General features: G+C 70.6%; 44 protein-coding genes, 2 tRNA genes and 1 pseudogene. 28 read left to right on the top strand and 19 right to left on the bottom strand.

Annotated features, from left to right (window positions below; genetic code table 11):
• Positions 1 to 65 precede the first annotated feature (65 nt).
• Positions 66 to 1,571, bottom strand: coding sequence for a CCA tRNA nucleotidyltransferase (locus tag DN069_RS14565; RefSeq protein WP_111501390.1), 1,506 nt, complete (start codon positions 1,569 to 1,571; stop codon positions 66 to 68).
• 289 nt (positions 1,572 to 1,860) lie between these two features.
• On the opposite strand from DN069_RS14565, the gene DN069_RS14560 reads away from it, so the two are divergent.
• From DN069_RS14560 to DN069_RS14525, 8 genes are all read left to right on the top strand, one after another.
• Positions 1,861 to 4,281 (top strand): DUF6049 family protein, encoded by a 2,421-nt coding sequence (locus tag DN069_RS14560; protein WP_111501389.1) that lies wholly within the window; start codon positions 1,861 to 1,863, stop codon positions 4,279 to 4,281.
• The gene (murJ, locus tag DN069_RS14555) at positions 4,278 to 6,695 is read left to right on the top strand and encodes a murein biosynthesis integral membrane protein MurJ (protein ID WP_111501388.1); all 2,418 of its coding nucleotides are present in this window, start codon (positions 4,278 to 4,280) and stop codon (positions 6,693 to 6,695) included. Before DN069_RS14560 ends, murJ begins: the two co-directional genes overlap by 4 nt.
• Before the next feature lie 269 nt (positions 6,696 to 6,964).
• Positions 6,965 to 8,881 (top strand): protein kinase family protein, encoded by a 1,917-nt coding sequence (locus DN069_RS14550; protein WP_243639223.1) that lies wholly within the window; start codon positions 6,965 to 6,967, stop codon positions 8,879 to 8,881.
• Positions 8,882 to 8,961: 80 nt separating this feature from the next.
• The gene (gene sigM, locus DN069_RS14545; protein WP_243639222.1) at positions 8,962 to 9,708 is read left to right on the top strand and encodes an RNA polymerase sigma factor SigM; all 747 of its coding nucleotides are present in this window, start codon (positions 8,962 to 8,964) and stop codon (positions 9,706 to 9,708) included.
• Complete coding sequence (locus DN069_RS14540) at positions 9,705 to 10,718, top strand: anti-sigma factor family protein (RefSeq protein ID WP_111501386.1); 1,014 nt, start codon at positions 9,705 to 9,707, stop codon at positions 10,716 to 10,718. Before sigM ends, DN069_RS14540 begins: the two co-directional genes overlap by 4 nt.
• A gap of 95 nt (positions 10,719 to 10,813) precedes the next feature.
• Positions 10,814 to 11,785, top strand: coding sequence for a thioredoxin-disulfide reductase (gene trxB / locus DN069_RS14535; protein WP_111501385.1), 972 nt, complete (start codon positions 10,814 to 10,816; stop codon positions 11,783 to 11,785).
• 54 nt (positions 11,786 to 11,839) lie between these two features.
• Positions 11,840 to 12,169 (top strand): thioredoxin, encoded by a 330-nt coding sequence (trxA, locus tag DN069_RS14530; protein ID WP_111501384.1) that lies wholly within the window; start codon positions 11,840 to 11,842, stop codon positions 12,167 to 12,169.
• A gap of 81 nt (positions 12,170 to 12,250) precedes the next feature.
• A complete protein-coding gene (locus tag DN069_RS14525; RefSeq protein WP_111501383.1) occupies positions 12,251 to 13,423 on the top strand; it encodes an N-acetylmuramoyl-L-alanine amidase in 1,173 nt (390 codons plus the stop codon).
• A gap of 69 nt (positions 13,424 to 13,492) precedes the next feature.
• Here DN069_RS14525 and DN069_RS14520 read toward each other — a convergent pair whose 3' ends face one another.
• The 9 genes from DN069_RS14520 to rpmH form a co-directional block, all read right to left on the bottom strand.
• On the bottom strand, positions 13,493 to 14,110 hold the full coding sequence (locus DN069_RS14520; protein WP_111501382.1) for a GNAT family N-acetyltransferase: 618 nt from the start codon (positions 14,108 to 14,110) through the stop codon (positions 13,493 to 13,495).
• A 116-nt stretch (positions 14,111 to 14,226) separates the two neighbouring features.
• Positions 14,227 to 15,336 (bottom strand): ParB/RepB/Spo0J family partition protein, encoded by a 1,110-nt coding sequence (locus tag DN069_RS14515; protein WP_111501381.1) that lies wholly within the window; start codon positions 15,334 to 15,336, stop codon positions 14,227 to 14,229.
• A complete protein-coding gene (locus tag DN069_RS14510) occupies positions 15,333 to 16,448 on the bottom strand; it encodes a ParA family protein (RefSeq protein WP_341538472.1) in 1,116 nt (371 codons plus the stop codon). Before DN069_RS14510 ends, DN069_RS14515 begins: the two co-directional genes overlap by 4 nt.
• Positions 16,449 to 16,769: 321 nt before the next feature.
• Positions 16,770 to 17,513, bottom strand: a complete 744-nt coding sequence (rsmG, locus tag DN069_RS14505) for a 16S rRNA (guanine(527)-N(7))-methyltransferase RsmG (protein WP_111501379.1) — start codon at positions 17,511 to 17,513, stop codon at positions 16,770 to 16,772.
• Positions 17,514 to 17,653: 140 nt separating this feature from the next.
• Positions 17,654 to 18,175, bottom strand: a complete 522-nt coding sequence (locus DN069_RS14500) for a Jag family protein (protein ID WP_111501378.1) — start codon at positions 18,173 to 18,175, stop codon at positions 17,654 to 17,656.
• 47 nt (positions 18,176 to 18,222) lie between these two features.
• A complete protein-coding gene (gene yidC, locus DN069_RS14495) occupies positions 18,223 to 19,305 on the bottom strand; it encodes a membrane protein insertase YidC (protein WP_111501377.1) in 1,083 nt (360 codons plus the stop codon).
• Between the two features lie 3 nt (positions 19,306 to 19,308).
• Positions 19,309 to 19,629 (bottom strand): membrane protein insertion efficiency factor YidD, encoded by a 321-nt coding sequence (yidD, locus tag DN069_RS14490; RefSeq protein WP_279387902.1) that lies wholly within the window; start codon positions 19,627 to 19,629, stop codon positions 19,309 to 19,311.
• Positions 19,630 to 19,634: 5 nt separating this feature from the next.
• The gene (rnpA, locus tag DN069_RS14485; protein ID WP_111501376.1) at positions 19,635 to 20,033 is read right to left on the bottom strand and encodes a ribonuclease P protein component; all 399 of its coding nucleotides are present in this window, start codon (positions 20,031 to 20,033) and stop codon (positions 19,635 to 19,637) included.
• A gap of 29 nt (positions 20,034 to 20,062) precedes the next feature.
• On the bottom strand, positions 20,063 to 20,200 hold the full coding sequence (gene rpmH, locus DN069_RS14480; RefSeq protein ID WP_030305394.1) for a 50S ribosomal protein L34: 138 nt from the start codon (positions 20,198 to 20,200) through the stop codon (positions 20,063 to 20,065).
• Between the two features lie 373 nt (positions 20,201 to 20,573).
• On the opposite strand from rpmH, the gene dnaA reads away from it, so the two are divergent.
• The 12 genes from dnaA (at position 20,574) to DN069_RS14425 (ending at position 34,497) form a co-directional block, all read left to right on the top strand.
• Positions 20,574 to 22,403 (top strand): chromosomal replication initiator protein DnaA, encoded by a 1,830-nt coding sequence (gene dnaA / locus DN069_RS14475; RefSeq protein ID WP_111501375.1) that lies wholly within the window; start codon positions 20,574 to 20,576, stop codon positions 22,401 to 22,403.
• Positions 22,404 to 23,228: 825 nt separating this feature from the next.
• Positions 23,229 to 24,371 (top strand): DNA polymerase III subunit beta, encoded by a 1,143-nt coding sequence (gene dnaN, locus DN069_RS14470; RefSeq protein WP_111501374.1) that lies wholly within the window; start codon positions 23,229 to 23,231, stop codon positions 24,369 to 24,371.
• Between the two features lie 159 nt (positions 24,372 to 24,530).
• Positions 24,531 to 25,406: a phosphogluconate dehydrogenase (NAD(+)-dependent, decarboxylating) gene (gene gnd / locus DN069_RS14465; protein WP_111501373.1), complete on the top strand. Its 876-nt coding sequence runs from the start codon at positions 24,531 to 24,533 to the stop codon at positions 25,404 to 25,406.
• Between the two features lie 52 nt (positions 25,407 to 25,458).
• On the top strand, positions 25,459 to 26,589 hold the full coding sequence (gene recF / locus DN069_RS14460; RefSeq protein ID WP_111501372.1) for a DNA replication/repair protein RecF: 1,131 nt from the start codon (positions 25,459 to 25,461) through the stop codon (positions 26,587 to 26,589).
• A gap of 73 nt (positions 26,590 to 26,662) precedes the next feature.
• A complete protein-coding gene (locus DN069_RS14455; protein WP_111501371.1) occupies positions 26,663 to 27,181 on the top strand; it encodes a DciA family protein in 519 nt (172 codons plus the stop codon).
• A 279-nt stretch (positions 27,182 to 27,460) separates the two neighbouring features.
• Positions 27,461 to 29,458, top strand: coding sequence for a DNA topoisomerase (ATP-hydrolyzing) subunit B (gene gyrB / locus DN069_RS14450; RefSeq protein ID WP_207892155.1), 1,998 nt, complete (start codon positions 27,461 to 27,463; stop codon positions 29,456 to 29,458).
• Between the two features lie 49 nt (positions 29,459 to 29,507).
• A complete protein-coding gene (gene gyrA, locus DN069_RS14445) occupies positions 29,508 to 32,138 on the top strand; it encodes a DNA gyrase subunit A (protein WP_424556285.1) in 2,631 nt (876 codons plus the stop codon).
• Between the two features lie 172 nt (positions 32,139 to 32,310).
• Positions 32,311 to 33,114 (top strand): DUF3566 domain-containing protein, encoded by an 804-nt coding sequence (locus DN069_RS14440; protein WP_243639220.1) that lies wholly within the window; start codon positions 32,311 to 32,313, stop codon positions 33,112 to 33,114.
• A gap of 56 nt (positions 33,115 to 33,170) precedes the next feature.
• A tRNA-Ile gene (locus tag DN069_RS14435) sits at positions 33,171 to 33,247 on the top strand.
• 214 nt (positions 33,248 to 33,461) lie between these two features.
• The gene (locus DN069_RS42395) at positions 33,462 to 34,052 is read left to right on the top strand and encodes a LysM peptidoglycan-binding domain-containing protein (protein WP_279387900.1); all 591 of its coding nucleotides are present in this window, start codon (positions 33,462 to 33,464) and stop codon (positions 34,050 to 34,052) included.
• Between the two features lie 182 nt (positions 34,053 to 34,234).
• Positions 34,235 to 34,366: a DLW-39 family protein gene (locus DN069_RS41545; protein ID WP_218161989.1), complete on the top strand. Its 132-nt coding sequence runs from the start codon at positions 34,235 to 34,237 to the stop codon at positions 34,364 to 34,366.
• Between the two features lie 58 nt (positions 34,367 to 34,424).
• A tRNA-Ala gene (locus DN069_RS14425) sits at positions 34,425 to 34,497 on the top strand.
• A 71-nt stretch (positions 34,498 to 34,568) separates the two neighbouring features.
• On the opposite strand, the gene DN069_RS14420 is transcribed toward DN069_RS14425, so the two are convergent.
• Positions 34,569 to 35,324: a DUF5324 family protein gene (locus DN069_RS14420; protein ID WP_111501369.1), complete on the bottom strand. Its 756-nt coding sequence runs from the start codon at positions 35,322 to 35,324 to the stop codon at positions 34,569 to 34,571.
• A 216-nt stretch (positions 35,325 to 35,540) separates the two neighbouring features.
• On the opposite strand from DN069_RS14420, the gene DN069_RS14415 reads away from it, so the two are divergent.
• On the top strand, positions 35,541 to 36,065 hold the full coding sequence (locus DN069_RS14415) for a peptidylprolyl isomerase (RefSeq protein ID WP_111501368.1): 525 nt from the start codon (positions 35,541 to 35,543) through the stop codon (positions 36,063 to 36,065).
• A gap of 23 nt (positions 36,066 to 36,088) precedes the next feature.
• The gene (locus tag DN069_RS14410) at positions 36,089 to 36,952 is read left to right on the top strand and encodes a rhomboid family intramembrane serine protease (protein WP_111501367.1); all 864 of its coding nucleotides are present in this window, start codon (positions 36,089 to 36,091) and stop codon (positions 36,950 to 36,952) included.
• Between the two features lie 212 nt (positions 36,953 to 37,164).
• Here DN069_RS14410 and crgA read toward each other — a convergent pair whose 3' ends face one another.
• Positions 37,165 to 37,419 (bottom strand): cell division protein CrgA, encoded by a 255-nt coding sequence (crgA, locus tag DN069_RS14405; protein ID WP_111501366.1) that lies wholly within the window; start codon positions 37,417 to 37,419, stop codon positions 37,165 to 37,167.
• Between the two features lie 162 nt (positions 37,420 to 37,581).
• Here crgA and DN069_RS14400 point away from each other — a divergent pair, with 162 nt between their 5' ends.
• The 6 genes from DN069_RS14400 (at position 37,582) to DN069_RS14375 (ending at position 41,926) form a co-directional block, all read left to right on the top strand.
• Positions 37,582 to 38,340, top strand: coding sequence for a DUF881 domain-containing protein (locus tag DN069_RS14400; RefSeq protein ID WP_111501394.1), 759 nt, complete (start codon positions 37,582 to 37,584; stop codon positions 38,338 to 38,340).
• 23 nt (positions 38,341 to 38,363) lie between these two features.
• Positions 38,364 to 39,086, top strand: a complete 723-nt coding sequence (locus DN069_RS14395) for a class E sortase (RefSeq protein WP_111501365.1) — start codon at positions 38,364 to 38,366, stop codon at positions 39,084 to 39,086.
• Positions 39,087 to 39,153: 67 nt separating this feature from the next.
• Positions 39,154 to 39,435 (top strand): hypothetical protein, encoded by a 282-nt coding sequence (locus DN069_RS14390; protein ID WP_111501364.1) that lies wholly within the window; start codon positions 39,154 to 39,156, stop codon positions 39,433 to 39,435.
• Positions 39,435 to 40,088: an aminodeoxychorismate/anthranilate synthase component II gene (locus tag DN069_RS14385; RefSeq protein WP_111501363.1), complete on the top strand. Its 654-nt coding sequence runs from the start codon at positions 39,435 to 39,437 to the stop codon at positions 40,086 to 40,088. Before DN069_RS14390 ends, DN069_RS14385 begins: the two co-directional genes overlap by 1 nt.
• Positions 40,085 to 41,011, top strand: a complete 927-nt coding sequence (locus DN069_RS14380; RefSeq protein WP_424556284.1) for a class E sortase — start codon at positions 40,085 to 40,087, stop codon at positions 41,009 to 41,011. Before DN069_RS14385 ends, DN069_RS14380 begins: the two co-directional genes overlap by 4 nt.
• A gap of 234 nt (positions 41,012 to 41,245) precedes the next feature.
• Positions 41,246 to 41,926: a restriction endonuclease gene (locus tag DN069_RS14375; protein WP_111501362.1), complete on the top strand. Its 681-nt coding sequence runs from the start codon at positions 41,246 to 41,248 to the stop codon at positions 41,924 to 41,926.
• Here DN069_RS14375 and DN069_RS14370 read toward each other — a convergent pair.
• The 7 genes and pseudogenes from DN069_RS14370 to DN069_RS14340 form a co-directional block, all read right to left on the bottom strand.
• A complete protein-coding gene (locus DN069_RS14370; RefSeq protein ID WP_207892154.1) occupies positions 41,898 to 42,596 on the bottom strand; it encodes a class I SAM-dependent methyltransferase in 699 nt (232 codons plus the stop codon). The genes DN069_RS14375 and DN069_RS14370 overlap by 29 nt on opposite strands.
• 100 nt (positions 42,597 to 42,696) lie before the next feature.
• A complete protein-coding gene (gene pknB, locus DN069_RS14365; protein ID WP_111501361.1) occupies positions 42,697 to 44,655 on the bottom strand; it encodes a Stk1 family PASTA domain-containing Ser/Thr kinase in 1,959 nt (652 codons plus the stop codon).
• Between the two features lie 219 nt (positions 44,656 to 44,874).
• A complete protein-coding gene (locus DN069_RS14360) occupies positions 44,875 to 46,332 on the bottom strand; it encodes a peptidoglycan D,D-transpeptidase FtsI family protein (RefSeq protein WP_111501360.1) in 1,458 nt (485 codons plus the stop codon).
• Between the two features lie 75 nt (positions 46,333 to 46,407).
• The gene (locus tag DN069_RS14355) at positions 46,408 to 47,787 is read right to left on the bottom strand and encodes an FtsW/RodA/SpoVE family cell cycle protein (protein ID WP_243639218.1); all 1,380 of its coding nucleotides are present in this window, start codon (positions 47,785 to 47,787) and stop codon (positions 46,408 to 46,410) included.
• Between the two features lie 42 nt (positions 47,788 to 47,829).
• Positions 47,830 to 49,326, bottom strand: coding sequence for a PP2C family protein-serine/threonine phosphatase (locus DN069_RS14350; protein WP_111501359.1), 1,497 nt, complete (start codon positions 49,324 to 49,326; stop codon positions 47,830 to 47,832).
• Between the two features lie 168 nt (positions 49,327 to 49,494).
• Positions 49,495 to 50,025, bottom strand: a complete 531-nt coding sequence (locus DN069_RS14345) for an FHA domain-containing protein FhaB/FipA (RefSeq protein WP_111501358.1) — start codon at positions 50,023 to 50,025, stop codon at positions 49,495 to 49,497.
• Between the two features lie 10 nt (positions 50,026 to 50,035).
• Positions 50,036 to 50,350, bottom strand: a pseudogene (locus DN069_RS14340) (FHA domain-containing protein); the annotation flags it as partial.
• Between the last annotated feature and the right edge of the window lie 122 nt (positions 50,351 to 50,472).

Here is a 50,472-nt window from a genome sequence, read left to right as displayed (position 1 = left end):
GCTGGGCGAGGAGGCGGCTGGGGAAGCGCTCCGACAGTGGTGGGACGAGCAGCGTCGCCCCACCCCTAATCGCGACGCTTCTCGTCCCACCACTGTCGGAGCGCTTCCCCAGCCGCCTCCTCGCCCAGCGGGCCGTGCTCCAGGCGCAGCTCCAGCAGGAACTTGTAGGCCTCGCCGACCTCGCGGCCCGGCTTGATGCCGAGCAGCGCCATGATCTGGTCGCCGTTCAGGTCGGGCCGGATCGCGTCCAGCTCCTCCTGCTCCTGCAGCTGCCCGATCCGCTGCTCCAGGCCGTCGTAGCTGCGCGAGAGCGCGGCGGCCTTCTTCTTGTTGCGGGTGGTGCAGTCCGAGCGGGTCAGCTTGTGCAGGCGGTCCAGCAGCGGACCGGCGTCGCGGACGTAGCGGCGCACCGCGGAGTCGGTCCACTCTCCGGTGCCGTAGCCGTGGAACCGCAGGTGCAGCTCGACCAGCCGGGAGACGTCCGCGATCAGCTCGTTGGAGTACTTGAGCTCCCGCAGCCGCTTCTTGGTCATCTTCGCGCCCACCAACTCGTGGTGGTGGAAGGAGACGCCGCCGCCCTGCTCGAAGCGGCGGGTGCGCGGCTTGCCGATGTCGTGCAGCAGCGCGGCCAGGCGCAGCGTCAGGTCCGGCTTGCCGTCGCCCTCACCGGTGCCCTCCAGGCCGATCGCCTGCTCCAGCACGGTCAGGGTGTGCTCGTAGACGTCCTTGTGGCGGTGGTGCTCGTCCCGCTCCAGGCGCAGCGCGGGCAGCTCCGGCAGCACCCGGTCGGCCAGGCCGGTGTCGACGAGCAGGGTCAGTCCCTTGCGCGGGTGCGCGGACAGCAGCAGCTTGTTCAGCTCGCCCTGGACCCGCTCCGCGGAGACGATCTCGATCCGGTCGGCCATCTCCGTCATCGCGGTGACGACCTCGGGCGCGACCTCGAAGTCGAGCTGCGACGCGAAACGCGCGGCACGCAGCATCCGCAGCGGGTCGTCGGAGAACGACGCCTCCGGCGTGCCGGGCGTGCGCAGCACACCCGCGGCGAGGTCGACAAGGCCGTGGTGCGGGTCGACGAACTCGACCTCGGGCAGCTTCACGGCCATCGCGTTGACCGTGAAGTCGCGGCGGACCAGGTCCTCCTCCATGGTGTCGCCGAAGCTCACCTCGGGCTTGCGGGAGTTCCGGTCGTACAGCTCGGAGCGGTAGGTCGTGATCTCGATCTGCAGGTCGTGCTTGCGCACGCCGACCGTCCCGAAGGCGATGCCGACGTCCCAGACCGCCTCGCCCCAGCCCTTGACCAGCTTGAGGATCTCCTGCGGGCGGGCGTCGGTGGTGAAGTCCAGGTCGTTGCCGAGACGGCCCAGCAGCGCGTCCCGGACGGAGCCGCCGACCAGCGCGAGGGTGTGGCCCGCGGCCTGGAACCGCTCGCCGAGCTGGACGGCGACCGGGTAGGCGCGCAGGATCTCCCGCACCCGCTCCTCCTGCTGCACGCTCAGCGCGGCGCCGTCGGCGACGCTGTCGGCGACGACGGAAGCAGGGGCGGGCTCGGACGCGGGGAGGCCGGGGGGCATAGCGTTGGACACGACAGACAAGGGTACGGGGCGGAACCAAGCTGGTGCCGCACAGTTAAAAGGAGTGGGGCCCGTACCACCCCGCGTACCGCGACCAGCCGCCACAAGCAGCCGCACAACCGGAACCGGGCGTCCACGAAACGGCGTCGTACCCCCGTCCGGGGCTGCCTTGCGGCACACGACACGGCTCAGCGTCGTTACCATGCCAGGGCGCGGGGCGCAGGCCTGTGCGCCGGCCCCGCCGGGTGGGGCACCCCTGGGGACAGCGACGAGAACGGCGAGGACGCGCGTGGGCGAGGCGGCGACGGGGAGGTGGCGGGCAGGCGGCCGGCCGGAACGTGGTGAGAGCCACACCGGCGGCGGGCGCCCGGACGGGCGTGCCCGCGGCGCGCTGCGCCGCCTCGGACGACTGACGCTCGCCTCCGGCCTGGTTGTGCTGGCCGGCCCGACGCTCGCCCCCGCCGCGCAGGCCGCACCCCGGATCAGCGTCGCCGAACTGCCCCCGGCACTGCAGCACGCCGTCGACGCCACCTCGCTCGCCCCCACCGACAGCCGCTCCGCCGTCGACGTGACGATCAACACCGTCAACCCGGCCGTCCCCACCGCCGACGGCGAGGTGACCCTGACCGGCTCGGTGCGCAACAGCACCTCCGAGGCCATACAGGGCCTGCACGTCGGGCTGACGACCACGGGCCGGGCGCTGGACAGCCGCTCCGCGATCGACGCCTTCTCCGCCTCCGGCGGCCGGCCCACGCAGAACGACGGGTCGGAGGTACCGGACGCGGCCCTGCAGCAGAAGATCGGCACCCTCGCCCCGGGCGCCACCGCCACGTTCTCGATCAAGGCGCCGATCGCCAAGCTGGGCCTCGGCGCCAACCCCGACGGCGTCTACTCCCTCGGCGTCGACGCGCAGACCACCGCCAACGCCGACGCGGGCCTCGCCGCCCTCGGCATCGCGCGGACCTTCCTGCCGCTGCGCGCCAAGGACTCCACCGCCAAGGCCACCAAGGTGGCCACCCTGTGGCCGGTGACCAACCCGCCGACCCTGCAGGCGCAGACCTACGTCGACCCCTCCTCCCACGCCGAGCAGCCCGTGCTCACCAGCGACCTGAACGGCTCGCTCGCCCCCGAGGGCCGGCTCGGCCAGCTGGCGCTGATCGGCCAGGCCAACCCCGGCCTGCACCTGACCTGGATGATCGACCCCGATCTGATCGACACGGTCAACGCGATGACCGGCAACTACCAGGTGGCCACCGCCTCGGACCCGGGCGGCGCCAACGCCACCTGCCACTGCCTCCAGGCCCAGAACGCCTCGCAGACCGCCAAGAGCTGGCTCGCCCAACTGCAGACCACCCTGGCCGCCCCGAACAAGCAGGACGTCGTCTCGCTCCCCTACGCGGACCCGGACCTCGCGGCGCTGGCCCACAACTCCACCGCGCGCAGCCAGGTGAGCTCGCTGCTGCCGGTGGTCGGCAACAGCGTCGGCCTGGACCGGCTGCAGGTGGACGCCGCCCACGACGTCGCCTGGCCCTACCAGGGCTGGGTCGACCCCTCCGTCGTGTCGCTGGCCAGGAGCATGGGCGCGAGCGAGGTCATCGTCAACGGCGCCGCCATGCCGGACAGCACCAACCTGAACTACACGCCGAACGCCGCGCGTAAGATCAGCAGCGGGATGACGGCCGTGGTCGCCGACGGCGAGCTGACCAAGCTCTTCGCCGGGGACCTCTCCACCCAGGCCGAGCAGACCGCCGCGGTCCAGCAGTTCCTGGCCGAGACCCTGGCGATCAGCCTGGAGCGGCCCGACCAGCAGCGCGACATCGTGGTGCAGCCGCCGCGCAACCTCTCCGCGGCCACCGCACAGACCCTGGTCCGGGCCCTGACCGCCGGGCAGGGCGGCTCCTGGGTGCAGCCCGTGGACCTGAAGACCGTCGTCGGCGACGGAGCCAGCGTCGGCGCGGACACGCACGTCCCGTCCGCCCAGAGCTACCCGTCCGCCGTCCGGGCCACCGAGCTGAACGGCATCGCCGTCGAGGCGCTCAAGGGCACCCAGGACGGCCTGACCCAGCTGCAGCGCATCCTCACCCGCCCGGACCGGCTGCGGGAGCCGTTCAACGCGGCCATGGTCCGCTCGGTGTCGACCGGTTGGCGGGCCACCCCCGCTGCCGGCACGCAGTACCAGCAGGACATGTACAACTACATGTTCTCGCTGCAGCACTCGGTCTACATCCTCAAGAAGTCCACCGACGTGGTGGTGCCCGGCGACAACGCCTCCGCCAACATCGCGGTGAGCGTGGAGAACGACCTCGAACAGCCCGTCACGCGGCTCTACCTGCACCTGGAAGTCATCGGTTCCGGATATCCTCGCCTGAAGATCGACGGGCAGCAGGACCAGCCCATCGCGGTCGCCGGCGGCCGGACCAAGTCCACGGTCCGCTTCAAGGTCACGGCCACCGCCAACGGCCAGGTCCAGATGCTCGCGGAGCTCAGGTCCGCGCAGGACCAGTCCGTGATCAGCCAGCAGTCCTTCACCGTCAGCGTCACCTCCGTGTCGAGCGGCGTCATCGCCGTCATGGCCAGCGGCGGGTTGCTCGTCGTCCTGGCCGGTCTGCGGCTCTACTGGAAGCGCAAGAAGAACGCGGCCCTCGCCGCCGCCACCGCCGAGGGTCCCCAGGACCCGACGGCCACCGAGGACCAGGAGGCAGACGCATGACCGCGCCGCGAGACGGCAGGACCCCGCAGGGCGGCTCCGCAGGCCCCTACGCGGCGCACCAGGCGCCCGATCCCTACCTCGACCAGACCTACGCGCACGACCCGTACGCCACCGACCCGTACGCGACGGACCCGCACGCACCCGCCGCCCCGCAGCCGGACCGGGCCGCGTACCCGGAGGGCGGCTACCCGCCCCCACCGCAGCCGCCGTTCCAGCCGCAGGGCCCGGCCCAGGGCGTGCCGCCGGCACACGGGCAGGCGCCTTATGGGCAGCCGTACGCCGAGCAGGGCTACGCCGACCCGGCGTACCCGGCCCAGGCCTACCCCGAGACGCCGCCGTACGCGCCGCCGCAGCAGCAGTCCTACCCGGGCCAGCCGGGGCAGGCGTACCAGCCGCAGGGCTTCAGCCAGGCCTACGCCGACCCGCAGCAGCTCCCGCCGCAGCAGTCCGGCGCCCAGGGCTGGCCGCAGGACCCCTCGCAGCAGCAGCCCGGGCAGCCGCCGTACCCGCAGCATGGTCAGCCGCCCCAGCCCGGCCAGCCCGGGTCCGAGCAGTACCTCGGCGTGGACGAGCTGATCAGTGGCGCCGGGCGGCGCCAGCAGGCGCGCGACCACGCCCAGGCGCAGCAGCACCGCGCCCAGGACGAGGCGTACGACTTCCTGTTCCGCGACAGCGGCCCGAGCCTGTACGGCGAGGCGGGCGGTGACAGCGTCGCCGAGACCACCGGCAGCATCCCGCTGCTGCCGCAGGACCTGCCGCGAGCCGAGCCGGAGGAGGCACAGCCCGAGGCCCCCGGCGCGCCCAAGGGCAAGGTCGCGAGCCTGCTCAACTCCAGCGCCATCATGGCTGCCGGCACGCTCGTCTCCCGCGGCACCGGCTTCCTGCGCACCATGGTGATCGCCTCGGCGATCGGCGTGGCCGTCCTGGGCGACCGCTACAGCGTCGCCAACACCCTGCCGACCATGATCTACATCCTGGTCGGCGGCGGCGCGCTCAACGCGGTCTTCGTGCCCCAGCTGGTCCGCAGCATGAAGAACGACGAGGACAACGGCGAGGCCTACGCCAACAGACTGCTGACCCTGGTCATCGTCGGCCTGGGCGTCGTCGTCGCGGCCACGGTGATCGCCGCTCCGCTGCTGGTCCGGGCAGTCTCCAACGCGGCCATGTCGAACCCCGCCTCGGCGAACGTGAGCGTGGCGCTGACCCGCTACTGCCTGCCCACGATCTTCTTCATGGGCCTGCACGTGGTCATGGGTCAGATCCTGAACGCGCGCGGCAAGTTCGGGCCGATGATGTGGACCCCGGTCCTGAACAACATCGTCGTCATCTTCACCTTCTCGATGTTCATCTGGGTCTACGGGCCCTGGTCGACCACCCAGATGGACCCCGCCACCATCCCCTCGGCGGGCGTCCAGCTGCTCGGCGTGGGCACGCTGCTGGGCCTGGTGGTCCAGTCGCTGGCGATGTTCCCCTACCTGCGCCACTCCGGCCTGCGCTTCCGGCCGCGCTTCGACTGGCGCGGCCACGGTCTCGGCCACGCCGCCAAGCTGGCCAAGTGGACCTTCCTTTTCGTGCTCGCCAACCAGGCCGGCTTCCTGGTCGTCACCCAGCTCGCGACGGCCGCCGGCGACTCCGCCGGCGACGCGGGCAAGGGCCTGGCGGCCTACCAGAACGCCCTGCTGATCTGGCAGCTGCCGCAGGCGGTCATCACCGTCTCCATCATGAGCGCGGTGCTGCCGCGGATCTCTCGCGCCGCCGCCGACGAGGACGGCGTCTCGGTCCGCGACGACCTCTCCTACGGCCTGCGCACCTCCGCCGTGGCGATCGTCCCGGGCGCGTTCGCGTTCCTCGCCCTCGGCCCCGCGATCGGTGCCACGATCTACGGCAACGTCTCCGTCGGCTACATGGTCTCCGCCTTCGCGCTGGGGCTGATCCCGTTCTCGGCCCAGTACGTGCTGCTGCGCGGGTTCTACGCCTACGAGGACACCCGCACGCCCTTCTACAACACGGTCTGGGTGGCCGTCACCCAGGCGGTGCTCTCCGCCGCCTGCTATGTGGCGCTGCCCGCCAAGTGGGCCGTGACCGGCATGGCCTTCGTCTACGGCGCCGCCTACGTGGTCGGCCTGCTGGTGGCCGTGCCGCGGCTGCGTCGCCGGATCGGCGACCTGGACGGCGACCGCATCAAGCGCACCTACTCCAAGCTGATCGGCGCGAGCGTGCTGCCGGCCGTGGTGGGCGCGGCCCTCTGCTTCGCGGTACTGGGAGCGCTCGGTGAGGGCCGCGTCGGCGGCATCGCCGCGCTGGTCGTCGGCGGTGTCGTCCAGATGGGTCTGTTCCTGGTCGTGGCCAAGCGGATGCGCATCGAGGAGCTCAACTCGCTTCTCGGCATGGTCCGCGCGAAAATCGGACGCTAGCGGACACCGGATTTCCCACCAGGAGATTCGCCGGGCCGGGCAACCATCGGGGCCTTCCGACGGTCGTAGGAGGCGCGGCGAGTTGGCACAATTGATCGTGGGCCGGGCTCGCGTCGGATGCACGGTCCCGGCATGGGATCGACGGCAGTGCGGTTCGGGGAGGCAGGGCAACGGTGGCTGAGCGCAGCGAGACGGCCGTGGGGGCGACCACGGGCCGCCCTCGGGCGGACGTAGGGCGAACGGAGCAGGCTTCGGAGGCGACCGCCCGGATGTCCGTCGAGGCCCTCGCCGCCGAGCTGACCTCGGAACCGGACGTCCCCGACGACGCCTCGGCCACGGCCGAGGCCACGGAGACGGCCGACGCCGCCGGGGCCGTGCAGGCCGACGCGACCGCCGAGCTCACGGAGACCGGCGAGGTCACGGAGTCCGCCGAGGCCGCGGAAGCCGCACAGGTCACAGCGGCCGCCGAGGTCGCCGAGGAGCCGGCAACTGTCGCTGCCGTCACGTCGGCTGACGCCCCCGCCGAGGACGCGAAGGCCGCCGACGCCGCCGCTGCCGAGGAGCCGTCAGTCGCCGCGCCCGTCCGGCACAGCGGCGACCGGATCGCCCGGCGCTACCGGCTGGAGGAGTGCACCACCAGCAACGAGGTCTTCAGTTCCTGGCGGGCCGTCGACGAGAAGCTGCGCCGCGCCGTCGGCATCCACCTCATCGCCGCCGCGCACCCCCGAGCCAAGCGCGTGCTCGCCGCCGCGCGGCAGGCGGCGCTGCTGGGCGACCCGCGCTTCGTGCAGGTCCTCGACGCCGTCGTGGACGGCGACATCGTCTACGTGGTGCGCGAGTGGCTGCCGGACGCCACGGGCCTGGACACGCTGCTGCTCGCCGAACCGCTGGAGCCCTACGAGGCGTACCAGTTGGTCCGTCAGCTCGCGGACGCGATGAACGCCGCGCACCGGCGCGGCCTCGCGCACCTGCGGCTCACGCCCGCGTCCGTGCTGCGCACCGACAGCGGGCAGCACCGGATCGACGGCCTCGCCGTGAACGCCGCCCTGCGCGGTATCGAGTCGGACGACAAGACCGACGCCGCGCTGCAGGACACCCGCGCGATCGGCGCACTGCTCTTCGCGTCGCTGACCCACCGCTGGCCCTACCCCGAGGGCGGGCACGGCCTGCGCGGTCTCCCGCGCGATCTCGGCACCGTGCCGGCCGAGCGGGTCAAGGCGGGCGTGCACCGCGGCCTGTCGGACCTCACCGCGCGGACGCTGTGCACGCCGCCCGGCGGCAAGCTGACGCCGATCACGACGCCCGAGGAGCTCGCCAAGGCGATCGCCGAGCTGCCCAAGGTGCGCCAGCCCGAGCCCGAGCCGCTGGTGCTGCCCAGCTACCCGAGCAACCGCGACGCCGGACGCCGGCCCGGCGCGGCCGCGTCCTCCGCCGCGACGACGGTGACGCCGAGCGTGCCGCGCCCACCCCGTCCGCCGCAGGCGCCGCCCGCGCCGCAGCCGGCCCTGCCGGGCCGCTCGGGCAAGGCGCTCAAGTGGGCCGTGTCCCTGGTCGTGCTGGGCGCCATCGCGCTGGGCAGCTGGGGCACCGCGGAGGCGCTGATGTCCCGCAACAACGCCGGCAGCACCGACACGCAGCTGAGCCAGGGCCAGGGCGGTCAGAGCGGCGGCGGGCACCAGTCCGGCCAAGGCAACACCGGGCGCTCGCTGAAGCAGCTGTCCCTCTCCTCCGACTCCGAGTTCTCGCCGCTGGACGTGCCGATAGCGGGCGCCAAGGCGCCCATGGCGATCGACGGCAAGAGCGACACCGCCTGGATCACCTCCTCCTACAACGGCTATCCGAACTTCGGAAACCTGCCGACCCGCAAGGACGGCAGCGGCATCGTGGTCGACCTCGGCAGCGTGCAGAGCGTCTCCGAGGTCAAGGTGCTGCTGCCCTTCGCCGGGCAGGCCCAGGAGATCCTCGCCGCCCCCGCGGGCGCCACGAGCGAGCCGCTGGACCTGAGCGGCTTCACCCAGCGGATCAGCAACGACGGCCTGCTCGCCGGCACCAGCCTGGACAGCGGCGTGCTGGCCAAGCCGGTGCAGACCCGCTACGTGTTGATCCACGTCACATCCCTGCCCGCGGACGCGTCCCAGCCTGGGAACTACCGGGGTGGCATCTCCGAGATCCAGGTCCTGGGCTGACGCGGACACCTCCGAGATGGCAGGCTTGACCACGACTTCCGCGCGGACCAGCCGTGAGATCGAGGGGGGTGGAGGGCCAGGTGACCGATCCGGTCGAGGACGCAGAGCTGCTGCGTCGCCATGTGGAGGGCGATCCTGACGCCTTCGGCGAGCTGGTGCGCCGCCACCGCGACCGCCTCTGGGCGGTCGCCCTGCGCACCCTCGGCGACCGCGAGGAGGCCGCCGACGCCGTGCAGGACGCGATGGTCTCGGCGTTCCGGGCCGCCCACACCTTCCAGGGCCGCTCGGCGGTGACCACCTGGCTGCACCGCATCGTCGTCAATGCCTGCCTGGACCGCGCCCGCCGCACGTCCACCCGCCGCACCCGGCTGGTCGAGGACGAGACGGTGCTGGAGAAGGCGGCCGGCCACGACGAGGGTGCGGACGTGTCGGCCGAGCGGGGCGAACTGCGCCGCGAGCTGGCCGCCGCTCTGGCCACCCTGCCGCAGGACCAGCGCGCCGCCCTGGTCCTGGTCGACATGGAGGGCTACTCCGTCGCGGAGGCGGCCGAGCTGCTGGGCGTGCCCACCGGCACGGTGAAGAGCCGCTGTGCGCGGGCGCGGGGCAAGCTGCTGCCGCACCTGAGCCATCTGCGGAACAACGGCGCTCCGCCCGGATCAAGATCATCAACTGTCACACGTGAAACAGTTAGTGATCTTGGTCGACCGGGCGCGGGGAACCCAAAGCCCGCCTCCCGCGTCCCATCGCCGGAGAGGGCCCCCTCCTCGAAGGGGACACAGACCGCGACCGAGACCGCAGGCGCCGCAGGAGGTGAGCTGAAGGCATGAGCGACTCCACGCTGCACCCGGCTCACCCCGACGTCGAACTCCTGGCCGAGCACGCCGAGGAGCTGCTCACCCCTGAGCAGAGCGCCGAGCTCACCGAGCACCTCGCCACCTGTGCGGACTGCCAGGAGACCTACGCCGCGCTCGCGGAACTGACCACGCTGCTGGGCGACGAGCCCGAGCCTGGTCCGATGCCCGAGGACGTGGTCGCCCGCATCGACGCCGCCCTGGCGGCGGAGCGCGCGCACCCGACCGAGGACGCCCCCGAAGACACCGCGGAGGCCGACGAGGACGCGCCGGAAGGCGACGCCGCCGAAGACACCGCGGACGGAGGCTCCGGCCGTGGCCGGACCCACCGGAAGACGGCGGGCGAGCGACCCGAGGACAACCGGCCGAAGAACCGGTCGCGCCGCTCCACCCGGATGCGCCGGGTGATGGCCACGCTGGCGATCTTCATCGCGGCCGGCGGTATCGGCGTCGCCGTCTCCCGTGGGGGCGACCTCGACAGCACCGACAGCACCAGCGCGAGCTCCGGTGGCACGAGCGTCACCCAGCCGAGCCCGAAGGCCGCTGCCGCGCCCGTCTACGACTTCACCCAGGAGAACCTGGCCACCGAGGTCCAGCGGCTGGCGAGCGACACCCGCCTGCACGCCTCCGGCCACGCGGCGGGCACCATGCCCTCCGCCTCGGACTCGGGCGCGGCCACACCGTTCGGCACGCCCGCGGCCGGCACATCCCCCTCCGGCGTCGGCGCGGCCGTCACGCCGAACGGCGGGCCCGAGAACACCTCGGCGAACCCGGCGCAGCCCACCGCGCCCGCCTGCGTCCTGCAGGCCACCAAGCAGACCGAGCAGCCGGCCGTGCAGGGCCTCGGCAACTACCTCGGCGTCGAGGTCTTCGCGCTGCTCTACCCGAGCCAGACCGACCCGGCGCACACCTGGGACGTCTATCTCGTCCAGAACTCCTGCTCCGCACCACTGGTCCTGCTCCACCAGTCGGTCCCGCGCACCTGAGCCCTCGGGAATGCGAGACACTAGGGAAACCGTTGACCGGGGTGAAAGGCCCCGACCGGCAGCGGCAGCCCGGCGTTAAGCATTCAGGAGACCCAGTGAGCGACGTTCGCAACGTGATCATCATCGGCTCAGGCCCGGCCGGCTACACGGCCGCCCTGTACACCGCGCGTGCCTCGTTGAAGCCCCTGGTCTTCGAGGGCTCCGTCTCCTCCGGCGGCGCCCTGATGAACACCACCGAGGTGGAGAACTTCCCTGGCTTCCGTGACGGCATCATGGGCCCGGAGCTCATGGACAACATGCGCAACCAGGCCGAGCGCTTCGGCGCCGAGCTGATCCCGGACGACATCGTCTCGGTCGACCTGAGCGGCGACATCAAGCTGGTGACCGACTCCGAGGGCACCGTGCACAAGGCCAAGGCCGTCATCGTGGCGACCGGCTCGCAGCACCGCAAGCTCGGCCTGGAGCACGAGGACGAGCTCTCCGGCCGCGGCGTCTCCTGGTGCGCGACCTGTGACGGCTTCTTCTTCCGCGACCAGGACATCGCCGTGGTCGGCGGCGGCGACACCGCGATGGAGGAGGCGACCTTCCTCTCCCGCTTCGCCAAGTCGGTCACCGTGGTCCACCGCCGCGAGGAGCTGCGCGCCAGCAAGACCATGCAGGACCGGGCCTTCAACGACCCGAAGATCTCCTTCGCGTGGAACAGCGAGGTCGCCGAGCTCCACAGCGACAACGGCAAGCTGAGCTCGGTCACCCTGCGGGACACGCAGACCGGCGAGACCCGCGAGCTGGCCGTCACCGGCCTGTTCATCGCGGTCGGCCACGACCCGCGCACGGAGCTCTTCAAGGGCCAGCTGGAGCTCGACGACGAGGGCTACCTGCGCGTGGACGCCCCGTCCACCCGCACCAATGTCTCCGGCGTGTTCGGGGCGGGCGACGTCGTCGACCACACCTACCGCCAGGCGATCACCGCCGCCGGCACCGGCTGCTCCGCCGCCCTGGACGCCGAGCGCTACCTGGCCTCCCAGGCCCACGCCGAGACCGGCGTCCAGCAGACCGCCGCGGTCTGATCCCGCACCACCGAAGCCACTTCGCCACCCGCACCACCAACCCGAGGAGATCCCGTGGCCGGCGCCACCATCACCGTCACCGACGCCACCTTCGAGGCTGACGTCCTCAAGAGCGACAAGCCCGTCCTGGTGGACTTCTGGGCCACCTGGTGCGGCCCGTGCCGCCAGGTCGCCCCGATCCTGGAGGAGCTCGCGACCGAGTACGCGGACAAGCTCACCATCGCCAAGATCGACATCGACGCCAACCCGGACACCCCGGCCAAGTACGGCGTGCTGTCCATCCCGACGATGAACGTCTACCAGAACGGCGAGGTCGTGAAGACCATCGTCGGCGCCAAGCCGAAGAGCGCGCTGCTGCGCGACCTGGCCGCCTTCATCGGCTGATCGGGTCATCGCACGCACTGATCCTCACTTCGGGCCCCGGGTTTCACAGAAACCCGGGGCCCGCGGCGTACGATCTTGCCTATGTCCCAGCAGCGCCTGTCCCACGCGTACTCCTGGAAGCTCGGGGACACCGGTCCCGCCGTCGCCGAGATCCGCTTCAAACTGACCCTGCTCGGGCTGCTGCCCGAGCCGCCCGCGACGCGCCCGGGTCGCCACATCCCCTCCGCCGAGGCCCTGTTCGACCCAGGGGTGGACGCCGCCGTGCGCCACTTCCAGCAACAGCGCGGCCTCACCGCGGACGGCATCGTCGGCCCGGAGACCTACCGCCACCTCAACGAGGCGCGCTGGCGCCTCGGCGACCGGGTGCTCAACTACCTGCCCAGCAGCATGCAGGTCGGCGACGACGTCGCCCAGCTCCAGCAGCGCCTGCTCGACATGGGCTTCACCCCCGGGCGCGTGGACGGCATCTACGGCCCGGCCACCGCCCAGGCCGTCGGCGAGTTCCAGCGGAACATGGGCCTCTACCCGGACTGCACCCTCGGCCCCACCACCTTCGTGGTGCTGGAACGCCTCTCGCGCACCGTCGTCGGCGGCGCCCCGCACGTGATGCGGGAGACCGAGATGCTGCGCCACTCCGGCCCCGCCCTCTCCGGCAAGGTCGTCGTGATCGACCCCGGGCACGGCGGCGCCGATCCCGGCCTGCAGGCGAACGGCGCCACCGAGGCCGAGATCGTCTGGGACGTCACCGGCCGACTGGAAGGCCGACTGACGGCGCTGGGCGTGCGCACCTACCTGACCCGGACCGCCGACACCGCGCCCGACGAGGCCGAGCGGATCCGCTTCGCCAACCGCACCGGCGCGGACCTGATGATCTCGCTGCACCTGGAGGGCCACCCCAACCCCTCCGTCGGCGGCGTCGCCAGCTACTACTACGGCGACGACAGCCGGGGCCGCTGGTCCCACACCGGCAAGCAGTTCGCGGGACTGGCACAGCGCGAGCTCGTGGTCCGCTGCGGACTGGGGGACCTGCGCAGCCATGCGCGCACCTGGACCATGCTGCGCGGCACCACGATGCCGTGCGTCCGACTGGAGCTGGGCTACCTGACCCACCCCCGGGACGCCGTGCGACTGAACTCCACGGAGCTCCGCGCCCAGGCGGTCGAGGCGATCGCGGTGGCGGTCCAGCGCCTCTACCTCCCGCCGGAGGACGACTCCCCGACGGGCGTCCTGCGCCTCCCGCTCGCCCACGCCTGAGTCGCCAGCAACCAGCCGCCATGATCATTAACTGTTTCACGTGAAGCAATTGGTGATCATGGTTCTGTTTCACAGCGGCCGCAGTGACGGTTCCTTCTGCACAGCACCCAGGAGGCGCTCCAGGGCGACCTCCATCTCGCCCTTCCACGAGAGCGCCGAGCGCACCTCGAGCCGCAGCCGCGGATAACGGTGGTGCGGGCGGACCGTCTTGAAGCCCACCGCCAGCAGATGGTCCGCCGGCAGCACGCAGTGCGCGTCCTCCACCTTCGTGTCGCCGAAGGCCTCGATCGCCTTGAAGCCGCGCCGCACCAGATCCTTGGCGACCGTCTGCACCAAGGTCCGTCCGATGCCCTGCCCCTGATAGGTCGGCAGCACCCGCGAGGTCATCAACTGCACCGCGTCCGAGGAGATCGGGCTCGTCGGGAACGCCAGCGAGCGCGGCACGTAGGCCGGCGGGGCGTAGAGGACGAAGCCGACCGGCACGTCGTCGACATAGGCGATCCGCCCGCAGGAGCCCCACTCCAGCAGCACGGCGGAGATCCAGGACTCCTTCTCCAACTCCGGCCGCCCGTCCTTGATCGCGGCCTCACCGCTGACCGGGTCCAGCTCCCAGAAGACGCAGGCTCTGCAGGGCAGCGGCAGATCCGCGAGCGAGTCCAGCGTCAGCGGTACCAACCTGCGTCCCATGCCTCCACGATAAGCGGCCGGGCGCCCGGACACGCGGACTCCCGGGCATACGAAAGCCCCCACGTTCTGGAACGTGGGGGCTTCGGGACCAGGGCTTCACGGGGAAGCCCCGATGCCTACTCCTCGATCGGCTCCGCGTGGCCGCCGTCGCCGACCAGCCCCTGCCGCAGACGCTCGCCCTCGCCCGGAGCGAAGGAGCCGAGGATCCGGTCCAGGTCCTCGACCGAGGCGAACTCGACGACGATCTTTCCGCGGTCCTTGCCCATCTCGACCTTCACCCGGGTGTCGAAGCGATCCGACAGCCGGTTGGCGAGTGTGGCGAACGCGGGCGAGATCCGTCGCCCCGCGCGCGGGGTCGGCGCCTTGCGGGTCTTCCCCTCCCGAGCCAGCAGCGTGACGATCTCCTCCAGGTTGCGCACCGAGAGACCCTCGGGGGAGATGCGCTCCGCCAGCCGCTCGCGCTGCTCCTCGTCCTCCACGCCCAGCAGCACCCGGGCATGGCCGGCGGAGAACTCGCCCGCCGCCAGCCGGCGCTGCATGAACGGCGAGAGCTTGAGTAGCCGCAGCGTGTTGCTCACGTGGCCACGGGACCGGCCGATCCGGTCGGCCAGCTCGCCCTGGGAGCAGGAGAAGTCGTACATCAGCTGCTCGTAGGCGGCCGCTTCTTCGAGCGGGTTCAGCTGAGCGCGGTGCAGGTTCTCCAGCAGCGCGTCGAGCAGCATCTTGTCGTCGTCCGTGGAGCGGACGATCGCGGGGATGACCTCGAGGCCGGCCTCCTGGCTCGCGCGCCAGCGGCGCTCTCCCATGATCAGCTCGTAGCGCTCCGGGCCGACCTGCCGGACGACGATCGGCTGGAGCAGGCCGACCTCCTTGATGGAGGTGACCAGTTCGGCCAGCGCCTCGGGGTCGAAGACCTCACGCGGCTGCCGCGGGTTCGGGGTGATCGTCTGCACCGGCAGCTCGGCGAAGAACGCGCCCTCGACCGGCTTCAGATCCGGGTTCCCGGCGTCGGCGGCCGCCTGCGGTTCGGCGTCGAGAGTCCGCACCGGAATGGACGCCGCGCCGGCGCCGTTCAGGCCGGCGACCTTGACCGCGGCGATACCGCGCTCGGGGTTGGCCCCCACCGGAGCGCCGCCGCCCGGGGCGACCTGTGGACCCACCGGCGAGGCGGCGGCGGGGATCAACGCCCCCAGACCACGACCCAGACCCCTACGACGCTCGCTCACCGGTTCCCCTCCATCGTGCTGTGCTGCTGGTCCGTGCTGTGCTGCTCGACGCCGTGGGGCCGCTGGGCGTGGACACCCGGCGAGCCGCCGGTGGCGTAGCCGGCCTCGGCGGCCGCGTCCGCCTCGGCGCCGCGGAGCGCGATCTCCCGGGCGGCCTCCAGGTAGGAGAGCGCGCCGCTGGAACCCGGGTCGTAGGTCAGCACCGTCTGCCCGTAGCTGGGCGCCTCGGAGACCCGGACCGAGCGCGGAATGCTGGTGCGCAGCACCTCACTGGTGAAGTGGTTGCGCACCTCCTCGGCGACCTGGGAGGCGAGCCGGGTGCGCGCATCGTACATGGTGAGCAGGATCGTGGAGACGTGCAGCTCCGGGTTGAGGTGCGCGCGGACCAGGTCCACGTTCCGCAGCAGCTGCCCGAGGCCCTCCAGCGCGTAGTACTCGCACTGGATCGGGATCAGCACCTCGCGCCCGGCGACCATCGCGTTGACCGTCAGCAGACCCAGTGAAGGCGGGCAGTCGATCAGGATGTAGTCCAGCGGCTGCTCGTAGGCGGCGATGGCGCGCTGCAGCCGGCTCTCCCGGGCGACCAGCGAGACGAGCTCGATCTCGGCGCCGGCCAGGTCGATGGTGGCGGGGCAGCAGAAGAGGCCCTCGACGTCGATCACCGGCTGCACCACGTCCGCCAGCGGCTTGCCCTCGACCAGCACGTCGTAGATGGACGGCACCTCGGCGTGGTGGTCGATGCCGAGCGCGGTGGAGGCGTTGCCCTGCGGGTCGAGGTCGATGACCAGGACGCGGGCGCCGTGCAGCGCGAGCGAGGCGGCGAGGTTGACCGTAGTGGTGGTCTTCCCGACGCCGCCCTTCTGGTTCGCGACCACCATGACGCGCGTCTGCGCGGGACGCGGCAGAGGGTCCCCGACCCGCGCCATCGCGGTGACGGCGGCCTGCGCGGCACGCGCGATGGGGGTGTCGTCGGCGAGCGGCGGAGTATCGGAGTCCTGCATGTCGGCCAGTGTTTCATGCACCCCGGCCGGTTGGACAACGGGCTCGGGCGTGCGCGGCGCCGGGAGCGGCTCGGCGACAGGCTGCTCGATGACGGGATGCTCATAGGACATGGCTGCGCCCCCCTGGGACTCCGGGCTGTCCCCAGCATTTTCGCGCAGCGGGCAGGAGAGGGGAGGCAGTTGGGGACGATCGAATCGCGTGAGTGACAGATCTTCACTCGAAGGACGGGCAGGACGTGGACGGAGAGCGGCCTCACGGCTTCGGCTGAGGATGCCGGAGAGCAAGGATCGACGTTTCACGAGCACCACGATGCCCCTTTTGGGGCAAATCTGACGCTCCGACACTCCGTCGCGTCGGGCCACCCAAAAACCAAGATCGCTAACTGCTTCACGTGGAACAGTTAGCGATCTTGAAAAAAAGGGGGGGGCGACTCAGCGCCGCCCGCGACGCGGACGCGCGGCACGGGCCGCCTTGGCGCGACGCGCCGCCGCCTTCACACCGCCCGGACTCTCACCCACCTGCACCCGCACCACGTGCGTCGGCGTCGCGACCACCGAGGCGCCCACAATCTCCACCGACCACTCCTCCGCGCCCAGCTTCTGCAGCGCGGCCCGGTGCTCGGCCACCTCCTGCTCCGCCGAGTCGCCCTTCAGCGCCAGCATCTGCCCGTACGGACGCAGCAGCGGCAGCCCCCAGCCGGCCAGCCGGTCCAACGGCGCCACCGCGCGCGCGGTCACCACGTCCACCTGGAGCTTGCCGATCATCTCCTCCGCCCGGCCGCGCACCACCGTCACGTTCGACAGCCGCAGCTCCCGGACGACCTCCTCCAGGAAGTTCGTCCGCCGCAGCAAGGGCTCCAGCAGGGTGATCTCCACGTCCGGACGGGCCAGCGCCACCGGGATGCCCGGCAGACCGGCACCCGAACCCACATCGCACAGCGACAACGGGGCCGGCCGCTCCGGCAGCGCCTCACCCAGCACCGCGCAGTTGAGAATGTGCCGCTCCCACAGACGCGGCACCTCCCGCGGACCGATCAAGCCACGCTTGACCCCCGCGTCGGCGAGCAGCTCCGCATAACGCTCGGCCAACGGCAGGCGGTCACCGAAGAGCTTCGAGGCGACAGCCGGGGTCTCCCCCAGCTCCGTCGAAAACTCCTCCGGCTGGTCCTCGACCACGCCGCACCACTCCCTCTGTAGCAGCCGCTGCACTCGGCTGTCGTGTCATGCCGTCGCACTTCAAAACCGGGAACGGCCCCGCCCACGGCACGCGACAGCGCGCACCGCGAACGGGGCCGGACAATCCGAACTCGACCCGCTCAGGCGGGCAGGACGACCACCCGGCGCTGGGGCTCCTCGCCCTCCGACTCGCTGCGCAGCCCGGCCGCCGCCACCGCGTCGTGGACCACCTTGCGCTCGAAGGGCGTCATCGCCCGCAGGCGCACCGGCTCACCCGACGCCTTGACGTCCTTGGCCGCCCGCGCGCCCAGCTCCGCCAGCTCCGTCCGCTTGCCGGCACGGAACCCGGCAATGTCCAGCATCAACCGGCTGCGCTCCCCGGTCTCCCGGTGCACGGCCAGACGGGTCAGCTCCTGGAGCGCCTCCAGCACCTCGCCGTCCTGGCCGACCAGGCGGTTCAGTGAACGGGTGGCACCCGGACCCTCACCGATGATCGAGACCGAGGCGCGGTCGCCCTCGACGTCCATGTCGATGTCGCCGTCGAGATCGGCGATGTCGAGCAGCGCCTCCAGATAGTCCGCAGCGATCTCGCCTTCCTGCTCCAGGCTGGCCAGCAGCTCGCTCTTGGACGCGCCCTCAGGGGCCACGGTGCCGTCCGTCACGGGATCGACTCCTTCGGTGAATCAGATGGAGACAGGTGGGGGGAGAGTCAGGACTTCTTCTTGGGCGACTGGCCGCCGCCCTGGTTGCGGTTGCCACCGCCGGCGGTGGCCCGGCCACGGGACGGGGCGGTCTTGGTGCCGCCACCCCCACCCTGCTGGCCCTTGCCGCGCTGCTGCTGACCGCCACCGGACGCGCGCTGCGCCTTGGACTGCCGCTTCGGCTGCTGACGCACCGGCTCCGGCTCGGGCTCGGCGTCCTCGACCGGCTGGGCGCCCTTGACGAGCGCGGCGATGCCCTTGATCTCGGTGCCGTCCGCGTTGAGCTTGCCGGCCGCCTTCAGGCGCGCCTGGCGCTCCTTCCACGCGATGGAGCCCGGCGTCGGGTTGTTGCGGATGATCACCAGCTGCTGGCCCAGGGTCCAGATGTTCGTGGTGAACATGTAGATGAGGACACCCACCGGCATGGCCGGACCGGTGAAGACGTAGATCAGCGGCAGGAAGTACATCATCATCTTCTGCTGCTGCATGTACGGCGTCTTGACCGTGAGGTCCACGTTCTTGGTCATGATCTGCCGCGTGGTCATGAACTGCGTGACGCACATCAGCGCGATGAAGATCGCGGTCACGATCTTGACCGTGGTGGAACCCGACCCGTAGAAGGTCTGCGAGATCTCAGCACCGAAGATGTGCGCGTGCTGCGCGCTGACGACCTCGGCCTGGGTGAAGACGCCCACCGCGTGACCCTGCGCGACGTTACGGAGCACACCGTAGAGTGCGGCGCCGATCGGGATCTGGACGAGCATCGGAAGGCAGCTGGCAGCAGGGTTGGTGCCGGCGTCCTTGTAGAGCTTCATCATCTCTTCGGACTGGCGCTGCCGGTCGTTCTTGTAGCGCTCCTGGATGACCTTCATCTTCGGCTGGAGCGCCTGCATCGTCCGCATGGACTTGATCTGCTTGGTGAAGATCGGGATCATCGCCGCACGGACGACGAGCACCAGCAGAACGATCGAAAGTCCCCAGGCCCAACCACTGCCAGCCGGGAAGACCTGGCTGAACATGGTGTGGAACGTGATGATGAGCCAGGAGACCACGTAGTACAGCGGGCTCAGGATTGTGTCGAAGGGCCCCACGGGTCAGACTCCTTGGGCAGTGGTCGGGGGGACCGGCTTGCGAAAAATACGCCGGTACCAGACCGGGTGCTTTCGTTCCGGGACGTAGTCGAAGCCGCCGGGGCTCCAGGGGTTGCACCGCAGGATGCGCCAGGCGGTGAGTACGGTGCCCTTGATCGCACCGTGGACCTTGATGGCCTCGAAGCCGTAGCGGGAACAGGACGGGTGGTAGCGGCACACCGGTCCCAGCATGGGGCTGATGGTCCACTGGTAGAGCTTGATCAGCCCCAACAGCACGTACTTGCCGGCGAAGAGGCCGACCAAGCCGACCACCACCCACAGCAGGTACGTCACTGCCCTGCTCCCGTCGGCGATGAGGCGCTCAGTTTGCGCAGCGCGGAGTCCAGATCGCGTGCCAGGTCCGCGTACTGCGCCTCGGCGGCCGAGGGCAGCGCGCGTACCACTATCAGGCTACCTGCGGGCAGGTCGCCGATACGTTCGGCCACCAGATGGCGCAGCCTCCGCTTGACGCGGTTGCGGACCACCGCCACACCGACGGCCTTACTGACAACAAAACCCGCACGCGCCGGGAGAAAGTTCCCCCCGGCGCTATGCGGGTTTGCAGGCTCCGCGGTCGCGCCACCGGTGTACAGGTGCACGACGAGCAGCGGACGGCCGACTCTCCGGCCCCGCCGCACCGCGGTCGCGAAGTCCTCGCGCCGCCTCAGCCGAGATTCGGAGGGCAGCACGACCTACAACCTCTGCTTCAGGCGGTAGGTCAGGCGGACAGGCTCGAGCGGCCCTTGCCGCGACGGGCGGCGAGGATCGCACGGCCTGCGCGCGTACGCATCCGCAGGCGGAAGCCGTGCGTCTTCGCGCGACGGCGGTTGTTCGGCTGGAAGGTGCGCTTGCTCACGGGGAAACTCCAGGTCAATCGAAGGGTTGGCCGGACCGTCCTTGGCCGTCACCGTGCGTCCGCGCGATCCCCATAACCCGTTCGATACGGTGATCCACGACGCCCAGAGCTGCGCGCCTCTTTGCGGAGACTCCGCGGGCATGCGGCAGCGGCCATCGACAACTCGACCTCGTTACGGTACGCGGAACGGCACCGACGGGTCAAACCAGCCCCTCTCCGGACCCTCTTCCCCGGGTGCCTCCAGGCCTGCGACGACGGGCCCGCGACACGTTTCCCACACCCTGTGGACAACAACTTGAACCGGGACGCTTCGGCCGCCTACCGTTGACAGACTTTCCCATGGAACTCCTGCCCCCAGTGAAGGCGTGCACCAGTGGCTGACCCAACAAACGATCTCGCTTCCGCGTGGACGCGAGTCGTCGAGCGACTGGCCAGCGACCCGGCGGTCGAGTCCATGGACAAGAAGTGGCTCCAGCGGACCCACCCGATGGGGATGATGGCCCACACCGCCCTGCTGGCCGCCCCCAACGAGTACGCCAAGGGCGTGCTGGAGGGACGGCTGGTGCAGCAGATCACCGAGCTGCTCGGGCAGGAGTTCCAGCGCCAGGTGCTGATCGCCGTCGTCGTCGACGCCAGCGCCGGCAGCTTCGCCCCCGCCCCCCAGCAGGCGCCCCCCGCTCCGCACCTCCCGCAGCAGCCCTACCAGCCGGGACCGCAGCAGCCTCAGCAGCACGCGCAGCAGCCGCACGCCCCCGCGCAGCACGGTTACGGCTACGCCCAGCCCTTCACCGAGCCCTACCCCTCCGGCCCGTCGCCCGAGGGGTACCAGCAGGGCGAGTCGTACCCGTCGAACGAGTCGGCCCCCCGGCCCTCGACGCAACCCCCGGCGCAGCCCTCGACCCCACCCGCGGCGCCGTCGCAGCCCGCCGCCTCGCAGCAGCCCGCCTACCGCGACGAGTGGGCCGTGCCGCAGCTGCCGGTCCAACTGCCCGCGCCCGTCCACCCGGAGCCCGCGAGGCAGTCCGCCCTGCCCGCGCTGCGGGAGGCCTCGGCCCCGGCTCCGCATCCGGCCAACGAGTCCGAGCAGCCGCCCGCCGGACGGCTGCTGCCGCGACCGGGCACCGGGTCCAGCGGCAGCAGCCCGCTCCCGGTCGGCGGTGGCAAGGACGAGCCGGCCGCGCGGCTGAACCCCAAGTACCTCTTCGACACCTTCGTCATCGGCTCCAGCAACCGCTTCGCCCACGCGGCCGCGGTCGCGGTGGCGGAGAGCCCGGCCAAGGCCTACAACCCCCTCTTCATCTACGGGGAGTCCGGGCTGGGCAAGACCCACCTGCTGCACGCCATCGGCCACTACGCCCGCAGCCTCTACCCGGGCACCCGGGTGCGGTACGTGAGCTCCGAGGAGTTCACCAACGAGTTCATCAACTCGATCCGCGACGACAAGGGCGACGGCTTCCGGCAGCGCTACCGCGACATGGACATCCTGCTGGTCGACGACATCCAGTTCCTGCAGAGCAAGGAGTCGACGCAGGAGGAGTTCTTCCACACCTTCAACACCCTGCACAACGCCAACAAGCAGATCGTGATCTCCTCCGACCGGCCGCCCAAGCAGCTGGTCACGCTGGAGGACCGGCTGCGCAACCGGTTCGAGTGGGGTCTGACCACGGACGTCCAGCCGCCAGAGCTGGAGACCCGTATCGCGATCCTGCGCAAGAAGGCGATCCAGGAGCAACTGAACGCGCCGGCCGAGGTGTTGGAGTTCATCGCCTCCAAGATCTCGCGCAACATCCGCGAGTTGGAGGGCGCGCTGATCCGCGTCACCGCCTTCGCCAGCCTCAACCGGGCGCCGGTGGACCTGCAGTTGGCCGAGATCGTGCTCAAGGACCTGGTGCCGGGCGGCGAGGACGACGGGCCGGAGATCACCGTCGGCGTCATCATGCAGCAGACGGCCGCCTACTTCGGCCTGAGCGTGGACGACCTGTGCGGCTCCTCGCGCAGCCGGGTGCTGGTGACGGCACGCCAGATCGCCATGTACCTGTGCCGGGAGCTGACGGACCTCTCCCTGCCGAAGATCGGTGCCGCGTTCGGCGGCCGCGACCACACCACCGTCATGCACGCGGACCGCAAGATCCGCACGATGATGGCGGAGCGCCGGGCCATCTACAACCAGGTGACCGAGCTGACCAACCGCATCAAGAGCTGACGCTCGACGCGGTGACACGCCAACTCTGTGGAGGGGCGCCCCCGGTGGGGGCGCCCCTCCGGCGTTTGCCCACAGTCGCGGACCGACCGGCCGTCCACACGCTGGGGAGAACCGAGTTATCCAGATCCGATCCACAGGCGCCCCGGCTCTGGGAGGATCGTCCCAGCTCAGGTGCCTGTGGAACTGTGGGCAGCCGTCCTCCACACCCTGTGGAGAACTTCTCGAACGTCAACACGGCGCCACAGTTATCCACGCGCTGTCCCCAGGGAGGGCCCGGTTATCCCCAGAGTGGGGCCGCTTCTCCACAAGAATGTCCACAGAACGGCAACCAGGAAGGGCATTTCACCGGCCCGAGCGAATTGGGTCACGTGATGTTGCCACAGGGGCTGTGGGAAACCGGGGGAAAACCTGGGGACACAGTGGTGGACAACCTGGGGACAACCCAAGGTGCCTGTGCACAAGGGGAGCTGCGTCCACAGGGGCACCTGTTTTTCCACCGCGGGCATCCCCAGGCGATGTGGACAGAAAATGGGCCCCGACCAGCGCAGGAAGGGGTTATCCACGGTTTCCACAACCCCTACTACTACTACCCACTAGATATAGCTCGGTCTTGATCCAAAAGCAGGGTGGGCTCAGATCTGTGGAGAAGGTGACCGGGACACGCGTTCGATGCCTCTTCGGGGCCTTCTGCCTCGGCTGTCCGTGCTATGCGTCAGACTGTTCCTCGGCAACCAGGAGCGTGCCCCGTCCCGTGGGCCTCCATGCGCGCCTCAGACGAACACCTAGCTGAACAACAAGCGACATCCACCCAGGAGGCGGTTACCGGTGAAGTTCCGGGTCGAGCGTGACGTCCTCGCGGAGGCGGTGGCCTGGGCCGCGCGCAGCCTCCCCGCAAGGCCCCCGGTGCCCGTTCTGGCGGGTCTGCTGCTGTCGGCCGAGAGCGACGGCGCAACGGGCCGTCTGAGCCTGTCCGGCTTCGACTACGAGGTCTCCGCGCGCGTCGAGACCGAGGCGGACGTGGAGGAGGCCGGCACCGTCCTGGTCTCCGGCCGTCTGCTGGCCGACATCTCGCGCTCCCTTCCCAACAGGCCTGTGGAGATCTCCACCGACGGCGTGCGTGTGCTCGTCGTCTGCGGCAGCTCGCGATTCACACTCCCCACCCTGCCGGTGGACGAGTACCCCGCGCTGCCGCAGATGCCCACCGTCTCCGGTGTGGTCCCGGGCGACGCCTTCGCCGCGGCCGTGGCCCAGGTGGCCGTCGCCGCCGGCCGCGACGACACGCTCCCGGTGCTGACCGGTGTCCGCGTGGAGATCGAGGACGACCGGGTCACCCTGGCCGCCACCGACCGCTACCGCTTCGCCGTGCGCGACCTGCTGTGGAAGCCGGAGCAGCCCGGCGTGTCGGCCGTGGCCCTGGTCCCGGCGAAGACGCTGCTCGACACGGCGAAGTCGCTCAGCGCGGGCGACAACGTCTCCATCGCGCTGGCCGGCAGCGGCAAGGGCGAGGGCCTGATCGGTTTCGAGGGCGCGGGCCGCCGGACCACCACGCGGCTGCTGGAGGGCGAGTTCCCGAAGTTCCGGGCCCTCTTCCCGACGGAGTTCTCCGCGATCGGCACGGTGCCCACCCAGGCCTTCGTCGACGCCGTCAAGCGCGTCTCCCTGGTGGCCGAGCGGAACACCCCCGTGCGGCTCAGCTTCGAGCAGGGCGTGGTCACCCTGGAGGCCGGCTCCGGCGACGACGCGCAGGCGACGGAGCGGATCGACGCGGACCTCGAGGGCGACGACATCTCGATCGCCTTCAACCCGGCCTACCTGCTCGACGGCCTCTCGGCCATCGACTCCCCGGTGGCCCAGCTCAGCTTCACGACGGCGACCAAGCCGGCCCTGCTGAGCGGCAAGCCTTCGCAGGAGGCGGAGGCGGACGAGGCCTACAAGTACCTGATCATGCCGGTGCGCCTGTCCGGCTGACGCCCGCTTGCACCACCAGGGGCGCGGGGCCGCTCGCGCCCACGCGGCAGGGCCGCAAATCGGTACAGCTCCGCGCCCCTGGAGGTAGTGCGGGGATAGGCTCGTGCATTGGTGCGGCAACGGGGCCGCGGACAGTCGATACGGAACGAAGGACTGATCATGCAGCTCGGACTCATCGGTCTCGGCAAGATGGGCGGCAACATGCGCGAGCGCATCCGCCGCGCCGGCCACACCGTCGTCGGGTACGACCGTGACCCCGCCCTGTCCGACGTCGGGAGCCTCAAGGAGCTGGTCGGCTCCCTCGCCGCGCCGCGCGTCGTGTGGGTGATGGTCCCGGCCGGCGGGCCGACGCAGTCGACCGTGGACGAGCTGGCCGAGCTGCTGGAGCCGGGTGACGTCGTCGTGGACGGCGGCAACTCGCGCTGGACGGACGACGAGAAGCACGCCGCGGAGCTCGCGACGAAGGGCATCGGCTTCGTCGACTGCGGCGTCTCCGGCGGTGTCTGGGGCCTGCAGAACGGCTACGCCCTGATGTACGGCGGCTCGGACGCCGACATCGCCAAGGTGCAGCCGATCTTCGAGGCGCTCAAGCCCGAGGGCGACTTCGGTTCCGTGCACGCGGGCAAGGTCGGCGCGGGCCACTTCGCCAAGATGGTCCACAACGGCATCGAGTACGCCATGATGCAGGCCTACGCCGAGGGCTGGGAGCTGCTGGAGGCCGTGGACAGCGTGGAGAACGTCCGCGAGATCTTCCGCTCCTGGAAGGAGGGCACGGTCATCCGGTCCTGGCTGCTGGACCTGGCCGTGGACGCCCTGGACAAGGACCAGCACCTGGGCAAGCTGAAGGGCTACGCCGCCGACTCGGGTGAGGGCCGCTGGACGGTGGAGGCCGCGATCGACCACGCCGTGCCGCTGCCGGCGATCACCGCCTCGCTGTTCGCCCGCTTCTCCTCGCGGCAGGACGACTCGCCGCAGATGAAGATGATCGCCGCGCTGCGCAACGAGTTCGGCGGCCACGCGGTCGAGTCCAAGTAGTACCAACTCCCGGGGTTTTCCCCGCAGTTATCCACAACCTGCGAAGGAAGCTGTGCACGTCGCGCATCTGTCGCTGGCCGACTTCCGCTGTTACGCCCGGGTCGAGGTTCCGCTCGACCCGGGCGTCACCGCGTTCACCGGTCCGAACGGCCAGGGCAAGACCAACCTGGTCGAGGCTGTCGGCTATCTGGCGACCCTGGGGAGCCACCGCGTGGCGGGCGACGCGCCGTTGGTGCGGCACGGCGCGCAGCGGGCGGTGGTGCGCGGGCTGGTGGTGCGGGACGAGCGGCAGACGCTGATCGAGCTGGAGCTGAATCCGGGCAAGGCGAACCGGGCCCGGATCAACCGCAGTGACAACGTGCGGCCGCGGGACGTGCTGGGGCTGCTGCGCACGGTGCTGTTCGCGCCGGAGGACCTGGCGCTGGTCAAGGGTGATCCGGGTGAGCGGCGGCGTTTCCTGGACGAGTTGCTGACCTTGCGAACGCCGCGGCTGGCGGGTGTGCGGCAGGACTACGAGCGGGTGTTGAAGCAGCGCAACGCGCTGCTGAAGTCCGCGGCGCAGGCGCGGCGGGGGGCGGGTCGCGGGATGGACCTGTCGACGTTGGACGTGTGGGACGACCATCTGGCGCGTGCCGGTGCGGAGTTGCTGGCGCAGCGGCTGGATCTGGTGGCTGCGTTGCAGCCCCTGGTCGCCGGGGCCTACGAGGAGTTGGCGCCGAGCGGGGGCGGGACGACGCTGGAGTACCGCTCCTCGATGGGCGAGGGTGTGCCGCTGTCGGGCGGCCGTGAGGCCCTGTACGCGGCGCTGATGGCGGCGTTGGGTGCGGCGCGCAAGCAGGAGCTGGAGCGCGGGCTCACCCTGGTGGGTCCGCACCGTGACGAGCTGGGTCTGCGGTTGGGCGAGCTGCCGGCCAAGGGGTACGCGTCGCACGGTGAGTGCTGGTCGTACGCGCTGGCGCTGCGGCTCGCCTCCTACGACCTGTTGCGGGCCGACGGCGGCGAGCCCGTGTTGATCTTGGACGACGTGTTCGCGGAGCTGGATGCGCGTCGGCGCGAACGCCTGGCCGAGCGGGTCGTGACCGGCGAGCAGGTGCTGGTCACGGCGGCGGTGCCGGAGGACGTCCCGGAGGCTCTGAAGGGCGCGCGCTACTCGGTGCTGAACGGCGAAGTGACCCGCGTCTGACCTGTCGACGGCCCGGGGGCGCGTACCCTGAAGGCTTGTCCACAGGGTGTGGATGTGAAAGGCGAGGCGGCGCATGTCGGAGGAGACTCCTGAGCTCAGCGGTGTCGACCTCGCGCGGGTCGCGCTGCGCGCCGCCAAGGAGCAGGCCCGGAAGCGCGGCGAGGCGACCGCGCAGAAGAAGCAGGCCCGCCGGACGGGTCTGCGGTCCGGCGCTCGTGCGGATGGTCGTGACCCTCAGCCGCTGGGCAGCGCGATCAGTCGGCTGATCGCCGAGCGGGGCTGGGAGGCGCCCGCCGCGGTCGGTGGGGTGATGGGGCGCTGGCCCGAGATCGTGGGGCGTGACATCGCCGCCCACTGCGAGCCGGAGCACTTCGACGAGGACGAGCGGGTGCTCTCGGTGCGCTGCAGCTCGACCGCCTGGGCCACCCAACTTCGTTTGATGGCACCGCAGTTGCTCAAGACGCTCAACGGCGGCCTGGGCGACGGCACGGTCCGCTTCATCAAGGTCCAGGGGCCGGCGACGGGCCCCGCGCGGTACCGCGGGCGGCTGCGCGCGCCCGGTAGCAAGGGCCCCGGCGACACCTGGGGATGAGCCTTCCCGGGCCCTCCCCGGCGTGCGAGCCGAGAAACGGGCGTCAGGGCGCTCTGCGCCCCCCTCGCGGGTGTGGGGACATGTCGGGCGCCGGTTGACGTCCGGCACGGGCCGTTCAGAGGGCGGCAAAGCCCCATCTATGTCAGTCGTACCGGTAGACTGGAACCCAAACACCACCGGGAGCGGAAGCGCTCGCGGTGGAGAGTCGTAACGCCGTGGCCGCCTCCGGCCCGCCCACATGGGCCGGGACGGCCCGCGCTGTGCCAGAGAGGGCGTTTCGTGGCCGAGTCCGGCAACCCCAACCAGTCCCCAGACGAGTCCGGCAACAACGAGAAGTCGTACGACGCCAGTGCCATCCAGGTGCTGGAGGGGCTCGAGGCCGTCCGCAAGCGCCCGGGTATGTACATCGGCTCGACCGGTGAGCGTGGCCTGCACCACCTCGTCTACGAGATCGTCGACAACTCCGTCGACGAGGCCCTCGCCGGTCACGCCGACACGATCGACGTGACGATCATGCCGGACGGCGCCGTCCGTGTCGTCGACAACGGCCGTGGCATCCCGGTCGGCGTGGAGAAGACGACCGGCAAGCCGGCCGTCGAGGTCGTGCTGACCGTGCTGCACGCCGGCGGCAAGTTCGGCGGCGGCGGCTACGCGGTCTCCGGCGGTCTGCACGGTGTCGGCGTCTCGGTCGTCAACGCGCTGTCGAACCGCCTCGCGGTCGAGGTGCGGACCGACGGCTACCGCTGGTCGCAGGAGTACAAGACCGGCGTGCCGGTGGCTCCGCTGGCCCAGCACGAGGAGACCTCGGAGACGGGCACCACCGTCACCTTCTGGGCCGATCCGGAGATCTTCGAGACCACCGAGTACTCCTTCGACACCCTTTCGCGGCGCTTCCAGGAGATGGCCTTCCTCAACAAGGGCCTGACCATCACGCTCACCGACGAGCGTCCGGACCACACGGACGACGAGGGCAAGCCGAACGCGGTGCGGTACCACTACGAGGGCGGCATCTCCGACTTCGTGAAGTACCTCAACTCCCGCAAGGGCGAGGTGATCCACCCCACCGTCATCGACTACGAGGCGGAGGACAAGGACAAGACGATCTCGGTGGAGATCGCCATGCAGTGGAACACCTCGTACAACGAGGGCGTCTACTCCTTCGCGAACACGATCCACACCCACGAGGGCGGTACCCACGAGGAGGGCTTCCGGGCCGCGCTCACGGGTCTGGTCAACCGGTACGCGCGCGACAAGAAGCTGTTGCGCGAGAAGGACGACAACCTCACCGGTGAGGACATCCGCGAGGGTCTGACCGCGATCATCTCGGTCAAGCTGGGCGAGCCGCAGTTCGAGGGCCAGACCAAGACCAAGCTCGGCAACACCGAGGCGAAGACCTTCGTGCAGAAGGTCGTCCACGAGCACCTCAACGACTGGCTGGACCGCAACCCGAACGAGGCCGCGGACATCATCCGCAAGGCGATCACCGCCGCCACGGCCCGCGTCGCCGCCCGCAAGGTGCGCGACCTGACGCGCCGCAAGGGCCTGCTGGAGTCGGCCTCGCTGCCGGGCAAGCTGTCGGACTGCCAGTCCAAGGACCCGACCGAGTGCGAGATCTTCATCGTCGAGGGTGACTCCGCCGGCGGCTCGGCCAAGCAGGGCCGTGACCCGCGGGTGCAGGCGATCCTGCCGATCCGAGGCAAGATCCTCAACGTCGAGAAGGCGCGCATCGACAAGGTGCTGCAGAACACCGAGGTCCAGGCGCTGATCTCGGCCTTCGGCACCGGCGTCCACGACGACTTCGACCTTGCCAAGCTCCGCTATCACAAGATCATCCTGATGGCGGACGCCGACGTCGACGGCCAGCACATCTCCACCCTGCTGCTCACCCTGCTCTTCCGCTTCATGCGCCCGTTGATCGAGGGCGGCCACGTCTTCCTGGCCCGCCCGCCGCTGTACAAGATCAAGTGGGGCCGGGACGACGTCGAGTACGTCTACACCGAGCGGGAGAAGGAGGGCGCGCTGGAGGCCGGGCGCCAGTCCGGCCGCAAGCTGCCCAAGGACGACGCGATCCAGCGCTTCAAGGGTCTGGGTGAGATGAACGCCGAGGAGCTGCGCGTCACCACCATGGACCGCGACGTGCGCCTGCTCTCCCAGGTCACCATGGAGGATGCCGCCCGCGCGGACGACCTGTTCTCGATCCTGATGGGCGAGGACGTCGAGGCCCGCCGCTCCTTCATCCAGCGCAATGCCAAGGACGTCCGCTTCCTGGACGTCTGAGTCCCTCCGGCAGCCGAAGCGTTCCGCAGTGAAAGGAAACTGACCACCCGTGGTCGACGACAACCGCCCCGAGGGCGAGCAGCCGGAGTCCATCCCGGCGCAGGAGAACGGCGGGGCCACCCGGATCGAGCAGGTCGAGCTCGAGACGGAGATGCAGCGCTCGTATCTCGACTACGCGATGAGCGTCATCGTCGCGCGCGCCCTGCCCGAAGTCCGTGACGGCCTCAAGCCAGTCCACCGTCGCGTGCTCTACGCGATGTACGACGGCGGCTACCGCCCGGACAAGGGCTACTACAAGTGCGCCCGCGTCGTCGGTGACGTCATGGGTAACTACCACCCGCACGGCGACACCTCGATCTACGACACCCTGGTGCGTCTCGCCCAGCCGTGGTCGATGCGGATGCCGCTGGTGGACGGCAACGGCAACTTCGGCTCCCCGGGCAACGACCCGGCTGCCGCCATGCGGTACACCGAGTGCCGCATGATGCCGCTGGCCATGGAGATGATGCGGGACATCGACGAGGAGACCGTCGACTTCTCGCCCAACTACGACGGCCGCTCGCAGGAGCCGCAGGTCCTGCCGGCCCGGATCCCCAACCTGCTGGTCAACGGCGCCACGGGGATCGCCGTCGGCATGGCGACCAACATCCCGCCGCACAACCTGCGCGAGGTCGCCTCGGGTGCCCTGTGGTACCTGAGCAACCCGGAAGCCTCCAACGAGGAGCTGCTCGAGGCGCTGATCGAGCGGATCAAGGGCCCGGACTTCCCGACCGGCGCGCTGATCGTGGGCCGCCGCGGCATCGAGGACGCCTACCGCACCGGCCGTGGCTCGATCACGATGCGCGCGGTGGTGGAGGTCGAGGAGATCCACGGCCGCCAGTGCCTGGTCGTCTCCGAGCTGCCCTACCAGGTGAACCCGGACAACCTGGCGCTGAAGATCGCCGACCTGGTCAAGGACGCCCGCATCGGCGGCATCGCCGACGTGCGCGACGAGTCCTCGTCCCGGACGGGTACGCGTCTGGTGGTCGTGCTCAAGCGCGACGCGGTCGCCAAGGTCGTGCTGAACAACCTCTACAAGCACACCGACCTGCAGACCAACTTCGGCGCCAACATGCTGGCCCTGGTCGACGGCGTGCCGCGCACGCTGTCGGTGGACGCCTTCATCCGGCACTGGGTCAACCACCAGGTCGACGTGATCGTCCGCCGCACCCGGTTCCGGCTGCGCAAGGCCGAGGAGCGCGCGCACATCCTGCGCGGTCTGCTCAAGGCGCTGGACGCGATCGACGAGGTCATCGCGACGATCCGCCGCTCGGACACGGTCGAGGCTGCCCGCACAGGCCTGATCGCGCTGCTGCAGATCGACGAGATCCAGGCCAACGCGATCCTGGAGATGCAGCTGCGTCGCCTGGCCGCCCTGGAGCGCCAGAAGATCACGGCCGAGTACGACGAGCTGATGGCCAAGATCCGCGAGTACAACGCGATCCTGGACTCCCCGTCCCGGCAGCGGGAGATCATCTCCGAGGAGCTCACCGCGATCGTCGACAAGTACGGCGACGAGCGGCGCTCGACGCTGATCCCCTACGAGGGCGACATGTCCGTCGAGGACCTGATCGCCGAAGAGGACATCGTCGTCACCATCACCCGCGGTGGCTACGTCAAGCGCACCCGCTCCGACCTGTACCGCTCGCAGAAGCGCGGCGGCAAGGGGGTGCGCGGCGCGCAGCTGAAGCAGGACGACATCGTCGACCACTTCTTCGTGACGACCACGCACAACTGGATCCTGTTCTTCACCAACAAGGGCCGGGTCTACCGGGCCAAGGGCTACGAGCTGCCCGACGCCGGGCGTGACGCCCGCGGCCAGCACGTGGCCAACCTGCTGGCCTTCCAGCCGGACGAGCAGATCGCGCAGGTCATGGCGGTGCGCACCTATGAGGCCGCCCCGTACCTGGTGCTGGCGACCCGCTCGGGCCTGGTGAAGAAGACCTCGCTGAAGGACTACGACTCGCCGCGTTCCGGTGGCCTGATCGCGATCAACCTGCGGCAGGACGAGGAGGGCAGCGACGACGAGCTGATCGGCGCCGAGCTGGTCTCCGCCGAGGACGACCTGCTGCTGATCTCCAAGAAGGCGCAGTCGATCCGCTTCACCGCCACCGACGAGGCGCTGCGGCCGATGGGCCGGGCCACCTCGGGTGTGAAGGGCATGAGTTTCCGCGAGGACGACGAGCTGCTCTCGATGTCCGTCATCCGCCCGGGTACGTTCGTCTTCACGGCCACGGACGGCGGCTACGCCAAGCGCACCAAGGTCGAGGAGTACCGCGTCCAGGGCCGCGGCGGTCTGGGCATCAAGGCCGCCAAGATCGTCGAGGACCGTGGCTCGCTGGTCGGCGCCCTGGTCGTCGAGGACACCGACGAGATCCTGGCGATCACCCTCGGCGGAGGAGTGATCCGCACGCGGGTCGCGGAGGTCCGTGAAACCGGGCGTGACACGATGGGCGTCCAACTGATCAACCTGAGCAAGAAGGACGCGGTCGTCGGCATCGCCCGCAACGCCGAGGCCGCTGCCGAGGACGAGGGCGACGAGGCCGAGGACGGCGCCGAGGGCGTCGCCCCCGGCACCGAGGTCACCGACGGCACCGAGGGCGCTGACGGCGCCGACGGGTCGGAGACCTCGGCCGAGTAGCGGTCGCGGGTTCCACTCCTGGCACGGGCTCCGGTGCAGATCGCCGGAGCCCGTGCCAGGATGCTGGCAGCCGACTGCTTGCACCTTGAACGATCAGGTCGATCTGGCGTTGAGTACGGCGTGACGAAACACCGGGGCCGACGGCCCCGGCGCGGATCCGGGAGGACCTTCGGTGACGAACCCCACGGGAGCGGCGGGAGCCGCAGGCCGGGCGCAGAACGCCCCCGGTGCGGCCGGCAACGCCGGCAGCGGACGGGACGCGGGCTCGACGTCGGTGATGCCCGCGGTGGGGGCCGGGTCCGACGGCGCCCAGCAGGCACCGCGTCGCCGCCAGGGCGGCGCCAACGGCGAGCAGGCCCAGGCCCGCGCCGCCGCCGACGCGAAGTCCCCGTCCGGGACGCCCGCCGCCGCGCCTGCGGCCGGCGCGCCGGCCAAGGACGGCTACTCCACGCCGACCACCTACTCCAAGGGCCAGCCGACCCCGCCGCGGGGCACGCCCGTGCCCGACGCGGTCGCCGGCCGTCCCCAAAGCGGCGGCTCCGGCGGCCCCGGCGGCCTGCCCGGCCGCCGTCCGGGCCCGAACGCGGCCCCGCCGTCCGGCCGCACCCGCCGGGCCCGGCTGCGCGTGGTCCGCACGGACCCGTGGACGGTGATGAAGGTCAGCTTCCTGCTGTCCATCGCGCTCGGCGTGATCACCATCGTCGGCGTCTCGCTGCTGTGGATGGTCCTGGACGCCGCGGGCGTCTTCAGCTCCGTCGGCGGCACCCTCAAGCAGGCCACCACGGGCACCGACACCACCTCCGGTTTCGACCTCCAGTCGTACCTCTCCTTCGGCAACGTCTTCCTCTTCACGTTGCTCATCGCGGTGGTCGACGTGGTGTTGCTGACGGCCCTGTGCACCCTCGGCTCGTTCATCTACAACACCGCCGCGGGCATGACCGGAGGCGTCGAGGTGACCCTCGCCGAGGAGGACTGAGTACGGATTTGGGCAGATCGCTGGTGGTGCGCTAATCTTCTAACGCAACGCAGCGCGGGCCTATAGCTCAGACGGTTAGAGCGCTTCCCTGATAAGGAAGAGGCCACAGGTTCAAGTCCTGTTAGGCCCACCAGCGTGAACGGCCACCTACACATATGTGTAGGTGGCCGTTTGATGTTCTGTACGCCCTTTCGTCACGCCGAGGGTCTGCAGCGAGCGGGTGACGTCGCGCGTCCATGCGGGGGACCTGTGGTCGTGTCGTCTGTTTTTCACCGCTCCGGGAGTGCATCGCTGGGAGAGCGGCGCTTCGGCGCCCGTGTCCCTGTTGTCGAAGGTCTGGAGTGCCCGTGCCACTCTCCCGCTCGCTGCCGGTCAAGTCCCTGAAGCTGCTGCAGCTCGTGCTGTGCCTGCTGGCTGTGCTCGCCACTTTCGCGCCGTTGGCTCACGCCGATTCCGTGCGGGCGGGCGCCGTTCACGGGAGCAGGAGCGAAGTGAACTGGGACAGGATCGCGCGTTGTGAGAGCGGCGGCGACTGGGCGATCAACACCGGCAACGGGTACTACGGCGGGCTGCAGTTCAACCAGTCGACCTGGCGGTCCAACGGTGGTCTCGCGTACGCGCCCCGGGCCGATCTCGCCGACCGGGAGCAGCAGATCGACGTCGCCGACCACCTCGCGTCACGGCGTGGCCTGGAGCCGTGGCCTGTCTGCGGCGCCTGGGGCGAGTACGTCGGCCGACCGCACCACGCGGCGCAAGGAAGCCAAGGCGCCGAGCCCGGTGGAACCTGGACGGTTCGGCCCGGCGACACCCTGGCCGGCATCGCGGCCACGACACACGTCGCCGGCGGCTGGCCCGCGCTCTTCGGAATCAACCGGCACACCATCGGCGGTGACCCGGATCGGATCAGCCCCGGAGAGGTTCTGCGCCTGCACCGGTGATCCCCGCCAGCAACGCTTTCCCGCATCAGGCTCTCTCCAGAAGTGCCCCTCGCGCCACGGGAATCCGGCACTGGGCCCATTCGGTCACCGAGTCGGGGTTCGCTCGTTGTACCGCTCAGAGTGTCCGCTGATGGGGTGTAGCATCGCGGCAAGGACGTCATCGAGGAAGTCGAGGTCTCGCGGTGAAGAAGCTTCTGCTGGTTGTTCTGGTCGCTCTGGGCGGGTACTTCGTCTACCGCCAGGTGCAGGCGGACCGCGCCGAGCAGGACCTGTGGACCGAGGCCACGGACCCGATCCCGGCCGGTTCTCGCTGAGCTGACAGCTGGTCTTTCCTGCCGCGCCGAGCGGGTACGCTTGTGCGCGGCAGTTCGCGGGGCCTTAGCTCAGTTGGTAGAGCGCCGTCTTTGCATGGCGGATGTCAGGGGTTCGACTCCCCTAGGCTCCACAGTCACGCGTGAGGGGCTCCGATCCTCCCAGCCTTCGGTTGGGGGAGGATCGGAGCCCTTCGTCGTTCCCTCAGTGCTTCTTCTTGCCGTCGTTGCCCGCCGCCTTCTCGGTCTGCTCGGCCTCCTTCGCGGCGACCTCCGGGTCCAGCGGCAGGGAGCCGTTGACGGCGCTGCTGGCGCTGGAGCCGCCGGCACCGGCGGCGGTGTCGCGCAGCGGGATGGACGTCGTCGGCGGTTCGACCAGCCAGTCGGGGTTGCTCTGCCGGCGGTACCACCGCCAGGCGGCCAGGCCGCCGGTGGCGAGCACGCCCAGGGCCAGCAGGGTGACTCCGCGGCGGGCCCAGTGGCCCCGGCGCGCGGTGCGTTCGTGGGCGGCGGTCAGCGCCTCGACCTCGGCCAGGGAGACCTGGCCGCGAAGCACCGGAAGGGCTGCCAGGGAGCGATCGTGGACCTGCTGGGCGGCCTGCTCGGCCGCGGGCAGCACCCGTTCCTGCGCGATGCTGCGCGCCTGCTCGGCGGCCTCACGGGCCTGCCTCGCGGCGACCTTGGCCTGCTGGGCGGCCTGGCGTGCGGCCTTGACGACGGCCTCGTCCACGGCCGGCGGCACGTTGCCGCGGCCTCTCTCCCACAGCGGTACGACCTGGCTCTGTACGCGGCTCTGCGCCGCCTGGCGGGCCTGGTCCACGGCGGATCCGAGGGCGGGGGCGACCTTCTGCCACGCCTCCCCGCCGTACTGGGCCGCAGTGTCCTTGGCGCTCTGCGCATATGGCGCGAGCTGCTCGCGGGTGCGACTGGCTGCCTCGCGGGCTGTGTCGATCCGGCTCACCGGAACCTCCTCCTCGGGCGTCCTCTTCGTCACGTATCACCCAATGAAAGATCATGCCGCCTGATTCGTCCCCCGGCGCGCTGAAAGCGGCGGTTCTTCTCCTACGCATCCTGCTCCTTTACGAGCGGATGCACAGGGCGTGCGAGGATTCATTCGTCCGGATCGCCCAAGGATCCGGCCCGGAACAGCCGGGAGCACCCGGCAGGAAGGCGCATCGTGGCCCAGCAGCTGTTCGCCACCCTCCACACCAACCACGGGGACATCGAGCTGAAGCTCTTCCCGTTCCACGCCCCCAAGACGGTGACGAACTTCGTGGAGCTGGCGGAGGGCGGCCGCGAGTGGACGCACCCGGGCACGGGTGAGGTCTCCTCGGGGCGGCTGTACGACGGCACGGTCTTCCACCGCGTGATCCCCGGCTTCATGATCCAGGGCGGCGACCCGCTCGGCAGCGGCGTCGGCGGCCCTGGCTACCAGTTCAAGGACGAGATCCACCCGGAGCTGTCCTTCGACCGCCCCTACCTGCTGGCCATGGCCAACGCCGGTCCGGGCACCAACGGCTCCCAGTTCTTCATCACGGTGGACGCCACCCCGTGGCTCAACCGCAAGCACACCATCTTCGGCGAGGTCGCCGACGAGGCCTCGAAGAAGGTCGTGGACGCCATCGCGGCCCTGCCCACCGCGCCGGGGGACCGGCCGGTCGAGCCGGTCGTGCTGGAGTCGGTGGACATCACCCGTCGCTGACAGGTCGCGAGAGGGGCGTCGCCATGACGGACTGCTACCGCCACCCGGGCCGGGAGACGGGTGTGCGCTGCACGCGGTGCGAGCGGCCGGTCTGCCCCGAGTGCCGGGTCGACGCCGCTGTGGGGTTCCAGTGCCTGGAGTGCGTGCACGGGGCCGCCGCGGTGCCGCCGCCCCGGGTGGCCCCGCCCCGGACGGCGCCGCAGCGGCCGGGACGCACCGACTACGGCGGTCCGGCCCGGGCGGACGGCGCACTGGTCACCCGGTGGCTGATCGGCGCGAACCTGGTGGTGTGGCTGCTCGCCTTCGCCGGCGGGGACGGCTTCTTCTACCGCCTGGTCATGCAGGGCGACGCGGTCGCCGCGAGCGGCCAGTGGTACCGGATGATCACCTCGGTGTTCCTGCACGAGCCGTCCGGCTTCGGGATCCTGCACATCGCGATGAACATGTGGTCGCTGTGGATCCTCGGCCCCTACGTCGAGTCCGCAGTCGGCCGGCTGCGCTACCTGGTGCTGTACCTGCTGTCCGGGCTCGGCGGCTCGGCGCTGCTGATGCTGGTCAACCCGGTGCTGGTGGTGGCCGGCGCGTCCGGGGCGATCTTCGGGCTGCTGGGCGCGGTGGTGATCATCCACCGGCACCGCGGCTTCTCGCTGGGGCCGATCCTGGCGGTGCTGGTGGTGAACCTGGTGGCGACCTTCTCACTGGGCTTCATCGCCTGGCAGGCGCACATCGGGGGCCTGGTGGTCGGCGCGCTGCTGGCGGCCGGCTTCGTGCACGCCCCGGCGACGCCGGCCAAGCGCCGGGACACGGTGCAGGCGGCCGCGGTGGCGCTGGTGGCCGCGCTGGTGGCGGGGGTCAGCCTGTACGCGGCCGTCCATATCGGCGCCTGATCGACGGCTGAGCTCCGGCGAGTTATCCACAAGATGTGCAGAGCGGCCCGCACAACCGTGCGGGCCGCTCTGCTGTGACCTTCGCTACGCGCGTTCACCTGCATGCTTCATGGAGGACGGCGGCGTGGCCGGGGACTGTCCCGTTCGAGTTATCCACAGATAGTCAGGGTTTTTCCCCACTGTGGATAAGTCGTGTGGACAAGCGTCGCCGGCTACTTCCACTGCGTGGAAACGCCGAAGCCGCCCGCGATGAAGGCGAAGCCGATCAGGATGTTCCAGTTGCCGATGGCGCCGACGGGCCACTGCGCGTTCGTCACGTAGTAGACGACGATCCAGACCAGGCCGACCAGGAACAGGCCGAGCATCAGCGGGGCCACGAAGCCGCGGCCCGACTTGAGCTTCACCGCGGTCGCGGCGGTGGCCGGCGGGGTGTAATCCGACTTCTTGCGGATGCGTGACTTCGGCACTGGTAGGGCTCCCGGGGACGTGGACCGATCGGCAGGGGCGCGTGGGCAGGGGTGCGGCAGCGTACCCCGGCGTCCGTTAGCGTAGTGGCTCTGGGAGTCGGAAGGAGATAAGGGTACGTGGCAGATTCGGAAGAAGTTCCGCCCGCGTCGGAGAATCCTCCGATCGAGGGAACTTCCCGTCCGCGTCTCCCGGGTTTCTCCGGGCGACATGTCGGGCGTGCCCTGACGTGCTTGATCTTCGCACTCGCCGGCTTCCTCTTCTACACCAGCGCCCGCACTGCCAACGGCACCGACCTGCGCAACGACAACACCCTGCTGCGCCTGTCCGACCTGATACAGCAGCGCAGCCACGACAACGCCGACGCCGACGCCCAGGTCGCCGCGCTGCGCGCGCAGATCGACGCGCTGGCCCAGCAGCACGTCGCCAACCCCGCCGACCAGGTGCGTCTCAACGCATTGGAGCAGGCCGCCGGTCTCGACCCGATCAGCGGCGCCGGGCTGACCGTCACCCTCAACGACGCGCCGCCGAACGCCACCGCGCGGATCCCCGGGGTGCCGCAGCCGCAGCCCGACGACCTGGTCATCCACCAGCAGGACCTGCAGGCCGTCGTCAACGCGCTGTGGCGCGGCGGGGCTCGCGGCATCCAGGTGCAGGACCAGCGGCTGATCTCCACCAGCGCGGTGCGCTGCGTCGGCAACCAGCTGATCCTGCAGGGCCGCGTCTACTCCCCGCCGTACGTGATCCGCGCGGTCGGCACCCCCAAGGCGCTCGAGACCTCGCTGACCGGTGACACCTATATCCAGACCTATCTGCAGTACGTGACCGCGTACGGGCTCGGCTGGAAAGTCGCCTCGTCACGGGCGATGACTCTTCCGGGTTACTCGGGCACAGTGGACCTCCAGTTCGCCAAGGCGGGGTAGCAGGGCGCGGGGAGGACGGCGCGGTGGGACGGTTGGTCGCCCGGACGCTGGTCGAGCTGTGCATCACCGTCGGCGCGCTGATCGTGCTGCTCACCTGCTACCTGCTGTTCTGGACGAACATCTCGGCCGACCAGGCGATGGCGGGGGAGATGGACCGGCTGCAGCAGCAGTGGGACCAGCCCGAGCTGAACGTCGCACCCACGCCCACCGCTACCCCCTCCGCGCCCGCCGGGCCCGCGGCCGCTCCGTCCCCGACGCCGACCCAGGTCGCCTACCCGCCCGACCATGCCTTCGCCGTCCTCTACATCCCGCGCTTCGGTCCGGACTGGAAGAAGCCGATCATCGAGGGCACCGGTGAGACCGACCTGCAGAAGGGCATCGGCCACTACACCGGCACCGCGGAGCCGGGCCAGGTGGGCAACTTCGCGCTGGCCGGACACCGCCGCACCTGGGGAAACCCCTTCAACGACTTCCCACTGCTGCGCCCGGGGGACCGGATCTACGTCGACGACGGGCACTTCTGGTACGTCTACCAGCTCGACCGCACCCCGCTGCGGACCCTGCCGACCGACATCCACGTGCTCGATCCGGTGCCGCCGGAGTCCGGCTTCACCCAGCCGGGCGCATATCTGACCCTGACCACCTGCGATCCGGCCTGGGGGCACAGCCACCGGCTGATCGAGTGGGGCCACCTGGTCTCCACTACGCCCGTGTCGGCCGGCACGCCGCCAGGTCTGTCCGGATAGGCGCGGATCAACCCTGAGGCACAGGGGTGGCCGTTACCCTGGTGCCCGACAGGAGGAGGCACGCTCGATGTACGGCTTTCTGTGGCGCAAGCTGCCCGGCAACGCGCCGCTGCGCGCGCTGCAGTGCCTGCTGCTCTTCCTGGCCGCCGTCTTCGTGCTGTTCCAGTTCGTCTTCCCGAAGCTGGAGCCGCTGCTCCCCTTCGGCGACGTGACCGTCAACGGCACCGGTACCGGCACGGGTTCCACGGCCCCGCCGTCGCCCGGTCCCTCCGCGTCCACCTCCACGCTCAACGGCGCGCACCGCCTGCCGGTCGCCGAGCTCTTCCAGAACCACGGAGTCGCAGCCTGATGTCCCCCCGTCCTGCTCGCATCCTGGTCGTCGACAACTACGACAGCTTCGTCTTCAACCTGGTCCAGTACCTGTACCAGCTGGGCGCGGAGTGCGAGGTGCGGCGCAACGACGAGGTGGACCTCGCGGCGGTCACCAAGGACGCCTACGACGGGGTGCTGCTCTCCCCCGGGCCGGGCGCGCCCGAGGAGGCCGGGGTCTGCATCGAGATGGTGCACCACTGCGCCGGCATCGGGCTGCCGGTCTTCGGCGTCTGCCTCGGCCTGCAGTCCATCGCCGTCGCGTACGGCGCGGTCGTCGACCGCGCGCCGGAGCTGCTGCACGGCAAGACCTCACCGGTCAGCCACGAGGACGGCGGCGTCTTCGCCGGCCTGCAGTCGCCGCTGACCGCCACCCGCTACCACTCGCTCGCCGTCGAGCGCGACACCGTGCCGGACGTGCTGCACGTGACGGCGTGGACGGACACCGGCGTCATCATGGGCCTGCGCCACAAGGAGTTGGCGGTCGAGGGCGTCCAGTTCCACCCCGAGTCGGTGCTGACCGAGGGCGGCCACCGGATGCTCGCCAACTGGCTGACCGTCTGTGGCGATCCGGGGGCGGTCGCCCGCTCGGCCGGGCTGGCTCCGGTGATCGGCCGAGCGGCGGTCGCGTGACCGCGGTGCGCCCGGAACCCGGCGCGGAGCCCGAGCCTGAGCCAGACTGGGGCTCGTTCTTCGCGGACGAGCCCGACCGGGAGACCCTGGCTCTGCGGGTGCCCGCCCCTCCCCCGCCCTCCGCGCCCACGCCGACCGGTGGTCGCGCCGCGCGGCGGCGCGGTGCGGGTGCGACTCCCCCGCCGGCCGCCGGCGGCCGGGCGGCCCGGCGTCGCGCCGCGAAGGCGCGCAAGGACGGCCCCGGCATCATCGCGGTGCGGGCGTTCGGGGAGCTGCTGATCACGCTCGGTGCGGTGATGATCCTCTTCGTGGCCTACCAGCTGTGGTGGACCAACGTGCGCGCGGACCAGTACGCGCAGGGCCAGGCCTCGACGCTGGAGCACCAGTGGGGCGGCGACTCGACGGCCAAGAGCCATCCGCCGTACCCGAGTTCCGTCCCGGCGGGGACGAAGTTCGCGATCATCTACATTCCCAAGCTGGACGTGAAGACCCCGATCGCGGAGGGCACCGACAAGGAGTCCATCCTCGACAACGGCCTGGTCGGCCACTACACCGGCTCCCAGGAGACGGCCTTCCCCTGGGCCCCCTCGGGCAACTTCGCCCTGGCGGGCCACCGCAACACCCACGGCGAGCCGTTCCGCTACATCCCCCGCCTGGCCCCGGGCGACAAGATCGTCGTGGAGACGGCCTACGACTGGTACACCTACATCGTCGCCAGCTCCCTCCCGCAGACCTCCCCGGACAACGTCTCCGTCATCGCCCCGGTCCCCCCACAGAGCGGCTTCAAGGGCCCGGGCCGCTACATCACCCTGACCACCTGCACGCCCGAATTCACCTCGACGTATCGAATGGCCGTGTGGGGAAAGCTCGTTGAGGACCTCCCCAAGAGCGCGAACCGGATGCCCGCGGCCCTGTCGGGCTGACTAGTCATCTGATTCGCTCCGATGGCGTAACCGCCTGTGAGCTGCGTCGTTGAACCGGGCGGATGAGATTCCGGGGCGACGTGGTGCGACGTGATACGACCGGGACCGGTGTGCGGGCAGCACGGTGAGTCGACGACACGTACAGGGGAGCCCCGAGGATTTCATCGGTCTGTGGCGTGCCCTGACACCTCTTCCATCTCTCGCATTCCCGATGAGTGGAAGGACCACCGAACGATGAGTACCAACGATCAGGCCGTCCTGTTGGAGTCCCGCACCATGCGAGCGCGCGTCTGCGAGCGCGTCGAGGTGCTGGACAAGGTCAAGGCGCTCCAACTGCTGCCGGACGGCATGCACGTCACGACGGCCTTGGTGGCCGAGTACTTCGAGGTCGAGTTCGAGGCGATCAAGAAGATCGTCCAGCGGCACCGCGAAGAGCTGGAATCGAACGGGATGACCGTGCTTCGGGGAGAAGCGCTGGTCGGCTTCGAGAGGGACATCTTGTCCCTCTCGAACAAGAGTTATCCACAGGCACTCCGCTCGAACCTGACCCTGCTCAACCGCCGCGCGGTGCTGAACGTCGCCATGCTCCTTCGCGACAGCGACGTCGCGCGGCGGGTGCGGGTGTACCTGCTCGACGTCGAGGAGTCCACCCAGGCTGCGCCCGGGGTGCTGGAGCGGTACGTCACCGAGCTCGCGGCCACGACCGCGGCGCGGGTCGCGTGCGAGATCGTGGACGCGCGGATCGATGCGCGGCTCAAGCCGCACACCGAGGTGATCGGTGCGCTGAGTGTGAAGGTCACCAACGTCGAGTGCGCGATCGGCGCGGTCCAGGACACGCTGGCCGGGGTCCGGGAGGAGTTGGCCGAGTTGCGGGCGGAGTGTGGGGTCAGGTTGCGGCGGCGACGGTGCCGCTGAGTTTCCACACCGTCGTCTGCTTCGTCTCCGTGTCCTCCAGCTCACGCTGGACGGGGACGGCGTAGGTCGCGACGGAGTCGAAGACGGTCCGGGGCAGGTAGGTGCGCCCCGGGTCGCCCACGAGGGCGGTGGCGCCGTGGGAGCGGGCGCGGGTCAGGAAGGCGAGGACCCGGGTGGCGAGGGTGCGTTCGTAGAAGGCGTCGCCGACGAGGACGACGTCGGCGGTGGGGGTGGGGTCGGCGTCGAGGACGTCGCCGAGGGAGGGGCCGAGGGGGGCGGCGTTGGCGGCGGCGTTGAGGGAGATGGCGTCGAGGGCCAGCGGGTCGATCTCGCTGACGGCCACGCTCGCGGCGCCGGCTTTCACGGCCGCGATGGCGACCAGGCCCGAGCCCGAGGCGAGGTCGAGGACGTGGCGGCCGGCGACGGTCTCGGGGTGGTCCAGGACGTAGCGGGCGAGGGCGAGGCCGCCTGCCCAGGCCTGGGCCCAGAACGGGGGCGGGGCGTTGTCGCGGCCGGACGCGGTCTCCGTCTCCTCCCACAACGCGAAGACCTGGTCGGCGAGATGGAGCCGGACCTCGGTGAGGAAGCCGGGGCTGGCCGGGGCCAGCCGGGTGTGGGTGCGGACGAAGTCCGCGGCGTTCGGCGCGGGAGCGGGGGTGATGGGGATCACCGCGCCAGTCTGGTGGGCCGGGGAAGCGCCGTGCAATACGGGAGGGGCGCGGGAACTGCGACAGCAGTTCCCGCGCCCCTCGCGCTACGGACTCAGCGGATCAGCCGCCGCCGTTGCCATTGCCCGGGTTGCCGTTGCCGTTCCCCGGACCGCCGATGAGACCCCCTATGGGGCTGCTCGGGTTGCCGGACGGGGTGCCGCCGGTCTGGCCGGCGGTCTGGCCCTGGTTGGTGGCGGTGGCGTCCGGGTTGACCACCAGCAGGATCGCCGTACCGGCGGGCACCTGCTGGCCCGCGCCAGGCTGGCCGTTGTACTGGACCTGGGTGACCGAGTTCGCCCCGTACTGCGGGTCGGCCTGGGTCAGGATCTGCTTGGCACAGTTCAGCTGCTGGGACTTGAGCTCCGCGCAGGCCTGGTCGTAGGACTGGCCGACCAGGTCGCTCGGGATGGTGGCCAGTGCCTGGCCGCTGGAGACCACGATGTCGATCGAGGTGCCCTTGGGCTGACTGCCGGTCGGCGAGTAGCTGATGATCTGGTTCTTCGGCACCGTCGACGACGTCTGCTGCGTCGTCTGGCCGAGCTGGAAGCCCTTGGCGGTCAGCGCCGCGGTGGCCGCGTCGACGCTCATGCCGTCGAGGTTCGGGACGCCGCCCGTCAGCGGGCCGCTGCTCAGCTGGACGGTGATGGTGCCGCCCTGTTGGATCGTGCTGCCGGCCGTCGGGTCCTGCTTGCAGACCTTGCCCTTGTCGGCGGTGTTCGCGTCGCAGGCGATGGCCTGGCCCTGCTTCAGGGTGACCTTGGTGCCGAAGGTGTTGGTCACGATGGCCTGGGCCTCGGTGAACGACTGCCCGGTGAGTGAGGGCACCTGCATCGTCTGCGGGGCGCTGCTGCCGAACATCGACTTGGTGACGAAGAACGCGCCGAGCAGCACCAGCACCGCCGCGACGACCAGGACGATCACCGAGGTGTTGCGGTTCTTGCCGCCGCCCGCCGCCGCGCGGCGGCGTTCGCCGCGGCCGCCGTAGCCGTCGCCGTACTCGTCGTCGTAGCCGCCCGGCTCGTAGCCGTCGCCGCCCGCGTCGTAGCCCCCGCTGTTGCCGGGCAGGATGCTGGTCTGGCCGCCGGGGACCGGCGGCATCGCCATGGTGCGGCCGTCGGCCTGCTGGCCGTAGCCGTTCATGCCCATCGCCATGGTGGGCGCGGACGCCGCGGCGACCGGCAGGCCGTCGAGGGCGCGCTCGATGTCGGCGCGCATCTCGTCCGCGGACTGGTAGCGGAAGTCGCGGTCCTTGGCCAGCGCCTTCATCACGATGGCGTCGTACTCGGGGCGCAGCTCCGCGTCGTAGAACGACGGCGGGTTGGCCTCCTCGCGGACGTGCTGGTAGGCCACGGCCACGGGGGAGTCGCCGACGAAGGGCGGGCGCAGCGTGAGCAGCTCGTAGAGCAGGCAGCCGGTGGAGTACAGGTCGGAGCGGGCGTCGACCTGCTCGCCCTTGGCCTGCTCGGGGGAGAGGTACTGGGCGGTGCCGATGACCGCGGCGGTCTGCGTCATGGTCATCCCGGCGTCGCCCATGGCGCGGGCGATGCCGAAGTCCATGACCTTGACCTGGCCCGTGCGCGTCAGCATGACGTTCGCGGGCTTGATGTCGCGGTGCACGATGCCGTTGCGGTGCGAGTACTCCAGGGCCTGCAGGATGCCGATGCACATCTCCATGGCGCGCTCGGGCAGCAGCCGGCGGCCGGAGTGCAGGAGCTCGCGCAGGGTGGAGCCGTCGACGTACTCCATCACGATGTACGGGATGGAGATTCCGTCGATGTAGTCCTCGCCCGTGTCGTAGACCGCCACGATCGAGGGGTGGTTCAGTGACGCCGCGGACTGTGCCTCGCGGCGGAACCGGGCCTGGAAAGACGGGTCGCGGGCCATGTCGGTCCGCAGCGTCTTGACGGCGACGGCGCGCCCGAGCCGGGTGTCATGGCCGATGTACACCTCGGCCATGCCGCCGCGTCCGAGAACGCCGCCCAGCTCGTACCGGCCGCCGAGGCGACGCGGTTCTTCCATGGTTCGAGCCCTCTCCCTCTCCGTTCTGCCCACCTCACCCCGGGTGTGATGGCGCGGGCGGACAGACCGCTGCTGCGGATACGCTACCGGGCTCGCAAGTCAAAGCGGATTCGCCGGACGACCTGATACAAGACTGGAATACGTCTGCGCTGGACGAACACAACGAACGTGCTTTCCGTCACCCACCGTTCGGCGCAGTGTCGCCGGGCGTGACCGAGGTCACTTTCCGAGGTACGCCTGCATCATCGCCTTGGCGATCGGAGCGGCCAGGTGCATGCCCGAGATGTCGTTGCGGACGGTGTCGCTGTCCTCGACCACGACGGCCACGGCGATCTGCTTGTTGCCGTCCTTGGCCCAGGAGACGAACCAGGCGTAGGGGTTGTCGGCGTTGTCCACGCCGTGCTGCGCGGTACCGGTCTTGCCGCCGACGGTGACGCCCGGGATCTGGGCGGTGGTGCCGGTGCCGTTCTTGACCACGTTGACCATCATCGTCTGGAGCTTGGCGGCGACGTCGGAGCTGGTGGCCTGGGACAGCTGGGTCGGCGAGGTCTGCGAGATCACCGAGTTGGTGGCCGAGCGCTCCTCGGCGACCAGGTAGGGCTTCATCAGCGTGCCGTTGTTGCAGATCGCGGCGGCGACCATGGCCATCTGCAGCGGGGTGGCCTTGGTGTCGAACTGGCCGATGGAGGACTGCGCGGTCTGCGCCGGGCCCATGTTGGTGTCGAAGTTGCTGGCCGTGACGCCGACCGGGATGGTCATCGAGGAGTTGTTGAAGCCGAACTTCTGGGCCTCGTCCAGCATCTTCTGCTGGCCGATCTCCGCGCCGAGCTTGCCGAAGACGGTGTTGCAGGACATCGCGAGCGCGTCGTTCATCGTCGCGTTCAGGCAACCGGTGTCGCCGGCCTCGTTGACCAGCTTCTGGTTGTTGGTGCCCGGCAGGATGTACGGGTCCGGGGAGTCGGTGGGCGCGTTGATGTCGGTGACCTTGCCGGTCTCCAGCGCCGCCGCCGCGGTGATCAGCTTGAAGGTCGAGCCGGGCGGGTAGGTCGCGCGCAGTGCGCGGTTCAGCATCGGCTGGTTGGTCTTGTCGTTGACCAGCGCGTCCCACGCCTTCTGGTCGTTCGCGCCGGCGATGGTGCTCGGGTCGTACGACGGGAAGCTGACCAGGCCCAGGATCGCGCCGGTGCTCGGGTCCAGGGCGACGGCTGCGCCCTTCTTGCCCTGCAGCCCGTCCCAGCCGGCCTGCTGCACCTTCGGGTCGATCGTGGTGACGACGTCGCCGCCCTGCTTCCCCTTGCCCGTCAGGGTGTCCAGGGCGTTGCGGAAGAACAACCGCGAGTCGGTCCCGGACAGGATGCCGTCCTCGACGTTCTCCAGCAGGTTGGAGCCGTAGACCTGCGAGGTGTAGCCGGTGACCGGCGCGTACATCGGGCCGTTCACGTAGGCCCGGCGGTACTTGTAGTAGTTGCCGTTGACCAGCAGGTCCTTGGTGACCGGCTGGCCGCCGACGATGATGTCGCCGCGCGGGTAGCTGTAGGCCTCGATGACCGTGCGCTTGTTGTGCACGTTCGCGTTCAGCGCGCTCGCGTCCAGGCCCTGGACCCAGTTGGCGCGGATCATCAGCGCCAGGACCAGGAGCATGCAGAACACGGAGACCCTGCGGATCGGCTTGTTCACGTGGCGCTCACTCCGGCGGCATTCGACATCTCGACCTTCGGCACCCTACAACGGCGCCCTGTGACCCAATGACGGCTACGGCGTGGTGCCCGGTTGCAGTGACTCCCCCGGAGCCGGCCGGCGGGCCAGATCACTGATCTTGAGCAGCACGGCGACCAGCGCCCAGTTGGTGATCACCGAGGAACCGCCCTGGGCCACGAACGGCAGCGTCATGCCGGTCAGCGGGATCGTACCGGTGACGCCGCCCGCGACGATGAACACCTGCAGCGCGAAGGCCGCGGCGAGCCCGACCGCGAGCAGCTTGCCGAACGGGTCCCGGGCGGCGAGCGCGGTGCGCAGCCCGCGTTCGGCCAGCAGGCCGTAGAGCAGCAGGACCGCTATCACCCCGGCGACCCCGGTCTCCTCGCCGATGGTGCCGAGGATGAAGTCGCTCTTGGCGGCGAAGCCGATCAGCCAGGAGTGCCCCTGCCCGAGCCCGGTGCCGAATGCGCCGCCCGCGCCGAGCGCGAACAGCGCCTGGCCGATCTGGCCCACCCCGGCCCCGCGGGCGGCGGCCAGCGGGTGCAGCCACTCGTCGATCCGGCCGCGCACGTGGCCCTCGGCCCGCGTCACCGCCCAGAAGCCCAGTCCGGCCATCAGCGCGCCGAACAGCACCCAGCTGGTGCGCTGGGTGGCGACGTAGAGCATCACCACGAAGATGCCGAAGAAGAGCACCGAGGTGCCGAGGTCGGTCTCGAAGACGAGGATCAGCACACTGAGCGCCCAGACCACCACGATCGGCCCGAGGTCGCGCCCGCGCGGCAGGTAGAGCCCGAGGACGCGCCGGCTGGCCAGTGCCAGGGCGTCACGCTTGACCATCAGGAAGCCGGAGAAGAAGACCGGCAGCAGGATCTTCACGAACTCACCGGGCTGGATCGAGAAGCTGCCCAGGTGCAGCCAGATCCGCGCCCCGAAGTCCCCGGCGCGGGCCGGGAAGAACGCGGGCAGCGCGAGCAGCACCAGCGCGGCGAAGCCGGAGAGGTAGGTGTAGCGCTGCAGCCGGCGGTGGTCCTTCAGCAGCGCCATCACGGCGACGAACAGGGCGATGCCGAGCCCGGACCAGAGCAGCTGGTTCTGTGCGGCCGGGTAGTTCGGGTGCAGCTCGCGGGCCTTGTCGAGGCGCCAGATGAAGACCAGTCCGAGGCCGTTCAGCAGCGCGGCGATGGGCAGCATCAGCGGGTCGGCGTGCGGGGCGCAGCGCCGCACGGAGAGGTGCGCCAGCAGGGCGAAGCCGCCGAGCCCGAGGCCGTACCAGAGCATTCCGGCCGGGAGCCGGCCGTCCATGGACAGCCCCGTCTCGGCGTAGGCGAGCACCGGGACGAGCGCGGCGAAGACCAGCAGGGAGAGTTCCGTGTTCCGACGGATCGGCGCGCCCTTGGGCGCGATCACGACAGCGGGACTCTCCAGCGCGGTCACGTCAGCCGTCCGCCCCCGTTGGTGGGCGCAGGCCGGGCGGGCTCAGGAGCTCACGCACTGGTGGGCCAGCGTCTGGTCCGACGAGCTCAGCGACGGGGAGGCGGACGCCTGCGGGCTGGGCGAGGCGCTCGGGGAGCCGGACGGGTGGGCGCCGGCCTTGCCGCTCTCGGACGGCTTGGGCGTCGGCGACGAGCTCGGCTTGGGCGCCGGGGCCGGGGTGCGGACCTGCTGGCAGATCGTCGCCTCGTGCTTGTAGCTGGCGATCCGGCTCTGCGCGTCGCCCAGGTTGTTCTCGGGGACGGGCGTCTGCAGGTTCTTCTGCTCGAAGCTCGGCAGGTCCTTCAGCGCGACATCGGGGTGGTCCTCGTAGACCGAGGAGAGCTTCAGCCCGGCCAGGCTCTGCGAGACGCCCTTGTAGACGGCCAGGTGGTCGCCGTTGGTGCCGACGTAGTACTGGGTCTGCGTCCACTGGTAGCCGAAGTACGCGCCGCCGCCCAGCAGGGCGAGCAGGACGACGCCGACCGTGGTCGGCAGCACCCAGCCGCGGCGCTTCTTCTCCTTGGCGCGGCGGCGGCTGCGGCGGCCCTCGGGCTCGTAGTCGTCGTCGAACTCGCCCTCGTACTCGCCGTACTCCTGGTAGCCGCCGCTGCCGTCCTCGGACTCGGCGCCCGGGGCGCCGCCGCGGCCGAGCGAGGCGGCGCGGGAGGCGGGGGTGCTGGCGACGGACTGGTGGTTCAGCGCGGTGCCCTCGGCGACCGCGCCGACCACGACCGGGGCGTGGTCGAACTGGGCCATCGGGTCGTGCTCGGGGGCGTCGCCCACGTCGAGCACGTCGGCGACGACGCAGGTGATGTTGTCGGGGCCGCCGCCGCGCAGTGCGAGCTCGATCAGCTCGGCGATGGTCTGCTCGGGCGAGTAGTAGCTGCCGAGCGTCTCCTCCAGCGTCTGGTGGGAGACCACACCGGACAGGCCGTCGGAACAGAGCAGGTAGCGGTCGCCGGCACGGACCTCACGGATCGACAGGTCCGACTCGACCTCGCCGGTGCCCATCAGCGCGCGCATGATCAGCGAGCGCTGCGGGTGGGTGGAGGCCTCCTCCTCGGTGATCCGGCCCTCGTCGACGAGCCGCTGCACCCAGGTGTGGTCGGTGGTGATCTGCGTGAGGACGCCGTCGCGCAGCAGGTAGGCGCGGGAGTCGCCGATGTGGATCAGACCGGCGGTCTGACCGGTCCACAGGATCGCGGTGAGCGTGGTGCCCATGCCCTCAAGACTCGGGTCGGCCTCGACCAGGACGCGCAGTCGCTCGTTGGCACGCTCGGCGGCGCCCTGCAGGGCGGCCATCGGGTCGGTTCCGGGGACGGTCTCGTCGAGCTCGACGATGCTGGACAGCACCTCCGACGAGGCGACCTCGCCCGCTGCCTGTCCACCCATGCCGTCCGCGACGGCGAGCAGGCGCGGACCGGCGTAACCGGAGTCCTCGTTGCCCTCGCGGATCATGCCCTTGTGCGAACCGGCGGCGAATCGCAGCACCAGGCTCATGTGCCGTCCGCCCCCTTCCCTCGGTTCCCTGCGCGATGCCCCGGTGCAGCGTGCGTTGCTGCATCGTACGGCCCTGGCCGCCGGAGCGGTCGAAGCAGGGCCCGTTCCCCGTGCGGGCTCGGCGTCCGGCCGCCCCGGCCGTGGTGCGCGCGCTGGTTCATCGACGCGTCACTTCCGCAGCTCGATGACGGTGCGGCCGATACGGATCGCCGACCCCGGCTGGAGCGGGGTGGGGCTGGTGAGCCGCGCGTTGTCGAGGAAGGTGCCGTTGGTCGATCCGGTGTCCTCGACGACCCAGGCGCCCGCGTTCTGGTCCGGGTAGATCCGGGCGTGCCGGGAGGACGCGTAGTCGTCGTCCAGCACGATCGTGGAGTCGTGGGCGCGGCCCAGCGTGATGGTCTGGCCCTGGAGCGCGACGGTGGTGCCCGCCAGCGAACCCTGGGTGATCACCAGGTGGGTCGGCGCGCCCCGGCGCTGCCGCGACTGAGCGGGCGCCTGCTGGCGCTGCTGCGGCGCGCTCGCCGCGGACGGCTGGCGGGCCGTGTTCGGGTTGCCGCCGCGGCGGCCGGTCGTTGCGGCGCGCTGGGTCATCTTCGTGCCGAACAGGTCCGATCGGATCACCTGGACGGCGACGATCACGAACAGCCACAACACGGCCAGGAACCCGAGCCGCATGACCGTGAGGGTCAGCTCTGACATGTGCCCCGCGTCACCCTTCGGCTTGCCGGTAGACGATGGTCGTACTGCCCACGACGATCCGTGAGCCGTCGCGGAGCGTAGCGCGAGTCGTGTGCTGGCCGTCGACCACGATGCCGTTCGTGGAGCCGAGGTCGAGCACCATGCTCGGGTTGCCGACCCGGATCTCGGCGTGCCGGCGGGAGACGCCGGGGTCGTCCACGCGGATGTCGGCCTCGGTGCTGCGGCCGACCACCAGGACCGGACGGTCCAGCTGGTGGCGCTGGCCGTTGACCTCGAGCCAGCGGCGCGCGTTCGCACCCGCCGGGCCCTGGGCCGCGGGCGGCTGCGGGGCGCCGGGGAAGGCGTGCACGTTGTTCTCGGCGGGCGGCCGCAGGGCCGGGTTGCCGGTGAACGAGGTGGGCGCGTCGACGCTGGCTCGAGGTCAACGGCCAGCGCCACCAGCTGGAC

Source organism: Streptacidiphilus pinicola (assembly GCF_003258295.1).
Taxonomy (GTDB): Bacteria; Actinomycetota; Actinomycetes; order Streptomycetales; family Streptomycetaceae; genus Streptacidiphilus; species Streptacidiphilus pinicola.
The sequence above is the reverse complement of the archived record's forward strand: the minus strand, read 5'-3'. Positions and strand labels throughout refer to the sequence as shown.

Excerpts from the sequence above, each read along its gene's own strand:
- DN069_RS14565 (WP_111501390.1), bottom strand. The coding sequence starts at position 1,571 with ATGCCCCCCGGCCTCCCCGCGTCCGAGCCCGCCCCTGCTTCCGTCGTC.
- murJ (WP_111501388.1), top strand. The coding sequence starts at position 4,278 with ATGACCGCGCCGCGAGACGGCAGGACCCCGCAGGGCGGCTCCGCAGGC.
- DN069_RS14550 (WP_243639223.1), top strand. The coding sequence starts at position 6,965 with ATGTCCGTCGAGGCCCTCGCCGCCGAGCTGACCTCGGAACCGGACGTC.
- DN069_RS14540 (WP_111501386.1), top strand. The coding sequence starts at position 9,705 with ATGAGCGACTCCACGCTGCACCCGGCTCACCCCGACGTCGAACTCCTG.
- DN069_RS14525 (WP_111501383.1), top strand. The coding sequence starts at position 12,251 with ATGTCCCAGCAGCGCCTGTCCCACGCGTACTCCTGGAAGCTCGGGGAC.
- DN069_RS14520 (WP_111501382.1), bottom strand. The coding sequence starts at position 14,110 with ATGGGACGCAGGTTGGTACCGCTGACGCTGGACTCGCTCGCGGATCTG.
- DN069_RS14510 (WP_341538472.1), bottom strand. The coding sequence starts at position 16,448 with ATGTCCTATGAGCATCCCGTCATCGAGCAGCCTGTCGCCGAGCCGCTC.
- gnd (WP_111501373.1), top strand. The coding sequence starts at position 24,531 with ATGCAGCTCGGACTCATCGGTCTCGGCAAGATGGGCGGCAACATGCGC.
- DN069_RS14455 (WP_111501371.1), top strand. The coding sequence starts at position 26,663 with ATGTCGGAGGAGACTCCTGAGCTCAGCGGTGTCGACCTCGCGCGGGTC.
- DN069_RS14410 (WP_111501367.1), top strand. The coding sequence starts at position 36,089 with ATGACGGACTGCTACCGCCACCCGGGCCGGGAGACGGGTGTGCGCTGC.
- DN069_RS14390 (WP_111501364.1), top strand. The coding sequence starts at position 39,154 with ATGTACGGCTTTCTGTGGCGCAAGCTGCCCGGCAACGCGCCGCTGCGC.
- DN069_RS14385 (WP_111501363.1), top strand. The coding sequence starts at position 39,435 with ATGTCCCCCCGTCCTGCTCGCATCCTGGTCGTCGACAACTACGACAGC.
- DN069_RS14375 (WP_111501362.1), top strand. The coding sequence starts at position 41,246 with ATGAGTACCAACGATCAGGCCGTCCTGTTGGAGTCCCGCACCATGCGA.
- pknB (WP_111501361.1), bottom strand. The coding sequence starts at position 44,655 with ATGGAAGAACCGCGTCGCCTCGGCGGCCGGTACGAGCTGGGCGGCGTT.
- DN069_RS14350 (WP_111501359.1), bottom strand. The coding sequence starts at position 49,326 with ATGAGCCTGGTGCTGCGATTCGCCGCCGGTTCGCACAAGGGCATGATC.
- DN069_RS14345 (WP_111501358.1), bottom strand. The coding sequence starts at position 50,025 with ATGTCAGAGCTGACCCTCACGGTCATGCGGCTCGGGTTCCTGGCCGTG.